The organism is Labrys sp. KB_33_2 (assembly GCF_052114505.1).
Lineage (GTDB): Bacteria > Pseudomonadota > Alphaproteobacteria > Rhizobiales > Labraceae > Labrys.
The window spans coordinates 114,699-165,012 of record NZ_JBFREW010000017.1 but is presented as its reverse complement, the minus strand read 5'-3'; the positions used below and the strand labels follow the sequence as shown (position 1 = coordinate 165,012).

General features: G+C 60.3%; 47 protein-coding genes and 2 pseudogenes (1 of these 49 running past the window's edge). 19 read left to right on the top strand and 30 right to left on the bottom strand.

Annotation, left to right across the window (positions count from 1 at the left end):
- Both AB4037_RS27335 and AB4037_RS27330 read right to left on the bottom strand, forming a co-directional pair.
- Nucleotides 1–1,283: S41 family peptidase (locus AB4037_RS27335; protein ID WP_441773609.1), on the bottom strand; the 1,283-nt coding region annotated here is incomplete at its 3' end.
- 209 nt (nucleotides 1,284–1,492) lie between these two features.
- Nucleotides 1,493–1,585, bottom strand: a pseudogene (locus AB4037_RS27330) (IS6 family transposase); the annotation flags it as partial.
- Nucleotides 1,586–1,822: 237 nt separating this feature from the next.
- Between AB4037_RS27330 and AB4037_RS27325 the strand changes: the two are divergent.
- The gene (locus tag AB4037_RS27325) at nucleotides 1,823–2,416 is read left to right on the top strand and encodes a Urease operon accessory protein (protein WP_441773608.1); all 594 of its coding nucleotides are present in this window, start codon (nucleotides 1,823–1,825) and stop codon (nucleotides 2,414–2,416) included.
- Between the two features lie 430 nt (nucleotides 2,417–2,846).
- On the opposite strand, the gene AB4037_RS27320 is transcribed toward AB4037_RS27325, so the two are convergent.
- The 16 genes from AB4037_RS27320 to AB4037_RS27245 form a co-directional block, all read right to left on the bottom strand.
- The gene (locus AB4037_RS27320; protein WP_441773607.1) at nucleotides 2,847–3,479 is read right to left on the bottom strand and encodes a helix-turn-helix domain-containing protein; all 633 of its coding nucleotides are present in this window, start codon (nucleotides 3,477–3,479) and stop codon (nucleotides 2,847–2,849) included.
- Between the two features lie 98 nt (nucleotides 3,480–3,577).
- Entirely contained in the window at nucleotides 3,578–4,180 is a 603-nt protein-coding gene (locus tag AB4037_RS27315; protein ID WP_441773606.1) for a HupE/UreJ family protein, read from the bottom strand.
- 42 nt (nucleotides 4,181–4,222) lie between these two features.
- Nucleotides 4,223–5,098 (bottom strand): urease accessory protein UreD, encoded by an 876-nt coding sequence (locus AB4037_RS27310; RefSeq protein ID WP_441773605.1) that lies wholly within the window; start codon nucleotides 5,096–5,098, stop codon nucleotides 4,223–4,225.
- Nucleotides 5,095–5,742, bottom strand: coding sequence for an urease accessory protein UreG (ureG, locus tag AB4037_RS27305; protein ID WP_434960433.1), 648 nt, complete (start codon nucleotides 5,740–5,742; stop codon nucleotides 5,095–5,097). The genes AB4037_RS27310 and ureG overlap by 4 nt, the downstream gene beginning before the upstream one ends.
- A gap of 4 nt (nucleotides 5,743–5,746) precedes the next feature.
- Nucleotides 5,747–7,459, bottom strand: a complete 1,713-nt coding sequence (gene ureC, locus AB4037_RS27300; RefSeq protein WP_441773604.1) for an urease subunit alpha — start codon at nucleotides 7,457–7,459, stop codon at nucleotides 5,747–5,749.
- A 16-nt stretch (nucleotides 7,460–7,475) separates the two neighbouring features.
- Nucleotides 7,476–8,171, bottom strand: a complete 696-nt coding sequence (locus tag AB4037_RS27295) for an urease subunit gamma (protein WP_434960431.1) — start codon at nucleotides 8,169–8,171, stop codon at nucleotides 7,476–7,478.
- A gap of 24 nt (nucleotides 8,172–8,195) precedes the next feature.
- Nucleotides 8,196–8,882 carry an urease accessory protein UreF gene (locus tag AB4037_RS27290; RefSeq protein ID WP_441773603.1) on the bottom strand — a complete coding sequence of 229 codons (687 nt, stop codon included), beginning with the start codon at nucleotides 8,880–8,882 and terminating at the stop codon, nucleotides 8,196–8,198.
- Nucleotides 8,879–9,331, bottom strand: a complete 453-nt coding sequence (ureE, locus tag AB4037_RS27285) for an urease accessory protein UreE (protein ID WP_441773602.1) — start codon at nucleotides 9,329–9,331, stop codon at nucleotides 8,879–8,881. The genes AB4037_RS27290 and ureE overlap by 4 nt, the downstream gene beginning before the upstream one ends.
- 48 nt (nucleotides 9,332–9,379) lie before the next feature.
- Entirely contained in the window at nucleotides 9,380–10,075 is a 696-nt protein-coding gene (gene urtE / locus AB4037_RS27280) for an urea ABC transporter ATP-binding subunit UrtE (RefSeq protein WP_441773601.1), read from the bottom strand.
- A complete protein-coding gene (gene urtD / locus AB4037_RS27275) occupies nucleotides 10,068–10,805 on the bottom strand; it encodes an urea ABC transporter ATP-binding protein UrtD (RefSeq protein WP_441773616.1) in 738 nt (245 codons plus the stop codon). The genes urtE and urtD overlap by 8 nt, the downstream gene beginning before the upstream one ends.
- Before the next feature lie 56 nt (nucleotides 10,806–10,861).
- The gene (gene urtC / locus AB4037_RS27270; RefSeq protein WP_441773600.1) at nucleotides 10,862–11,956 is read right to left on the bottom strand and encodes an urea ABC transporter permease subunit UrtC; all 1,095 of its coding nucleotides are present in this window, start codon (nucleotides 11,954–11,956) and stop codon (nucleotides 10,862–10,864) included.
- Between the two features lie 23 nt (nucleotides 11,957–11,979).
- Nucleotides 11,980–12,870: an urea ABC transporter permease subunit UrtB gene (gene urtB / locus AB4037_RS27265; protein WP_441773599.1), complete on the bottom strand. Its 891-nt coding sequence runs from the start codon at nucleotides 12,868–12,870 to the stop codon at nucleotides 11,980–11,982.
- Nucleotides 12,871–12,942: 72 nt separating this feature from the next.
- The gene (locus tag AB4037_RS27260) at nucleotides 12,943–14,190 is read right to left on the bottom strand and encodes a transporter substrate-binding domain-containing protein (protein ID WP_441773598.1); all 1,248 of its coding nucleotides are present in this window, start codon (nucleotides 14,188–14,190) and stop codon (nucleotides 12,943–12,945) included.
- Between the two features lie 462 nt (nucleotides 14,191–14,652).
- Nucleotides 14,653–15,261 carry an ANTAR domain-containing response regulator gene (locus tag AB4037_RS27255; RefSeq protein WP_434961339.1) on the bottom strand — a complete coding sequence of 203 codons (609 nt, stop codon included), beginning with the start codon at nucleotides 15,259–15,261 and terminating at the stop codon, nucleotides 14,653–14,655.
- A gap of 12 nt (nucleotides 15,262–15,273) precedes the next feature.
- A complete protein-coding gene (locus AB4037_RS27250; RefSeq protein WP_441773615.1) occupies nucleotides 15,274–16,431 on the bottom strand; it encodes a transporter substrate-binding domain-containing protein in 1,158 nt (385 codons plus the stop codon).
- Nucleotides 16,432–16,586: 155 nt separating this feature from the next.
- Nucleotides 16,587–18,437: a sigma-54-dependent Fis family transcriptional regulator gene (locus tag AB4037_RS27245; protein ID WP_441773597.1), complete on the bottom strand. Its 1,851-nt coding sequence runs from the start codon at nucleotides 18,435–18,437 to the stop codon at nucleotides 16,587–16,589.
- Between the two features lie 221 nt (nucleotides 18,438–18,658).
- Here AB4037_RS27245 and AB4037_RS27240 point away from each other — a divergent pair, with 221 nt between their 5' ends.
- Nucleotides 18,659–19,711 (top strand): NAD(P)-dependent alcohol dehydrogenase, encoded by a 1,053-nt coding sequence (locus AB4037_RS27240; protein WP_441773596.1) that lies wholly within the window; start codon nucleotides 18,659–18,661, stop codon nucleotides 19,709–19,711.
- A gap of 109 nt (nucleotides 19,712–19,820) precedes the next feature.
- The gene (locus tag AB4037_RS27235; RefSeq protein WP_105865575.1) at nucleotides 19,821–20,093 is read left to right on the top strand and encodes a ribbon-helix-helix domain-containing protein; all 273 of its coding nucleotides are present in this window, start codon (nucleotides 19,821–19,823) and stop codon (nucleotides 20,091–20,093) included.
- Between the two features lie 57 nt (nucleotides 20,094–20,150).
- On the opposite strand, the gene AB4037_RS27230 is transcribed toward AB4037_RS27235, so the two are convergent.
- From AB4037_RS27230 to AB4037_RS27215, 4 genes are read right to left on the bottom strand one after another with little or no spacing between them, the layout of a single operon-like run.
- Nucleotides 20,151–20,327 carry a hypothetical protein gene (locus tag AB4037_RS27230; protein WP_434960422.1) on the bottom strand — a complete coding sequence of 59 codons (177 nt, stop codon included), beginning with the start codon at nucleotides 20,325–20,327 and terminating at the stop codon, nucleotides 20,151–20,153.
- A 33-nt stretch (nucleotides 20,328–20,360) separates the two neighbouring features.
- Nucleotides 20,361–21,470, bottom strand: coding sequence for a WD40 repeat domain-containing protein (locus AB4037_RS27225; RefSeq protein ID WP_441773595.1), 1,110 nt, complete (start codon nucleotides 21,468–21,470; stop codon nucleotides 20,361–20,363).
- On the bottom strand, nucleotides 21,467–21,808 hold the full coding sequence (locus AB4037_RS27220; protein ID WP_441773594.1) for a hypothetical protein: 342 nt from the start codon (nucleotides 21,806–21,808) through the stop codon (nucleotides 21,467–21,469). The genes AB4037_RS27225 and AB4037_RS27220 overlap by 4 nt, the downstream gene beginning before the upstream one ends.
- Nucleotides 21,805–22,332: a hypothetical protein gene (locus AB4037_RS27215; RefSeq protein ID WP_441773593.1), complete on the bottom strand. Its 528-nt coding sequence runs from the start codon at nucleotides 22,330–22,332 to the stop codon at nucleotides 21,805–21,807. Before AB4037_RS27215 ends, AB4037_RS27220 begins: the two co-directional genes overlap by 4 nt.
- A 477-nt stretch (nucleotides 22,333–22,809) precedes the next feature.
- Between AB4037_RS27215 and AB4037_RS27210 the strand changes: the two genes are divergently transcribed.
- The 8 genes from AB4037_RS27210 to AB4037_RS27175 all read left to right on the top strand — a co-directional run bounded on the left by AB4037_RS27210 (nucleotide 22,810) and on the right by AB4037_RS27175 (nucleotide 32,303).
- Nucleotides 22,810–24,483, top strand: a complete 1,674-nt coding sequence (locus tag AB4037_RS27210; RefSeq protein ID WP_441773592.1) for an aromatic/alkene/methane monooxygenase hydroxylase/oxygenase subunit alpha — start codon at nucleotides 22,810–22,812, stop codon at nucleotides 24,481–24,483.
- Between the two features lie 104 nt (nucleotides 24,484–24,587).
- Nucleotides 24,588–25,652 carry an NADH:ubiquinone reductase (Na(+)-transporting) subunit F gene (locus AB4037_RS27205; RefSeq protein ID WP_441773591.1) on the top strand — a complete coding sequence of 355 codons (1,065 nt, stop codon included), beginning with the start codon at nucleotides 24,588–24,590 and terminating at the stop codon, nucleotides 25,650–25,652.
- Nucleotides 25,653–25,710: 58 nt separating this feature from the next.
- Nucleotides 25,711–26,769, top strand: a complete 1,059-nt coding sequence (locus AB4037_RS27200; protein ID WP_441773590.1) for an aromatic/alkene monooxygenase hydroxylase subunit beta — start codon at nucleotides 25,711–25,713, stop codon at nucleotides 26,767–26,769.
- A gap of 32 nt (nucleotides 26,770–26,801) precedes the next feature.
- Entirely contained in the window at nucleotides 26,802–27,170 is a 369-nt protein-coding gene (locus tag AB4037_RS27195; protein ID WP_441773589.1) for an MmoB/DmpM family protein, read from the top strand.
- A gap of 184 nt (nucleotides 27,171–27,354) precedes the next feature.
- Nucleotides 27,355–28,431 (top strand): NAD(P)-dependent alcohol dehydrogenase, encoded by a 1,077-nt coding sequence (locus tag AB4037_RS27190; RefSeq protein WP_441773588.1) that lies wholly within the window; start codon nucleotides 27,355–27,357, stop codon nucleotides 28,429–28,431.
- Nucleotides 28,432–28,774: 343 nt separating this feature from the next.
- A complete protein-coding gene (locus tag AB4037_RS27185; RefSeq protein ID WP_434960413.1) occupies nucleotides 28,775–29,797 on the top strand; it encodes an amidohydrolase family protein in 1,023 nt (340 codons plus the stop codon).
- 8 nt (nucleotides 29,798–29,805) lie between these two features.
- Entirely contained in the window at nucleotides 29,806–30,612 is an 807-nt protein-coding gene (locus AB4037_RS27180) for an iron-sulfur cluster assembly protein (RefSeq protein WP_441773587.1), read from the top strand.
- A 59-nt stretch (nucleotides 30,613–30,671) separates the two neighbouring features.
- Entirely contained in the window at nucleotides 30,672–32,303 is a 1,632-nt protein-coding gene (locus tag AB4037_RS27175; protein ID WP_441773586.1) for a molecular chaperone GroEL, read from the top strand.
- Between the two features lie 131 nt (nucleotides 32,304–32,434).
- Here the strand turns inward: AB4037_RS27175 and AB4037_RS27170 are convergent, their stop codons facing one another.
- The 3 genes from AB4037_RS27170 to AB4037_RS27160 all read right to left on the bottom strand — a co-directional run bounded on the left by AB4037_RS27170 (nucleotide 32,435) and on the right by AB4037_RS27160 (nucleotide 36,327).
- A complete protein-coding gene (locus tag AB4037_RS27170; RefSeq protein ID WP_441773585.1) occupies nucleotides 32,435–34,489 on the bottom strand; it encodes a sigma-54-dependent Fis family transcriptional regulator in 2,055 nt (684 codons plus the stop codon).
- 172 nt (nucleotides 34,490–34,661) lie between these two features.
- The gene (locus AB4037_RS27165; RefSeq protein WP_434960409.1) at nucleotides 34,662–35,135 is read right to left on the bottom strand and encodes a hypothetical protein; all 474 of its coding nucleotides are present in this window, start codon (nucleotides 35,133–35,135) and stop codon (nucleotides 34,662–34,664) included.
- Nucleotides 35,136–35,325: 190 nt separating this feature from the next.
- Nucleotides 35,326–36,327, bottom strand: a complete 1,002-nt coding sequence (locus AB4037_RS27160; RefSeq protein WP_441773584.1) for a helix-turn-helix domain-containing protein — start codon at nucleotides 36,325–36,327, stop codon at nucleotides 35,326–35,328.
- A gap of 49 nt (nucleotides 36,328–36,376) precedes the next feature.
- Between AB4037_RS27160 and AB4037_RS27155 the strand changes: the two genes are divergently transcribed.
- Nucleotides 36,377–37,423 (top strand): hypothetical protein, encoded by a 1,047-nt coding sequence (locus AB4037_RS27155; RefSeq protein WP_441773583.1) that lies wholly within the window; start codon nucleotides 36,377–36,379, stop codon nucleotides 37,421–37,423.
- 46 nt (nucleotides 37,424–37,469) lie between these two features.
- Nucleotides 37,470–38,294: an acid phosphatase gene (locus tag AB4037_RS27150; RefSeq protein WP_441773582.1), complete on the top strand. Its 825-nt coding sequence runs from the start codon at nucleotides 37,470–37,472 to the stop codon at nucleotides 38,292–38,294.
- Nucleotides 38,295–38,795: 501 nt separating this feature from the next.
- Here the strand turns inward: AB4037_RS27150 and AB4037_RS27145 are convergent.
- The 3 genes from AB4037_RS27145 to AB4037_RS27135 all read right to left on the bottom strand — a co-directional run bounded on the left by AB4037_RS27145 (nucleotide 38,796) and on the right by AB4037_RS27135 (nucleotide 42,373).
- The gene (locus AB4037_RS27145) at nucleotides 38,796–39,830 is read right to left on the bottom strand and encodes a DUF1254 domain-containing protein (protein WP_441773581.1); all 1,035 of its coding nucleotides are present in this window, start codon (nucleotides 39,828–39,830) and stop codon (nucleotides 38,796–38,798) included.
- 483 nt (nucleotides 39,831–40,313) lie between these two features.
- Nucleotides 40,314–41,354, bottom strand: coding sequence for an isopenicillin N synthase family dioxygenase (locus AB4037_RS27140; RefSeq protein ID WP_441773580.1), 1,041 nt, complete (start codon nucleotides 41,352–41,354; stop codon nucleotides 40,314–40,316).
- 143 nt (nucleotides 41,355–41,497) lie between these two features.
- Nucleotides 41,498–42,373 (bottom strand): DeoR/GlpR family DNA-binding transcription regulator, encoded by an 876-nt coding sequence (locus AB4037_RS27135; protein ID WP_441773579.1) that lies wholly within the window; start codon nucleotides 42,371–42,373, stop codon nucleotides 41,498–41,500.
- A gap of 855 nt (nucleotides 42,374–43,228) precedes the next feature.
- Between AB4037_RS27135 and AB4037_RS27130 the strand changes: the two genes are divergently transcribed.
- From AB4037_RS27130 to AB4037_RS27105, 6 genes and pseudogenes are all read left to right on the top strand, one after another.
- Nucleotides 43,229–44,512 carry an ABC transporter substrate-binding protein gene (locus tag AB4037_RS27130; RefSeq protein ID WP_441773578.1) on the top strand — a complete coding sequence of 428 codons (1,284 nt, stop codon included), beginning with the start codon at nucleotides 43,229–43,231 and terminating at the stop codon, nucleotides 44,510–44,512.
- 63 nt (nucleotides 44,513–44,575) lie between these two features.
- On the top strand, nucleotides 44,576–45,517 hold the full coding sequence (locus AB4037_RS27125; protein WP_441773577.1) for a carbohydrate ABC transporter permease: 942 nt from the start codon (nucleotides 44,576–44,578) through the stop codon (nucleotides 45,515–45,517).
- Nucleotides 45,514–46,347 carry a carbohydrate ABC transporter permease gene (locus AB4037_RS27120; protein ID WP_441773576.1) on the top strand — a complete coding sequence of 278 codons (834 nt, stop codon included), beginning with the start codon at nucleotides 45,514–45,516 and terminating at the stop codon, nucleotides 46,345–46,347. The genes AB4037_RS27125 and AB4037_RS27120 overlap by 4 nt, the downstream gene beginning before the upstream one ends.
- A 3-nt stretch (nucleotides 46,348–46,350) precedes the next feature.
- On the top strand, nucleotides 46,351–47,439 hold the full coding sequence (locus AB4037_RS27115; RefSeq protein WP_434960398.1) for an ABC transporter ATP-binding protein: 1,089 nt from the start codon (nucleotides 46,351–46,353) through the stop codon (nucleotides 47,437–47,439).
- 75 nt (nucleotides 47,440–47,514) lie between these two features.
- Nucleotides 47,515–48,243 carry an SDR family oxidoreductase gene (locus AB4037_RS27110; protein WP_441773575.1) on the top strand — a complete coding sequence of 243 codons (729 nt, stop codon included), beginning with the start codon at nucleotides 47,515–47,517 and terminating at the stop codon, nucleotides 48,241–48,243.
- A gap of 56 nt (nucleotides 48,244–48,299) precedes the next feature.
- A pseudogene (locus tag AB4037_RS27105) lies at nucleotides 48,300–48,525 on the top strand (IS6 family transposase); the annotation flags it as partial.
- Nucleotides 48,526–48,622: 97 nt separating this feature from the next.
- Here AB4037_RS27105 and AB4037_RS27100 read toward each other — a convergent pair.
- On the bottom strand, nucleotides 48,623–49,693 hold the full coding sequence (locus AB4037_RS27100) for a fatty acid desaturase (protein WP_441773574.1): 1,071 nt from the start codon (nucleotides 49,691–49,693) through the stop codon (nucleotides 48,623–48,625).
- A 198-nt stretch (nucleotides 49,694–49,891) separates the two neighbouring features.
- Nucleotides 49,892–50,314 carry the 3' portion of a LuxR C-terminal-related transcriptional regulator gene (locus AB4037_RS27095; protein ID WP_441773573.1) on the bottom strand. The gene runs 375 nt beyond the window's last position, so 423 of the gene's 798 nt are visible here — the last part of the coding sequence; the start codon falls outside the window, past its right edge — the gene reads right to left on this strand; it ends in the stop codon at nucleotides 49,892–49,894.

Sequence of the window (50,314 nt, the reverse complement as noted above, 5' to 3'; positions counted from 1 at the left end):
CCATGCAGCAGGTCGATCGCCTTGTTGAGCTGGGTATCGTCCTTCTCGTTGGCGGGCACATAGGCCGAGGAGCCGCCTTCCTCCGACTTGTTGTCGGCATCCGGATTGGCCAGATGGCCCTTGAGACCGGATTCGCCCTTGGTCTGGTCACTGCCCTTGAGGTCGTCGGGCACGTTCTCCTGAACCACGATCTCCGGTTCGATGCCCTTGGCCTGGATCGAGCGGCCGGACGGGGTGTAATAGCGCGCCGTGGTCAGGCGCAGCGCGCCATTGTCCTGCAGCGGAATGATGGTCTGCACCGAGCCCTTGCCGAAGGAGCGCGTACCCAGGATGGTGGCGCGCTTGTGGTCCTGCAGGGCGCCGGCGACGATCTCCGATGCCGAAGCCGAGCCGCCATTGACCAGCACCACGATGGGTTTGCCCTTGGTGAGATCGGGGCCGCTCGCCGTGAAGCGTTGCACGTCGTCGGCCTGGCGTCCCCGCGTCGAAACGACCTCTCCTCGTCCCAGAAAGGCGCCGGAAACGGATACGGCCTGGTCGAGCAGGCCGCCCGGATTGTTACGCAGGTCGATGACAAAACCCTTGAGCTTGTCCGGGCCGATTTCCTTGCTCAGCTTGTCGATGCTTCTCTTCAGGCCGTCGAAGGTCTGCTCGGTGAACTGGCTGATGCGGATATAGCCGATATCATTGCCGAGTTTCTCATCTCTCACCGAAGCGACCTTGACGATGTCGCGCACGAGCTTGACGTCGAAGGGAGCTCCCTTGCCCGCCCGCAGGATCTTCAGCGTGATCGGCGTGTTGACGGCGCCGCGCATCTTGTCGACGGCCTGCTGCATGCCCATGCCCTGCACCGCATCACCATCGAGCGCAGTGATCACGTCACCCGCGAGGATTCCAGCTTTGGAGGCGGGCGAGTCATCGATCGGCGATACAACCTTGAGAGCATTGTCCTCCATGGTGACCTCGATGCCGAGGCCACCGAACTCGCCCTTGGTCTGCTCCTGCATGTCCTGGAAGCTCTTGGCATCCATATAGCTCGAATGCGGATCGAGCGAGGTCAGCATGCCGTTGATGGCCGCTTCCACCAGCTTGCCATCCTCGGGCTGCTCGACATAATCCGAACGCACCCGCTCGAACACGTCGCCGAACAGGTTGAGCTGCTTGTAGCTATCCGCCAGGGACGCCTGGGCACGGCCGACAAAGGAAACAGGGGATTGCGTCAGCGCGACCGTGCCGAGAGCGCCAAGGGCTGCTCCCGTCAACATGAGGGCAAGATTACGCATGGGGGAACTCTTCTGTTGGAAGCCAAGCTTGAGTCCAAACGAACTCGGTGCGCCTTCCATCCCCACTTCACTTTGCCCCGGGTAAGCGCCAGCGAAAATGATACCTCGATTATGGCCGCATTTTGTTGCTCGTTCGGCGCCATCCAACCAATGAGCTGCGTCGCAAACGCGTGCTTGGACAAAAAGGCCATCGGATACGGTATTCGGTCAGCGAGGAATTCGAACCGATTGGCGAGCAGTCGTACCGGATCACAGGCATACCTCGCCTGCCGTTTCCGCATCATGTGAACCATTTCGATCCCAGACTGTCGCTGCGCTGGCAGTCGATTTGAGGCTGGGCACGGCTTGGGTCCGCATCGGAGACATGGCGGACTGTGAGGCGGCCGAGCACCAAGGCCTTCCGATCGCGAAGTGGTTTCTCTGAAACGTGTCTGGTGAAAACGCGTTTGCGTTCCATCCGTGAATTTGCGACACAATCCTGTGAGTTCGCGCTATCGTGTTCCCGGTCATCGGGCGCTACGGTCTTATTTGGCTGCTGCATGATCCTCTTGGTTGGCAACGGTCCCATCTCTCCTGACGCCGTGTCCCTTATCGATCAGGCCAACTTCGTTGTCCGGTTCAACGACTGCCGGTCTTATGGCGAGCTACCGGGCCCTACACATGCCGTAGCCGTCTGCAATACCGGCCGATCCGGCCGCTCGTTGGCGACCTCTGCCAAATGGCGATCTCATCTGGCGATCCGCGAGGCCCGCGAATTTTGGTGCGTGCGCAGTCCAGCCAAATTTCTCGAATTAAGGGATTCCATCATAGATCAGTGGCCCGGCCTTGCTGACTTTTGCGACGATCACACATCGAGGTTCGCCGCCTATTCCGCCGCCCTTGGCAAGAATTTTGTCGTTTTTGATCACAATATCCATGATGAAGTCGACCGCAATCTGGCGGATTTTGCCCCCCCGCGCTATGTGGTACCGAGCAGCGGAATGCTTGCCCTCCACTATGTTCTCCGACGTTTCCCGGACCTTCCTGTCATTCTCACCGGCTTTACCCACCAAGGGTGGAAGTGGCATCCTTTTTCTGCAGAAAAGACCCTCGTGGACCACTATATCCGTCTTGGTCGGGTAACTCGCCTTTAAGAGAGCCCAGCCCATGAGCGGCTATGTTCCAAGCTCAACTCGTCGCACTCTTCAGGGAGTGGTTCATCGGGGCCATGGCGGCCCGACGGTCAAGCAGCAACCTACGCACGAAATTCCTGACAGTCCCGCTTGCCGATCCCAATGGTCTCACGAGCCGAGTCCGCGTTACCTATTAAGCACCCATGCGGAACAACCCTTGCGAGGCCCGCGGCCTTGTCGCCTCCAGCATGACGTAGTCATGCTTAGCCGCCCCGGCGAACCTCATTGTTGAGTAGATATTGGGCACAAAAGACAAAAAGTATCGACCGGTAGCTTAATTCCAAATTAAAATTACAGTATTACGATGCATAAAGAATTTTTGGCCAAATAATCCAAAATATCAATTTTTATACCAAGGTAAAATTATCAAATCCGAATGAAAAATCAAAAGTTATATTACAAAATTGGAATGTACCTGCAAAAATATTGCTGGGCCACTGACAACACGATCCGGTCCATGCAACCAGCTCGCATCAAAGAATAAACTATCTCCTGGTGTCAATGCATAATACTTTGTATCATGCCGATATATCATCTCCCCTTCCAGCACATAAACGAGGAAATTTCCCTTCTTTTGCACCAATTCGAAACCAATACCACAATCTTCCAAGAGAATTATAGATGAATTTAATTGAAAATGACTTGAATCATTCTTGATTTCACCAAGTAGATAACTTGCACGCGTCTCAAGTAGATTACGATTTACGGGAGAAGTCGCGTGATCTCGCCTTACGAATATGGCGCTTCGATGCTGTTCGGCGCGCCGCATCAGCGTGGAGAGAGAGACGCCAAGAATTCGAGAGAGGGACTGTATAATTGTCAGCGACGCCGTAATGGTGCCATGCTCGATTTTTGACAGTGTCCCCCCCGATATCCGTGCTGCACGAGCCAAGTCGACGGCCGAAATTCCCTCGCGTTCTCTGCAGGCTCGCAGTTCTCGTCCAATTACAACCGGAAGGCGTTCCTTCTTTCTCCTGATTGACAACCGACCCTCCCGATCGAATGGTGCTGCAAATTCATCCATGGAAGAAGCAATTGGCTCAGGCCGATATAGCCTGGGCCTTTGTCACGCCCATGGATGACGGTGATCAGAACTTTGGTAACCGCGACGCGCATGGCTGTCTAAGCCAGACCGCCGAGAAGAACGACGCCGGCAATTGCGATGAGAGCGCCCGTGGAACGAACCATGAGCTCGCCCCGCCCCTCCCGCAGATTGCCGATTGCAAGGCCCGTTCCCACGCCAATTGCATGCAGCAAAGCCGTTCCAAGCACGAAACCCACGCCATAGGTGAAGCCTCCGACATTTTCTGGCATCTCGGCTCCATGCGCATACCCATGAAAGATCGCAAAAAAGCCGACAAGGGCCATCGCCACGGGTATGGCAGCACGCAATCGCAAAGCAACGATCGCCCCCAGCACCACCACGGAAAGACCAATGCCCAGTTCAACGAACGGCAAGGTCACGCCAACAAGCCCCAAGGCGCCGCCGAATGCCATGACGCAGACAAAACTCAGGGGTACGAGCCAGATTGCCCGCCCGCCCAATTGGGCAGCAAACAGGCCGACAGTGACCATGGCCAGGACATGATCCGGTCCACTGACAGGATGAAGGAAACCATGCGCGAGCCCGCTGGTCGCTCCAACACCCGTATGGGCATTGGCCGTGGCTGTCATGGCGCCAACAAGGATCGCGGCAAGCAATGGGGCGGTGCACCGGGATTTCATGGGCATGTCTCCTTTATAAAATCAGTCAACGTCCCCGAGGCGTTATTTTCTCCGGGGCATGGGCGAATGGCCGAATGCGGCTTGGCAACACAGTGAGAACAGCCGATCGGAGGCCTTACGAGCCGCAATCGCATCTGCGGCAAGGCAGCGAATGCCCCAGCCGGCCGCATTGGGGAGCGCACTCACACCAATGATCGAGCCGCCCTCGACATGCGAGCTCTGCAGGTCGGCTTGGGACGGCAGACGGGAGGAGGGCCCAAGAATGAGATAGCTTGCCATGACCTGCCAGCGGCCCATCGGAGAAGCCCGATCGCGTAGCGCATCGCCGACGAGCTGGAAGCAGTCCCGCACGGCCAGCCTTCCGCCACGATCCCGGATCACCACGTCCGAACTGAGCCGATCGAAACAGCGCCCTTCGGCCCTGGGGTCATGCATGCTGAAAGCATCGCAAAGGAACAGGACTGCGTCATCGGCCAGGCTAGCCTCCAGCCCGGCTGCAAAAAACGCACCAGGAAAGAGCACGAGCGGGTCAGGCGCATAGGCCAGGAAACCGCCGCTCTCGACCCGGATGGCGGTATTCTGACGAGCGGGCTGGCCCTGGCAGTCATGGACGATCGTGGCAGCTTGGGTCGTTATATGGGCGGCGGCACCTGCTGCAACGCGAAATCGGCAGGAGAGCCGCTCCCCTCGATAAAGGCCGCCGGATGACGATTGCTGGTAGAGCGTGAGTAGCGACGGAATGTCTGGATCCAGCCGAAAGGGCCGGGTCAAATGAAAAGGGTAGGAGACAAATTGGCGTGCAAGCGTCGTTCGTGCGCCGTGGCGAACGAAATCCAGTTCGAAGCGGCCGCGGGACTCGGCCATTGTCCGCAAGCCCGGGTCGAGATGCAATGCTTGAGGCTGCCAATGCTGCGTCATCGGAACAACACTTCGGCCAGAATACGATCGACAATTGCATCGATGCCCTCGGCTTTGCGGCAATTGGTCAGCACCAGGGGGCGACCACGGCGGGCGGCAGCGGCCTCGCCTGTCATGCGATCGAGATCGACACCGACATAGGGAGCCAGATCGCTCTTGTTGATCACCAGCAGATCGCATTTGAGCACGCCCGGGCCATTCTTGCGGGGAATGTCGTCGCCACCGGCGACGTCGATGACGAACATCCACCAATCGACGAGGTCCAGCGAGAAGGTGGAGGCCAGATTGTCGCCGCCGCTCTCGATCAGGATCAGTTCGGCATCGGGAAAGAGCAGCTCCAGCTCGTCGGCGGCGGCAATGTTGAGAGTGGGATCTTCCCGAATGACCGTGTGCGGACACGCCCCGGCCTCGACAGCCGCAACCCTCGCCGGATCGATCAGGCCGGAACGCCGCAGACGCTCGGCATCTTCCGCCGTCACGAGATCGTTGGTGACGACCGCCAGCGAGACACCTCTTGCCGCAAAGGCAGGGATCAGCTGTTCGATAAGCGCCGTCTTGCCCGACCCGACCGGCCCGCCAATGCCAACCCGGGCAGCGCCCACGCGGGTCGATGGCCGATCCTTCAATAGATATGTCGCGTCCATGGCGTCACCTCAGCATATAGCGTTGTGCCAGCGGCAACTCCCGCGCCGGCTCACATGTGGCAAGCTCGCCATCGACAAAGACATCGAAGGTCTGGGGATCGACACGTATCTGGGGGCAGACGTCGTTATGGAGCATGTCCTTCTTGGACAGCTGCCTCGATCCCCGGGAGGGCAACAGCGCCTTCTTCAAATCGAGCGTGGAGGCCAGCCCACGGTCGATTGCGGCCGGATTGACGAAACAGGCCGACAAGGCCTGTTTGGCCCGTCCGAACGCTCCCCATTGCGGACGCAACAAGAGAGGTTCGCAGGTCATCAGCGAGGCTGCGCTGTCCCCCATCGCGCCCCAGGCTATGAAACCGCCCTTGATGACCAGTTCGGGCTTGATGCCAAAGAAGGCCGGGCGCCAAATCACGATATCCGCGATCTTGCCGTCCTCGAGCGAACCGACATGGTCTGCGATGCCAAAGGTGCGTGCCGCATTGATGGTGTATTTCGCGACGTAGCGTTTGATCCGCTCATTGTCGCCAAGACGCGTCTTCTCCTCGGGCAGGCGCCCTCTTTGCTGCTTCATCTTGTCGGCGAGCTGCCAGGTCCTGCAGATGACCTCGTTGATGCGGCCCATGCCCTGGCTGTCGGATCCCAGCATCGATATCGCGCCGATATCGTGCAGGACGTCTTCGGCGGCGATCGTCTGCGCCCGGATGCGGCTTTCCGCGAAGGCCACGTCCTCGGGTATGGACGGGTTGAGATGATGGCACACCATCGTCATATCGAGATGTTCGTCGAAGGTGTTGACCGTGTAGGGATTGGTGGGATTGGTGGAAGATGGAAGGCACCATGGCACACCGGCGACGCGGATGATGTCGGGCGCATGACCGCCTCCCGCACCTTCGGTGTGGTACATGTGGATGGTGCGCTCCTTGATGGCTGCCAGGGTATCTTCCAGGAAGCCGGACTCGTTCAGCGTGTCGGTATGAATTTGGACAGGAAAGTCCATATCGTCGGCGACCGACAGGCAGGTATCGATGGAGGCGGGCATCGTGCCCCAATCCTCATGCAATTTGAGGCCGAGACATCCCGTTTCGATCTGCTCGATCAGCGAGGCGGGCTTGTGCGAATTGCCACGGCCGAGGAAACCGAAATTGATCGGCCATTGTTCGGCGGCCTGCAGCATCTTGCCGACATTGAAGGCGCCGCCGCAATCGATGCCGACGGTGATGGGCCCGAGCGAACCGCCCAGCATCGTGGTGATGCCCGAGGCGATTGCGTGTTCGCAAAGCTGGGCGCTGTCGAAATGAACATGGACATCGAGCGCCCCGGCCGTGGCAATGAGGCCCTCGCAATCGCGCACCGTCGTCGCCGCCGAAACGATCAGACGAGGATCGACATTGTCCATGATCGCTGGATTGCCGGCCTTGCCGATGCCGACAATGCGCCCTTCCTTGATGCCGAGATCGCCCTTGACGATCCCGAGCACGGCATCGATCACGGTGACGTTGCACAAGAGAAAGTCCAGCGCCCCTTTGGCGCTGGTCACACCCGCGGCAAGACCCGCACCATCGCGCAATGTCTTTCCCCCACCGTGGAGACATTCGTCGCCATAGGTGGCGTAGTCCTTCTCGACCACGGCGATGAGCGAGGTGTCACCCAGCCGGAAACCGTCGCCCAGGGTTGGTCCATACATCGCGGCATAATCGCGCCGGGAGAGAGAGGCCATATCTGTCTTCTCCTTTTCAAGCGCCACGAAAGCCAGCGCCGCGGGCGCGTTCCAGGGCAGCCTCTTTGACTTTGGGATCCCGGGCCGAGCCATTGGACAACGCGTTCAGCCCGGAGAGCGTCTGGCTGCCGCCAAAGGTGGTGAGTTCCACTTCCCTTTCCTGTCCAGGTTCAAAGCGCACCGCCGTACCGGCCGCGATGTCGAGGCGCATGCCGAAGGCGGCGGCGCGGTCGAATTCCAGTGCCCGGTTGACCTCGAAGAAATGGTAATGGGAGCCAATCTGCACGGGACGGTCACCCGTGTTGACCACCCGAAGCGACCGCTTTTCCCGGCCGGCATTGAGCTCGATTTCGCCTTCTTCGCTGACGATTTCTCCCGGCTCAAACGTGTCGTGAGGACCGTCGGGCGCGGGGCGCAGCGGGTCGTGAACCGTGACGAGCTTGGTGCCATCCTTGAAGGTCGCCTCCACCTGCAACATGGGGAGCATCGCGGCTACGCCTGACATGACATCGTCCTGCGTGAGAATTTGCGACCCCAACGCCATCATTTCCGCCACAGAGCGCCCCTCGCGCGCACCCTCGAGGATCTCGTCGGAAATAAGGGCCACGGCTTCCGGATAATTGAGCCTGAGACCTTTGGCGCGTCGTTTGCGGGCGAGTTCTGCGGCCGTGAAGATGGTGAGGCGTTCCAATTCAGTGGGTGTCAGCAACATGAATGCGCTCCCTCCTTGATCAGGCTAATTGGAGAACAGCCGCTGACCGCCATCGCGTTGAAAGGCGACGGCGATTTCAGTCAACGGATTGAATGAACGGATCGGCTCGTTGGCAGCCACCGGTTCCCGGCAAATGGCAGCAATGACCGGCAGGGCCGAGGTGAGGATGGCCTGCGCCTCGATGGCGCCGATCAGGCCCAATCTGATCGCGGCGGTGCTAAGCGATGCGGCAGCCTGATAGCCGCTCATCGATGCAGCCGCGGTTTCGTTGAGCCCGATCGCCCCCCAGAGCAAGCCCTGCACGACCGCCAGGTGCCCGCAGGCGGAACCGTCACGCACCAAGGTTCGATAGTCCGACGCTCTGGACGTGGCGATACGCGCGTGGGTCGTCAGCAGCGCCATGCCGTTGCGACGCGAACCGATCCTGAGGCCTTCCACGAGGGTCGACGCCTCGACTTCGAGATCCAATTCGGTAACGCTCGACAATTCGCCTGCACAACGATGGGCCCTGATCAAGGCGACTCGATCGGCGCCGGCCCAGCGATGGCGGAGCTGGGTAAGCACGAACTCGGCCAGGTCCCAACCGCCCAGCATCTCTCTCAAAAGGGCGGAGGCTTCCAGTCCCTGTGAGAAGGCAAAGCCCCCCGACGGGAACTGGCTGTCGGCGTGCTGCAGAGCCACCAGCAATTGCTCCGGATCGGCCGTGTTCATTGCTGCTCTTCGGTCGCGAGAACACGCCCGCTCCTAACCAGCGGTTCTATGCGCGCGATATAATCGGCGGCCGGGCCATCCAGCGATACCAGCAGGTCCCTGCCCTCGAAACGCACGCGCCAATGCAGATTGCCGGCATGATATCCAAGTTCCAGCGCCTCTTCGGCGGCACGCGGTAAAAGCCTGAGCCAGCGCTGTTCGCCGGCTTTGACGACGATGGCTCTCTTCGCTTCCATGAGCAGCACGGCCCCGTCGAACAGCTTCTGGTCTCTCGGAAGCGCGATAGCGAGTTCTTCACCACGTTCGGTCCGGGCGAGCAGGCGTCGACGATCGAGATCCCCGACCGCGATCTTGACCACTTCCAGATCACCGTGATGTTCGAGATGATGAAGATGCTCATGCAGGCCGGGATCCGTGCTGGCGCCGACAAGGCTCTCGATGCGAAGCATGCTGGGTTCCTCCCATTGTCTGGTTGCAGCGCCTGTCCTTGCGGTGCGCTACAGGCTCATGTGTCGATGGACGACTTCTTGGGTGAGTTCGCTGGTCGGTCCGGCCGCCGCGACACGCCCCTTTTCGAGGATGGCGAAGCGGTGGGCCGCCGTTCGAGCAAAGCGGATCTTCTGTTCGACCAGGATGATCGTCAGGCCATGATCGCGGTTGAGGGCGATGATCGCTCTCTCGATATCCTCGACGATGTTGGGCTGAATGCCCTCGGTGGGCTCGTCCAGGACCAGGAGACTTGGATCGGTGGCGAGAGCGCGAGCGATAGCCAGCTGCTGCTGCTGGCCACCCGACAAATTGGTTCCGCGACGGCCGAGATGGTCCTTCAGGAATGGAAAGAGGCTCCACACCAGCGGCGGCACCTCGACCTTGCCGTCCGTGCGCGCGTTGCAGCCCAGAAGGATATTGTCGAGGACGCTCATACCGGGAACGATTTCCCGCCCTTGCGGCACATAGCCAATTCCGCGCCGGGCGCGATCATGGGTCAGAGACTGGCTGATTTCGCTGCCCTGAAATTGGATGCTGCCCGTGGTGCGTACCCCGATTCCAAGAAGACTGCGCAGCAATGTGGTCTTGCCGACACCGTTCCTCCCCAGGAGGCAGAAGGTCTCGCCCTTGCGGATCTCCAGGTCGAGATCGTGGATGATGTGGCTCGTGCCGTAGAAGGCATTGACGTGGCTGATCTTAAGCATGGCTGAGCGTCGCCGAACCGAGATAGGCTTCAATGACAGCGGGATTTTTTTCGATGTCACCCGCCGTTCCCTCCGCCAGGACCGCGCCTTGATGGAGAACGGTAATGGTGCGGCAGATCCTGCGAACGAACGCCATGTCGTGCTCGATGACGAGCACGGTGTGTTCACCGGCCAGCGACAGCAGGAGTTCGGCCGTCTTGTCGGTTTCGGCGGCTGTCATTCCCGCCGCTGGCTCGTCGAGAAGAATGACCTTGGGATCCTGGCTGAGGACCATGGCGAGTTCCAGCCATTGAAGTTGTCCGTGGGACAATTCCCCAGCCCGGCGCATCATGAAGGAGGTCAGCCCCGTTCGGTCGGCGACCGCCAACTCCCTGTCGGTCGGTCGGCGTGAGAAGCGCCGAAACAAATTGTTGCGAACCTTGACGTACCGGTTGCTTGCTATCTGCAGGTTCTCGAGCACCGTCATTTCCTTGAAGACGGTTGGTGTCTGGAATTTCCGCCCGACACCACTGCGCGCAATCGCGGCCTCACCAATGCCGGTAATGTTGCGGTCGTTCAGCCAGATCTCTCCTTCGGACGGCAATACCTTTCCGCACAACAGATCGAGCAGCGTCGACTTGCCGGCGCCGTTTGCGCCAATAATGACCCTGAGTTCACCGTCTTCGATGGACAGGTCGACATTGCTCACTGCCGGAAAGTCATCGAAGCGGACGGTGAGTTGGCGAGTCATGAGAATAGGTGGTTTGGTAGCCCTCGATTGTGCGGCCGCTATTCTGGTCACGGCGTTCATGGATAGGCCTCCCGCCCGGAGGCACGCTTGCGAGGTGAACGTTCGAGCCCCGCCTTGATGACGCCCGCAATACCGTTGGGCATCACCAGCACCACGAAAACGAACAATCCGCCCAGGATGATCGGCCAAACCGGCTGAAACACCGCATTCTCGCTGGCGTAGGACCCGACGAAGTTCACCAGCAAGGCGCCGATGCAGGCCCCGAGCAGCGACGCCCGTCCGCCCGTTGCTGCCCAGATCACCATCGAGATGCTGAAGGAGGTCGCCATCAGGGAGGGCGAAGCGAACTCTGCCGTGAGCGTAAACAACATGCCGGCCAGCCCCGCAATGATGGCCGAGAGGCAGAACACGAACAATTTGTAGCTCTCGACGTCATAGCCCAGATAGCGGGCACGCGCCTCGTCCTCGCGGATGGCCTTGAGAATCTGTCCGATCCTGGCGGAAAGGAGCAGGCGTAGCCCGAGCACGACCAGGAACAGCACACCGGCGACGGCATAGTAGACACTGGGTCCGTAGGGATCGAATTCAAAGCCGGCAATCGTCAAGGGCGCAAAATTGGCCAGGCCATTGAAGCCGCCCGTCAAGGGCTGATTGTTGATCACCAGCAACTGTCCGATCAGGGCAAACGCCAAGGTGATGATGCTGACATAGACGCCCGTCGTCCGCCGCTTGAACATGACATAGCCAAGCCCCGCAGCCAGGGCGCACGGCACCAGCAATCCTGCCATCACCCCGATCACGAGCCATCTGAACGGGATCCAGAGAAAAGAGCCGGGAGTCACGCAGCACAGGTCGCGCACGGCGTCTGGCTGCATATTGAGCAACATGAGCTCCGGCACCGGGTTGTTTTCCGGCGCGGCCAGCGTGAGCGACATTGCCAGCATATAGGCGCCCATCCCGAAGAAAAGGCCCTGGCCCAGACTGAGTATTCCCGTGTATCCCCAAGCCAGGCTTATACCGACGGCGCAGATTGCGTAGACGAGATAGGTTGCAACCCGGTTGGTCCAAAAGCTGCTGAGCAGGAACGGCAGGGCGAATACCACCGCGAAGAACACTATGTAGGCGGCAATGGAAATATTTCGGTATGTCATGCGCTCATCCATGATCGTGGGGGTCAGCGGCTCTTGGTCACGAACAGACCTTTAGGCTTGAACAGCAGGATGAGGATGACCACGACAAACAGGACGGTACGGCCATACACATCATTGAGCCAGGTGGCGACGAAGCTCTGGACCTCGCCAAGCATTCCGGCGGCAGCAAAGGTGCCCAGCAACTGACCCACCCCTCCGGCAACCACCACGAGAAAAGCATCGACGACATAGGAGGTTCCCATATCCGGGGACACCGTCTTGAACCCGGAAACCAGGACGCCGGCTATCCCGGCAAGTCCGCAGCCATAGGCAAAGGCGAGTGCATTGACCCGCTTGTCGTTGACACCGCAGGCGGCTGCCGTGTTCCTTGCGACCGAGACGGCCCTTAGCTGGCTACCGAAGCGTGTTCGGTGGAGGAGACACCAGGTCAGGGCTCCCAGAAGCGCAGCGACACCAAAAACGAATGCCCGATAGACCGGTATGTTTGCGCCGAGCAAATGCCATGTCTGCTGCAATTCGGCGGGAACCGGAACATTCTGCAGATCGGACCCAAGTCCATCGATGGTGAGCCCGAACAGGGCCAGCCCGAAATGGATGCGGATGAGCTGCTGGAGAATGAGCGCAATACCCCAGGTCGCCAGCAAGGTGTCGAGCAGGCGCCCATAGAGGTGGCTGACGACCGTGCGCTCGATGACGAGCCCGAAAATCGCCGTGACGATGAATGCCAGAGGCAGGCACAGGTAAATGTTCAAGCCCAGATGCCGGGTTGCCAGCACGGTGACATAGGCCCCGATCATCACCATCTCGCCATGGGCGAGATTGATGACTTTCATGGTGCCGTAGATGATCGCAAGGCCAAGCGCGACCATGAACAGAATGGACCCGATGCTCAGTCCGATGACGAAGGTTTCCATCTCAAACCCGATCGCAGGTTGCCGGCAGCCAGTGCAGGTTCTGCACCGGCCTGGCTTCCGACCAATGATGCGTTAGAGCGATGCGCCGCTTGTGGTGCAGATACGCTTTTCCGCGCTTTCCCCGACGCTGGAATAGGGTAGAGGCAGTAGCGGTTCGGGATATTGATCGACGATGTCGAGCAGGCCATCGGCCCTCGTCTTGCCGATCCGCGGCGTCAGGTAGCTGTGAAGGTTCTGCGGGTCGATCGTGACCTTGCCCTGCGGTGCCTCGAAGGACATGCCGCCGATGCTCGAAGTCACGCCCTTGGCTGTGAATTCGCCTGCCTTTTCCGCCGCCATCGCCCACATGTGAACGCCGATATAGACAGCCTCCATCGCCGCGTGGGTTACCGCGTCAGCACCGGCATAGGCTTTGAAAGCCTTCACGAATGCCTGGTTCTGCGGCGTTTCGACAGTTTGGAAATAGGGCAGGGAAACGTAGCTGCCGAGGGCATATTCAGGCCCCATTGCCTTGATTTCGACTTCGGTCGTCGTCGACGAACACAAAGGCAGCTTATCGAAGCTGTAGCCCTGATTGCGCAGCTCGCGATAGAAGGCAACGATCGAATCCCCGACGACATTGGAGAAGATCACATCAGCCCCGCTGGCCCCGATCTTGGACACCATCGACGCCCATTCGGTGTGACCGAGCGGGAGATATTCATCACCGACCACGTCCATGCCGATCTTCTGGCAAATCGTTTTCGAAGTCTTGGCCATGCCTCGGGGAAAGGCATAGTCGGAGCCGACAATGAATAGTTTGCTGCGCCCCAGTTTCTTCTTCAGCCACGGCAGAGAATTCTCGAGTTGCTGATTTGGGACAGCCGATCCGGCATAGAGTACGTTCTTGGAGCACTCTTCCCCTTCATACCAGGTCGGCCACACCAGCAGGCCCTTGCGACGCTCGACCACGGGTAGCACCGCCTTGCGGCTGGCGGTGGTGTAGCAACCGAATATGACGGGTACTTGGTCTTCCATCACCAGCTTGCGCGCCTTTTCGCTGTAGGTGCGAGGTTCGGAAGCTGGATCCTCGATCACCGGACGCAATTGCTTACCGAGCACGCCTCCTCTGGCATTGATCTCGGCGATTGCCATCTGGGCGCATTGATTCATCGATTTCTCGACGATCGCCGTCGTGCCCGTGAGCGAATACATGATACCAACCGGCACCTCTCCGGCTGCCCAGGCCCGATCGCCCAGCCGCAGAAGGGCTGGCGCGGCCAGTCCCATAGCTGCCAATCCGCCCACCTTGAGAAAGGTGCGCCTTGTCTTGTCGTTCATTACCCCTCCTCTGCGCCTCGATGTGCGCGTCCTTGTCTTCGTGCCGCCCCTCGCGGCCGTGCAGGATCATTCGGAAGTCATGCGGGCGCCTGAGCGCACCGCGGTCGTCGCGGACGAAAGCTCCGGATTCGGAGAAAGACCGCGATCGAAAAACGATGAAATGAACTCCTCTTTTTCAGTCGAACTCGACCGCGCAAGCGGGCACGAGCCCAAGCACCGTGCTTGGACAAAAGTATTTCGGATGAGGATATGAAAGCATCGCCTCGCATGCTCCGGCTCGAACATGCTCAGTGTCGCCGATACGGTAGGACAGGGAGGCCAACAGCCTTGTCGGCCTAACCAAAACAAAAAAGCCCGCCACCTCCGAACAGGAGTTTGCGGGCTACCCAGCCAAATGGTGCGGACGACACTGTCCTGCACCAACAATGACGCCGTTTCACCGGACGTCAACTAAGTTTCATACTAGGCATGTCTTTCTTTAAACGTCAAGAGCTCATAGGCATTGATAATTGCAGCGGCTACATCGTCCATCGCCACGCGCTTGCCCATCGCCTGCTTGCGGATGCTCTCATAGGCTTCCGGCTCGCTAAGCCCTTGTGTTTCCATGAGAATAGTCTTCGCTCGCAGGATCCTGTTATTACCGGCCACCTTGCGTTCGAGCTTGCGTATCCTCTTGGCCGCGCTCTGGCGCTCCATCCAGAGAGACCGAGCTATGATCAAATTGGTGAGCAATCCAAAGGGACGAATGGGCCGCTCAATCACCGCCAGCGCACCGCATTCGAGCACCACCTGCAGGGTACTGGGATCCTCGAAGGAGACGACCGCCAGCACGGCAGGATCAGAGGGTTCGACAGGCCTGAAAAGCCGCAGGATCTTATCGCGATTTTCTTGCTCGATGGAGACCAAGACGACGACGGCCGTCGAGCTGATTGCCTGCGGCAACGGCCACGTGATCTCACAGCTGCATCCGATACGGCGCAGGTGTTCGACCAGTGTCACCCCCTGCGCGTCGGGAGGGTGTATGACCTGAACCCGCAGGCCCTTGAGGTCCTTGAGCAAATGGGCTGACATCATCTGCTCCCATCAGGCCTTGCGACGCGTGCCGGTCAGGCTGGTGGCCCAGCCCTCGTGAGCGGCCGTCACGAAATAAGGATCGGGCCTTACACGTGCCTCCGATTCCCAGATGATGTCGAACTTGCCTTGCGGGTTGAGCCTGCCGATGCGCGCCCACAGTTCCGTGTGATGGTTGTTGGGATCGATACGAACCCGCCCCTGCGGCGCGTCGAATTCCAGCCCCGCCAGGTTGGGCACGAGAGCATCGGCATTGTCGCTCCCTGCGCGTTCGAGTGCCGCCGCATAGAGATATATCTGAAAATAGGCGGCCTCAGCACTGGCAGTCACCGGTGCCGCCTCGCCGAAACGCCGTTTGAACGCAGTGACGAAGCGTTTTGCGGCAGGTGTATTCAGCGTCTCGAAAAATGAAGCAGCCGTCAGGTGTCCTGCCGCCAACCCCGCCGGCATGAGCGCGACTTCCGCCTCAGTCGTCGCCAAGCTGGCGATGGGCATCGAGCTTGGGTCAAAACCGGCCTCCCGGTAGGCCTGATAGAGGAGCACCGCACCCGTGCCGACAACGTTGGAGACGACAACATCGGGCTTGAGATCTTTTATCCGCTTGATGACCTTGTCGAAATCCTTGCTTACCGCTTCGATCGGGACATAAATCTCGTCGAGTATCGTTCCATTCGCCAAGGTAACAAGGTCGCTTACGACACGATTATACTCATAGGGAAAAACATAATTCGAGCCTATCAGCAGAAATCTCTTGCCGTAATTCTCGATCAGATATTGCGCAAGTTGAAGAGCATTTTGATTTGACGAAGAACCTGTATAAAAGCAGTTTCCAGAATATTCAAAACCCTCATAAAATGTCGGATAGAACAGTAATCCCCTATACGCCTCAACTTCCGGAAGCACAGCCTTTCGGGCAGTCGACATATAGCAGCCAAAAATAACTTTAATTTTATCTTCGGTCAGAAGCCGAATCGAAAGCTCACGATATTTACGGGCAGAACACTCGGGATCATAGAATGTCGGCGTAATTCTTCGCCCGAGCACTCCTCCCGCTGCATTGATCTCCTCGGTAGCGAGGAGGGTCGCATTTGCTTCGGCTATTTCCGCGGCGGCGGTTACGCCGCTCCTGGAAAACAGAACTCCAATTTTCCAATCGTCGTTGGTCACAATTATCACCTGAGGACAGAGCACAGACAGGAAATACGCCTGTCGGGCCGGTCGACACAGGCGAGAACGGGAAACGCCGCTGTTTCTCTAGCCACAGCAGTATACCGACGAGGTTATTCGTGCAATGCGCCACCCCGGTTAGGACCGCAAGGCCCCCGTCAGAGATGCTTGTATATGGTGGTTCGCGATAATCCGAGCATCTGCGCCGTGCGCGTGACGTTCTGGCAGGCGCGATATGTCGCCCTGATTTCGCGGCAGATCCGACTGGCCAGGCCGCGATCCCGACAGGCTGGGCAGGTATCGCCCGATCCCGCTGCGGTATCGGCAAGATCGGTCTCGTCGATGAACCCTGCGCGCCGGCGTAAGAGCAGGCGCTGCAGCACGCTACGGAGCTCACGGATATTGCCGGGCCATTTACGTTGGGCCAGCCTCGCGATGGCGGCATCGGTAATCGCCACGCCCGGGGCCAGTCCCTGTAAGAGGTGCTGGACCACGAGCGCAAAGTCGCTGCGGGCCGACAGGGGCGGCAGATGCAGGACGAGGCCGTTGAGGCGGTAGAGCAGGTCGGCCCGGAAGATTCGCTCCGCCACCATCTCCCCCAGATCACGGTTGGTGGCGGATATGATCTGGACGTCGACCTTGTAGACTTTCAGCCCACCGACCGGCCGCACTTCCATGGCATCGAGAAAACGCAGCAAAGCTGTCTGGGCCGAGGGTGGCACATCGGCAACCTCGTCGAGGAACAAGGTGCCTCCATCGGCCTGCCGCGCCAGCCCGATCGATCCCTCCGCTCGGGCGTTGGTGAAGGCGCCCTGCTCATGGCCGAAGATCTCGGCGACGAAGAGTTGTTCGGCCAGCGCGCCGCAATTGACGGCAATGAACTCCCCGCTCCGGCCGCTCACCTCATGGATATGACGCGCCATCAGTTCCTTGCCGGTGCCCGTCTCGCCGGTGAGATGAATGGGCATGCCCATGGCGACGGCCTGCCCGACATCGGCCATGGCGGCCCTCAGCGTGGGGTCCACACACACAAATCCAGGGGCAGATCCGCCCTTGTCATGGACAGGCACCTGCGGTTCCCGGCGCGGGTTGCGGACCGCGAGCCCGGGAGCGATCTGACGGCAGACCATCAGGACCTGGCTGCCTGCAGCATCCCGGATCGGGATGACGCCTCCCCTCAGGAGGCCATCCAGTGCCTTGGCAAAGGACATTTCGAACAGGGTGTCGAAACTCGTGCCCGCTCCGATCGGCAAGCCGGAGAGCAAGGCGGAGCCGGGACGGTTCAGCGCCGTGACGACACCATCGCGCGAAAGGGCCAGCAGCCCCGCAGACAGCGTATCGAGATATTCGGCACGCGGATGGAAGGCCAGGATGAATCTGTCGGCGCATTCCTGGAAGATCAACCCATTCTCGATCTGGGCTGCGGCCATGCGCACCAGCGCGTGCGTATGCTGCTGCCGCGCCTCGTTGGCGCAGGAGGCATCGAGCAAACCCAGGACCTGCCCATGCGAATCCAGGATGGGTGCCGCCATGCAGCTCAGATGCGCGTGGCAGGTGAAGTAGTGCTCCCGGCCGAAGACGCCGACCGGCTGGCTGCTGTCACTGGCCAGCCCGAGGGCATTGGTGCCCCGTCGCGCTTCGTCCCACAGGCTGCCGGGAATGATGGAGCGCCCCGCAGTGCTCTCCGTGAAGGCCTGATCGCTGATGGTGTCGAGCACCATGCCGCTCGCATCCGCCAAGGCGATCATCAGATTGGATCCGGCGATCTGGGCATAGAGCACCTGCATCTCGGCAAGGGCCAGCCGGCGCAGGCCCTCCATTTTCTGGCGCCGGCGCGTCACCGTCGCAAATGGCACCACCTCGCCGCGAGGCTGGAGGCGCGGGTCGAGGCCCAGGTCCCGGCAACGCTGCCAGCTTTCGGCGATCGGCGCCGGCAAGGTGCCACCGGGCAGGCGATCGCCGCGTTCGAGGGCATTTCGCGCCCGATCCATCCCCGACAAGATCTGCATGATCAACTCCTTGGCTTCGACCTTCTGTCCGGCCCCGCCAATGTCACGGAAAACTGTCCGCGAATTGGACACTCAGTCCGCGCGACTGTTCAGACCAGCGACATCCCGGGATTCATGAATTCATCCATCTCATTGATATTGCTTGTATATTCATCGCGGCACGAGGATTGCTGTTTCCCTTGCGAAGCACGGACAAGACCGGGCTCGCGGAGGAAATGACAATGAAGGCGCAAGTACTCACCCGTTACGACGACGAGCTGAAGGCCGGCCAATGGGTCGATCTTCAGGAGGTTCCCGACCCCAGGATCGAGAAGTCGAACGACGTCATCGTGCGGATCGGTGGAGCGGGCGTGTGCCGCACCGATCTCCACATCATCGAGGGCGTCTGGCGTCCGCATATGGATCCCAACGGCGACCAGTTGCTGCCGCTGATCATGGGGCATGAAAATGCCGGCTGGGTGGAAGCGATCGGCAAGGAGGTCGAGGGCATCAAGGTCGGGGATCCCGTCATCGTGCACCCCAAGATCTCGGGCGGCACCTGCCTGGCTTGCCGGCGCGGCATGGACATGCATAGTCCGGGTCGCTTCCCGGGCCTGGACTGCAACGGTGGCTACGCAGAGTTTCTTTGCACCTCCGAGCGCAACATCGTCCCGCTTCCCAAGACGCTCGCCCCCAAGGAAGTCGCTCCCTATGCCGATGCGGGCCTCACCGCCTATCGTGCTGCCAAGAAGGCGACGCGCCATCTCCTGCCGGGCGAAAGCTGCGTGGTGATCGGCGCCGGCGGCCTCGGCCATATCGGCATCCAATGCCTCAAGGCCATGTGCGCCGCCGATGTGATCGTGGTCGACAAGTCCGACGCCTCCCTGGCCCTGGCGGGCAAGATCGGAGCCGACAAACTGGTGAAGGCAGACGGGAACGAAGTGGAGGCCGTGCTCGCACTGACCGGCGGTGCCGGCGCCGAAGCCGTGATCGACTTCGTCGGCGAAAAGGGCACCACGGCCAAGGGCCTCGCCATGACCCGATCGGCCGGCAGCTATTATGTCGTGGGCTATGGCGAGGACATCAGGGTCCCCACCGTCGACATGGTCATCACGGAAAAGAACATCATCGGCAATCTGGTCGGCACCTGGGCCGAGCTCGTCGAACTGATGGCCCTGGCCGACCGTGGCCTGGTCGAACTGACCACTGTGGAATATCGGCTGGCCGACGCCAACAAGGCTCTCCAGGATCTCAACGCCGGCAGGATCCATGGTCGCGCCGTCCTCATTCCATGACGAGAAAAGCCCTGGCCTCCCCTTGATCGGCGGGGGCCGGACCCTCCCATGGCCGCGCCCGGACAATCGGGACGGCGGGAGGGCGACGGCAAGGCTGAAAGGGCGAGCCATGTGCAAGGTCCTCACGAGCCAGAGCCCGCTCCATTTTCGCAAGGCGAGCCGGTCGATGCGGATCGCCGGGCATTCGACGACGGTGAGGCTGGAGGAGGCGTTCTGGCAAGTCCTAGACGAAATGGCGCTCCGGGAGGGGCTCTCGACCTCCAGGCTGATTTCGGTGCTTTACGAGGAAGCCCTCGAGCGCCATGGCGCCGCTCCCAATTTCGCCTCGCTCCTGCGTACCGTCTGCCTGCTCTACCGGGGGATGATCCCGCCGGAGGGCTGACAATTCGAGGCAGGCCGGGTCGCTCCGGCCTCCTCTCCCCCACCTCGGCTCTCCACCTCAGCTCGCTTGGGCGACCTTGGCGATCCGATCCTCGGCGATCCATCGCGCCGTCAGGATCAGCGCTCCCATGGCAAAGTCCTTGTCATGGGTGTCGATCATCTCGCGGGCGAGATTTTCCAGCTTTTGGAAGAACAGGTCCTTGCTGTCTTCCTCGCGGGTCGGCTCTGTCGGCATGTCGTCCTCCTGTTGATCGGCGCTTTGCTGCACCTATTTGAAGAGCTGGGGCGGAAAGGTGAGGAGAGCGGCCTGGCCCTCGGTATCGCCGACGGCGAGATGACGCCCGTCCGCCGACCAGGCCAGCGCGGTAACTTTGCCGCCGAACGGTCGCACGAACAGTTCGTCGCGCCCACCGAGCCGCGCCACCACGATCCGGCCATCGGCATAGCCGGCGGCCACCAGATCGCGCGTGGGATGGGCGGCAACCGCCTCGACCAGGATCAGGCCGGTATGGCCGGTCAGCAAGGCTTGGCTGGCAGCCTCGGTCTTCGTTCCCCAGGCTGCAATACGATAGGCACCCGATGCCACCAGCTGGCCTCCAATGCCCCAGGCCAGTCCCCGCACCGGCGCGGGAAAGTCGAGGATGGTGTCGGTGCGTCCAAGCGAAACATCGACGATGCTGAGGCCGCCAATCTCCAGGCCACAGGCAATGCGGTCGGCCTGCCGATTCCAGGAAAGGCTTGATGATAGCGAGGGCAGTGTCACCACGCGTTGAACCGACACGCCCCCGTCCAACGCCATGATGACGAGGCTGTCTTCACTCAGTCCCGCCAGATATCGGCCGTCAGGTGAGAATTTGAGCGATGTCGGAATGGGCACGGGGCGCGAACGGCCAATGACGTTTGCCGCCTGGTCCAGGAGGCAAAGCTCGTCGCCGTCCGACAAGGCAGTCAAACCCGATTGCGCCGCATGGTCGAGAGCCAGGACGGGCCGGCCAAGGCCAAGAAAATCCTCGCTCGACTCTCCCTGCGCCGAAACCCGCCTCACCACGCCACCACCCGTCCGGACAAGGAAGCCTCCTTCATGAAAGGGCATGACAAAAGGGGCATCCTCCTCTTGAACCGCGAATGCGGTCAGGGGCGCCGGCGGCTTGGTGCGCGGCAGGATCCTCATCTGTCCGAGGTCGCCGCTGACCCGGATACGGCTTTCCGGTCCCTCCGCTTCCGCGACGGGCGCCAGAGCGATGGTTCCGTCGACAGCTGCAAAGGCAACGCAACCTCCCTGCCGATCGAAGCTCGCGCTTGCGACGGGTGCCGGCCGCTGCCAGCAGCGGCCCAGCAGATCGAACAGAGTCGGGTTCTGTCTGCTTTGCTGGTTCATGATGTCCTCCCCTCTCGCGCCATCGCCTGCCGGAGCAGAAGATCGAGATCCTCGATCTCCTGTTCGGCCTTTGCGATACGCTCGGCACATTCGCCCTGCCGCCCGGCGGCCGCGTCGGCACTCTCGCGTGTCGTTCGCAGATCGCGTTGCAATTCCCGCGCCAACTCTCCCTCCGCCGGCGCCTGCTTCAATGCCAGCTCGAGGCGCAGCATCTCCATGTCGAGGCCCGCAAGGAACTGGGTCAGCTTCAGGGCTTGCGCGTTGAGAGCGGACAGACCGGCAACCAGTTCGAGCCGGCGGCCCAGCAGATCCTGCGGATTGGGTACTCGCTGGGTCATTGCCGTCTCTTCTCCTCGACCGCTCCAGGCCTTTCCCAGCCGGACAACAGGTTCGGCAGCTCTGGCAATTGGGCTTCGAACTGGCGTTGAGCCGTCTCCACATGGCTCCTGAGCTGGTCCCAGATGTCGACGCGCAGCAAGGAGGTGGTATCGCCGGTCAGGCGTTCAATGTCCTCCACCCGAAACTGCCGGGACAGGGAAACCCCCGAAAAGACGAAATCGCGCAGCGTGATGGCATGCCGTTCGACGAAAGCATGAAGCAAGGGATGGGTCTCTTCCGTGATCCCCGCCAGCATCAGCTCGGCGATCATGAAGTCGTGGAAATGGCGCTGCAGGCGCAGCTGGCTTTCGCCCAGAAAACGCATGGAGAAGATCAGGTCGCGCGGCATCAGCCGGAGCAGATCCATGATCACGTCGCTGTCGTCGGGCCCATCGAAAGCCGATGGCGATCGAGGATTGTCGGAAGAGGACATCGGTATGGCCCTACATCGGTAAGCTGTCACAATGCCGACAGGATAACCCATCAAACTAAGTTGTCCATAATATCCGTTACAGAGAAACATAATAAATAAACCGGATTCATGAATAGATAGATAGTTTTACATATGTAAATTACACTTGTAACATTATGTTACACTCGCGACACTCCCGAGAATGACCGATCCATTCAGGGCGCCTGAAGCTGCACAATTTAGAGCTTGTCGCGAGTTGGCACGGTCCTTGCTGTACCATTTCCCATAAGAAGCCCATCGCGTTTCGGCGCGATGCCAAAAGAACGAAGGAATGGGGAACCCAAGGTTGGAATGCACGTGGCGCAGCATGCCTTACGCATGCACGCGCCAGGCTTTCAGCACCGCTCCAGATACCTTTGCCGTGATCCACTCGAGCGGCCGGATGGAGGCATGCCTGCTTCCAGGCGGACCGCCCGCACTCATCGGCGGCGATACCTGCCGCTCCCCGCCCGGACCATGGGGGTTCGTGGCGCAATCTGGTGGAGGCTCATGGCTATGACGTCTTTGACGCTCAACAAGATAACCTCGCAGCGCGGCATCTCCGTCGGCGAGGCGACCAAGAAGATATCCGATCTCGGCTGGAACCCGACCTATGTCCAGGAAGCGATGACCTTCCCGACGGACTACAAGATCAGCAAGGCGCCGCGCGATCCGATGAAGCAGGTGCTGCGTTCCTATTTCCCGATGCAGGAGGAAAAGGACAACCGCGTCTATGGCGCGCTTGACGCCGCCTTGCGCGGCGACATGTTCCGCAATGTCGAGCCGCGCTGGGTGGAGTGGATGAAGCTCTTCCTCGCCATCATTCCGTTCCCGGAAATCTCGGCCGCCCGCTCGATGGCGATGGTGGCAAGGCTGGCACCCGGCGAAGACCTGCGCACCGGCTTCACCATGCAGATGGTCGACGAGTTCCGCCATTCCACCATTCAAATGAATCTGAAGAAGTGGTACATGGAGAACTATATCGATCCAGCCGGCTTCGACATTACCGAAGAGGCCTTCGGCAAATGCTATGCCACCACGATCGGCCGCCAGTTCGGTGAAGGTTTCATCACCGGCGATACCATGACCGCGGCCTGCATGTATCTGACCGTCGTCGCCGAGACGGCCTTCACCAACACGCTGTTCGTCGCCATGCCCTCGGAGGCCGCACGCAATGGTGACTATGCCCTGCCGACAGTGTTCCTTTCGGTGCAGTCGGACGAGAGCCGCCATATCGGCAACGGCCACTCCCTCCTGATGGCCGCTCTCAAGGAGCCGGAAAACCACCTCCTGCTCGAGCGCGACCTGCGTTACGCCTTCTGGCAGAACCACGCCATCGTCGACGCCGCCATCGGCACTTTCATCGAATATGGCACCACCAACCGCGACAAGAACAAGGAATCCTACGCGGAGATGTGGCACCGCTGGATCTTCGAGGACTACTACCGCACCTACATGCTGCCGCTGGAAAAATACGGCATCAAGATCCATCACGACGACGTTCAGGAAGCCTGGAAGCGCATCACCGAGAAGTTCTACGTCCACAAGGTGGCCCAGTTCTTCACCGTGGGCTGGCCGCTCAACTTCTGGCGTATCGAAGCCCAGACGGACAAGGACTTCGAGTGGTTCGAGCATAAATATCCGGGCTGGTATGCTCAGTTCGGCGAATTCTGGAAGTGGCACGACAAGCTCAGCCACAGAGGCGAGAAGATCCTCACCTTCAACGAGGAGGTGGGCTACGTCTATCCGCACCGCTGCTGGAGCTGCCTGGTCCCCTGTCTGATCCGCGAGGACATGGTCGTCGACGAAATCGACGGCAAGCTGCACACCTTCGCCCATGAACTCGACCGTTGGACGGCAGTGGAGGCCTTCTCCGACGAGTACCAGGGACGTCCCACCCCGGCGATGGGCCGCTTTAGCGGCAAGCGCGAATGGGAGACGCTGTATCATGGCTGGGATCTCGCCGAGGCGATGAAGGATCTCAACTTTGTGCGCTCGGACGGCGAAACCCTGATCCCGCAGCCGCATCTGCGCTTCGATCCCAAGGAGATGTGGACCCTCGACGATGTCAGGGGCCACACCATCCTGTCGCCGCTGACGCTGCTGCGTGAGATGTCTCCCGCCGATCGCGAGAAACATCTGGCCGAGTATCGCGCCGGCTTCACCATCAACCCCTGTCACTGAACCCGCCAATCCGCGGATACCGTCCAGCGGTCTCCGCGACCGGACGGATCACGCCCCCTCTCCTCGCCGGGAGGGGGCACGGGACAGTCTTGGAGAAAGGACCGATGAGCGTGGCCCATACCGTGCGCCTGGAACCCGTCGGCGTCGAATTCGAAGTTGAGAACGGCGAAACCGTGCTGAACGCAGCCTTTCGTCAAGGCATCGCGCTGCCGCACGGCTGCAAGGAAGGGCAATGCTCGGCCTGCAAATGCGTCCTGCTCGACGGCGAAGTCGACATGCTGAAATACTCGACCTTCGCGTTGAACGACATGGAGAAGGACAGCGGCCACGTCCTCCTATGCCGGACGATCGCCTATTCGGACATGGAGGTGGAACTCCTCAACTATGACGAGGAGGTGCTGGCGAAGTCGATCGCGGTAAAGACCTATCGCGGCCAGATCACGCGTATCGAGCGGCTGACCCACGACATCCGTGGCATCGAGATCAGTCTCAATTCGCCGATGAAGTTCTGGGCCGGCCAATATGTCGACATCACGGTCACCACGCAAAAGGGGGAGACGCTTACGCGCTCGTTCTCCATGGCAAATACGCCGGACCAAACCCAGGCCCTCTCCTTCATCATCAAGAAATACCCCGAGGGAAAATTCTCAGGCGAACTCGACGCCGGAGGAATCCAGGTCGGAGCCGAGGTCTCCATCGTCGGGCCTTATGGAACCTGCTTCCGACGAGAAGAGCGCGAGGGCCCCCTGATCCTGGTCGGTGCCGGGTCGGGCATGTCGCCGGTCTGGTCGATCCTCAACGATCACCTGGCCAGCGGCGAACAAAGGCCGGTCTATTTCTTCTACGGGGCCCGCACGCAAGACGACCTGTTCCATCTCGACCGGATCTCGGCCTTGGTCAAGCGTTACCCGGAGGTACAGTTCATCCCCGTGCTCTCCCATGCCGGCGAGGACGGTGCGTGGTTGGGCGAACGCGGCTTCGTCCATGAGAGCGTGGGCGCCAAGCTCAGGGAACTCGCCATCGATGGGCAGGGCGACGTCTATGCCTGCGGCCCGCCCCCCATGATCGATGCGCTGCAGCCCGTCCTGTTCATGAACGGCTTCGAGGTCGAGCACATCTTCTTCGACAAATTCACCACCTCGTCGGGCGCAACCTCGTCCGGCCACTAAGGACCGCCCTCACCTCGGGCGGATCGTCGAAACACACCACAACCAGGGAGTGAATACCATGCCTGCCATTTCGAGTTCTGTCGGATCCGGCGCAGCCGGTGCAGCGATCTTCGCCGACTCCGACAGCCGCAAATACCGCTATTTCGATCCCAGGGGGCAGCGCGCCACCCATTACGAGGATGTCACCGTTGATGTGCAGCCCGATCCCGAGCGCTATCTGATCCAGAACTGGATCATCAATTTTGCCGACGGCAAAGGCGCCTACGTCAAGGGCAACACCCTGGCCCAGAGTTCGAACTGGCACGCCTTCCGGGCGCCCGACCAGGAATGGGAGCGCACCCATTACCAGCGCCAATCCAAGATCGAGACGATGGTGCAGAGCGTGATCGCCAATGGCCGCAAATTCGGCGCGCCCAAGAGCTTCGACAAGGCCTGGATCAGCATCCTGCAGCACCATCTCGGGGCCTGGAAGCATGCCGAATTCGGACTGGGCACCTCGCTGATGCAGGCCCAGCGTTACGGCTACACCCAGATGATCAACAACGCCACGCTGACCAACTCTTCCTACAAGCTGCGCCTGGCCCAGGACATCACGCTCTATCTGGCCGAGATCGGCATGGATATTCCCGGCTGGAACGACGAACTGGGCAAGAAGACTTGGCTGGAAGACGGCGTCTGGCAGGGCGCCCGGGAAGCCGTCGAGACCATCATGGGATCGGAGGACTATCTGGAACAGTATTTCGCCATCAACATCGTCTTCGAGCCCCTGGTCGGCGAACTCTTCCGTTCCGGCTTCCTGATGCAGGTGGCAGCCGCCAACCACGATTTCATCACTCCGCCGGTGATCTCGGCGGCCGAAGCCGACTATGAGCGCAACCTCGCCAATACCATCGACCTGATCTACCTGCTGGCGCATGACGAAAAGCATGCTCAGGGCAACCGCCAGCTGTTCAAGGCCTGGCTGAAGAAGCACCGCGCGCTCGCAGACAAGGCAGCGCTGGGGCTGCAGCCGATCTGGTCGATGGCGCATTCCAAGCCGGTCTCGTTCGAGGATGTTCGCGCCGTCTCGCAGGAGCGGATCGGCCAGATCCTGCGCGAACTCGGCCTCGACGACTGACCGGCCGGCAACCATCACAGGGAGAAACGACCATGTCCACGGCAGCACGCGATTCCTCGCACGCCAATATCTTCAAGTCGATGAAGGACATCACCTTCGAGCAGACCATCTCGCATCAGTGCGGGGTCACCATGAACGACTCGGTTGAAGCGCGCGCCATCGCAGAATTCATGGGCAAGAAGAATGGTGTGACCGTCACCTATCAACCCGCGCTGATCCGCATCGACGGCAACGGCAAGCTCATCTTCATGATGGACGAGATCAGCGAGTATCTCGGCCGCGAGATGACTGCGGAGATTTTCGAAGTCAATACCTCCACCCATTATGGCCGCATGGTCAGGGTCGACGACAATACAGTGATCCTGTTCGGCGATATGGACGAGGTCTTCGAATACATCTGAGCACGACGGCAGATCTCGGGCGATGCGCCCTGAAGCGTTTTGCGATTTGGCGGTCACGCCAAGAATCGCAAAACGCGTCGAAACAAAGAGTTAGAGCAAATAAGCGTTCACGCTTGAACGCGCTTTGCTCTAGGGCGCATCGCCCTTCCCCCGCCCATGCACAGCCGAAAATGAGTAACCGATCATGCCAAGCAAAATGAAGGCCGCGATCTTTGTCGAGAAGGGGCGCATCGTTCTCGATGACAAGCCGATCCCCGAGATCGGTCCCGCCGACGCCCTGATACGTGTCACGACGACGACGATCTGCGGAACGGATGTCCATATCCTGAAGGGAGAATATCCCGTCGCCAAGGGCCTGACCATCGGTCATGAGCCCGTGGGTATCATCGAAAAGCTCGGTTCCTCGGTACGCGGTTTCAAGGAAGGCCAGCGCGTCGTCGCAGGCGCCATCACCCCCTCGGGCTGGAGCCATGCCTGCCTATGCGGCTGTGGTTCGCAGGACGGAGCCGGCACCAAACATGGCTGGAAGGCCATCGGCGGCTGGAAGTTCGGCAACACTATCGACGGCTGCCAGGCCGAGTTCGTCTGCGTGCCCGATGCCATGGCCAATCTCGCCCCCATCCCGGACGAGGTCAGCGACGAACAGGTGCTGATGTGCCCGGACATCATGTCGACCGGCTTTGCCGGCGCCGAAACCGGCGGCATCCGGATCGGCGACATCGTTGCCGTTTTCGCGCAGGGACCGATCGGCCTGTGCGCCACGGCTGGCGCCAAGCTGATGGGGGCGACCACCATCATCGCCGTCGACACGGTGCCCGCTCGCCTTGCCATGGCCAAGCGCCTGGGCGCCGACATCGTGGTGGACTTCAAGCAGGAAGATCCCGTCGAGGCCATCATGCGTCTGACCGATGGCCGCGGCGTCGACGTGGCGATCGAGGCGCTGGGCACGCAGGTAACCTTCGAGGCGGCCCTGCGTGTCCTCAGACCCGGTGGCGTGCTGTCGAGCCTGGGCGTCTATTCGTCGGATCTCAAGATCCCGCTCGATGCTTTCGCAGCCGGCCTCGGCGAGAAATCGATCCGCACCTCGCTCTGCCCGGGCGGCAAGGAGCGCATGCGCCGCATGCTCGACGTCATCGGGTCGGGTCGGGTGGATCTGGGCGGGCTGGTCACGCACCGCTTCAAGCTCGACCAGATCGAAGAGGCCTACGACCTCTTCGCCAATCAGCGCGACGGCGTGCTGAAGGTCGCCATCACGACCTGAGAGGTACCCGCCACGAAGGCAGCAGTGGGAGAGACAACCATGCTCGATGCTTCACACGCATCCTGTGTCGAGGCCGACATCCCGACCGTGAGAATCGGCCGGTGGGGGCATGAGCCCGGCGCCAGCCCAGAAGACGCGGAAACGGCGGCGCGCGATGACCATGCCTGCAACGGCGCTACGCCCGAGGGGTGTGCGGGATGCCCGCTGCGCACCGCCCGGATGGCCCGCTTGTCTCCCGGCCATACGCCTGGCGGAGCTGCAGCGCGCCCGACCTCGCTCCGAGAAATCTCCAAATAGTCAAATTAAATCAAAACTTTAGATCTAAATACCAACGGAGGAAGCCATGTATATCACGCCCGAAGGCAAGGAAATTTTCGTCGTTGATGGCCACACCCATTTCTGGGACGGCAGCCCTGAAAACCAGCGCAACATTCACGGCAAGCAGTTCGTGGAGTGCTTCTATGCCTATCACACGGCGCTCAGCCCTAAGGAACAGCTGTGGCCCAAGGACAAGTTCGAGAAATACAGCGCCGACGATCTCTATCGCGACCTGTTCGTCGACGGTCCTGATGATGTCGCCATCGTGCAATCGACCTATCTGAAGGATTTCTACAAACAGGGTTTCAATACCCTCGAACGCAATGCCGAGATGGCCAAGCGCTATCCCGAGCGCTTCATCGTCAACGGCTCCTTCGATCCGCGCGATGGCGAGGCGGCGCTCGAATACATCCACTTCATGAAGGAGACCTACGACATCAAGGGCGTGAAGATGTACACGGCCGAGTGGCATGGGGATTCCCGCGGGTGGAAACTGACCGACCCCAACGCCTATCGCTGCTTCGAGCTTTGCGAGAAACTCGGCATCCGCAACGTCCATGTCCACAAGGGCCCGACGATCATCCCACTCAGCAAGGACGCCTTCAATGTCGGCGACGTTGATGACGCGGCCACCGACTTCCAGAACCTGAACTGGATCGTGGAACATTGCGGCCTGCCTCGCCTGGACGATTTCTGCTGGATCGCCGTGCAGGAGACCAATGTCTATGGCGGCCTTGCCGTCGCCCTGCCCTTCATCCATTCGCGTCCGCGCTACTTCGCCGAAGTGATCGCCGAGCTCCTGTTCTGGCTCGGCCCGGACAAGATCCTGTTCGGCTCCGACTATGCAATCTGGACGCCGCGCTGGCTGGTCGAGAAATTCTGGGCTTTCGAACTGCCCGAGGACATCAAGCGCGAGCGTGGGGTCGATCTCACACCCGAAATCAAGGAAAAGATCCTGGGCCTCAACGCGGCGCGGCTCTACGACATCGACATCGCGACCAAGAAGGCGGCCCTGGCCAAGGCGCCGCTGTCGATCGCGGCGGAGTGAAGCGCATGATGAGCGCTGCGCTCCGTGGTCGCCGCCAGGCCGAACTCTGGCGGCGGCTGTCCGAGGTCAACGATCCCGAACTCGACGAGCCCGTCACCAATATGGGCTTCGTCGAGCGTGCCGAGATCCTGGACGATGCCTGCGTGGACGTCGAGTTCAGGCTGCCAACCTATTGGTGTTCGCCCAACTTCGCCTTCTTGATGCTCGACGGCGTGCGCGAGGCGATCGAGGCACTGTCCTGGAAGCCGGCCTATCGGATCCGGCTGCAGGATCACATGTTCGCCGATGAGGTCAATCGGGGCATCGCGGTGGGCAAGAGCTTCGGGCAGGTCTTCGGGGAGATGACGGGTGATCTCGACCTTGAGGCCCTTCGCGAGACGTTCCGTGCGAAGGCCTATAAGCGGCGGCAGGAAGCCGTGCTGCTGGGTCTGCGCCAGGCCGGCGTCAGCGACGACGTCATCCTTGCCATGGATCTTGCAGCCCTCGACGCCGCCCAGCCGATGGGGCCGGAAGCGGCGGCCCAGAAGCCGCGCTATCGCCAGGCCCTGCTCGAGCGCCATCCCCAAATCGGCCGGGGAAACGGCGTCTTCCTGACCTGGGAGGGCATCCCCCTCACCGCCGCAACGCTGGCTTCCTATCTGGGAGACCTGCGCAGCCTGCGGATCAACATGGAGTTCAACGGCGCCCTGTGCCGTGGGCTCAAGCAGACCCGGTACAAGCAGGCCGACTTCGCGGACGGCGAACCCACACTGGTCGACTTCATCCTCGATCGCGTGCCGCCTGCCGCTGGGGAAGCGCCAGCCCTCAACAGCTGAATCGACGCCTCGTCGCCCGAGGTCAACAACAACCACCCGCGAGGGTGGAAGGAGGAGCCATGCCCAAATTGATGCTTCACAATTCGCACGCCCGCCGGGCGCTCGCCCGCGGCGTTCACCAACTCGCAGCCGCCGTGGAACCGACTCTCGGTCCCAAGGGCATGAATGCCATGATCGACCGGCCGATCGGCACGCCGATGGTGACGCGCGACGGCGTCTCCATTGCCTCGGAGATCGAATTGCACGATCGCTTCGAGAATATGGGCGCGCAGGTGGTGCGCGAGGTCTCGATGCAGACCAACGAGATCGCCGGTGATGGCACCACCACCGCCATCGTCCTGGCCAATGCCCTGGTCCAGAAAGGCGTGGAAGCCAACGAGCAAGGTGCCAAGGCCGTCGACCTCGTCAAGGGCATCGATCTTGCCGTCGACGCCGTGGTGTCGTCGCTGAGATCCAGCGCGCGCCCGGCTCGCGAAAACGGCGCCCTGGCGGCCGTCGCCAATATCGCAGCCACCGACGCCAGGCTCGGCGCCCTGGTGGCCGAGGCCTTCGAGAAGGTTGGTGCCGACGGCATCATCACCACCGATTTCAGCATCACCACCGAGACCACGCTCGACGTCGTCGAGGGCATGTCCTTCGACCGCGGCTATATCTCCCATCACATGGTCACCGATGTGGAGAAGATGCAGGCGGTGCTGGAGCGCCCGCTTATCCTGTTGACCGACCTGAAGATCAAGGACCCTACTTCACTCGACGCAGTGCGGGCGATCGCCGACAAGGCCGGCAGGCCGCTGCTGATCGTGGCCGAGGAAGTCTCGCCCGAGGTGATCGTAACACTGCTCGGGCGCAACGGCGCCGGCAAATATCTCATCGTGCATCCGCCCGAATACGGCCATTGGCGCAAGGCGCTGCTGGAGGACCTGGCCATCATCACCGGTGGGCGCGTCGTTGCCCGTGACCTGGGCGGTAGGCTCGAACAGATCGAAGCAGCCGATCTGGGCGGCGCCGAAAGGGTGCGCACGAGCGCGACCCACACGGCGATCATCCATGGCGCCGGCGACAAGGCGGCGATCGCCGCACGCCGCACCCAGGTCCAACATCAGTTCGAGAACGCGCCGCCCAATATCGAGCAGGACAAATTGCGCGAACGCCTCGCCAAGCTCTCCGGCGGCACGGCGGTGCTCCATGCCGGCGGGGTCACGCCCGTCGAGCAGAAGCGCACCATCCAATTGATCGAAGACTCGCTCTCGGCCGTGCGGGCTGCGCTCGATGAAGGGGTGGTCGCCGGCGGGGGCGCCGCCCTCGCCCAGATCGGGCCGGTGCTCGATCCCCTGCTTGCCCGGCTCGACGGGGATGTCGCGGCGGGCGTTCGCCTGGTGAAATCGGTGCTGACGCGTCCGCTCTGGCGTATCGTCGCCAATGCCGGCGGCGATCCCGAGGCGGTGGTGGCGAAGGTGTCGAGCGTCAATGGCGGCTTCGGCTACAACGCCGCGCTCGGCGAATACCAGAACATGTACGAGGCAGGTATCATCGATCCCGTTCGCGTCACCTGCGCCGCGCTGAGCAATGCGGCCTCGGTCGCCAAGCTGATTCTCACCACAGAGACCCTGGTCGGCGATCTCGCCGAGGACGAGGATCCCACCGCGGGCCCGGCCCTCGGCGGCGGCGCCGAAAAACTCGGACGCGCCTGAGCGGCGCTGCTGCCAGGCCGAACCATACAAGGGCCTTTCACATCGAGACCCCGGACAAGGCGACGCGCCTTGTCCGGGCAGGCCGAGTACGGCCTTGCGCCGGCTCGCCCCCTGCTCGCAGGCGGCACAGTTCAGACAAAACCGCGGCGGATGCCGTATTGATCGAGCTTGCGGTAAAGCGTGGGACGGGAGACGCCGAGCCTGCGGGCTGCCCGGCTCAGATTGCCGTCCTCGGCAGCCAGGACCTGGCGGATCGCCTGTCGTTCGGCTTCTTCCAGCGTTCCCGAAACCACCGGCAACGATGAGGCCTGGGCGTGGCCATCGCTGCATGTGGAGCGGATGATCTCCGCCGGCAGGTCGGAAAGGCCGACATTGCCGCCATTGCTGAGCACATGCAGCTTCTCGACCAGATTGCGCAGCTCACGCACATTGCCCGGCCAGCGATAGGCCATGAGGTGATCCAGTACCTGCGGCGTAAACACCAACGGCTCCATCTGCATGCGGGCAGCAATCTTCTGGTTGAAGTGGTCGAGCAGCAACAATATGTCCTCCCCGCGCTCGCGCAGCGGCGGTACGCGGATCGACACCGTGCTGATGCGGTAGAAGAGATCCTTGCGAAAACGCCCCGCCTCCACCTCCTGCTTGAGCTCGCGATTGGTCGAGGCCACCAATCGGACATCGATCGGCCGGCGCCGGCTGTCGCCGATGCGCGTCACCACGCGGTCTTCGAGCACACGCAACAGGAAAGGCTGGATATCCAGCGGCATTTCCCCGATTTCGTCGAGGCTGAGCACGCCGCCATTCGCAAGCTCGAACACACCCGGCTTGCCCTCGCGGCTGGCGCCGGTGAAGGCGCCGGGAGCATGCCCGAACAGCTCGCTGCCGAACAGTTCGCGCGTGATCGCCCCGCAATTGACCGCAACGAACGGAGCGTTCGCCCCCGATGGGCTGCCTTGCTGAACGAGCCTGGCAAACAGCTCCTTGCCGACGCCGGTCTCCCCTTCGATCAGCAAAGAGGTGACGTCACTGGACTGGGACACCCGACAGGCAATGTCGACGGCTGCCCGCAAGGCCGGGCTGTCGCCGACGATGGCAGCTCTCGCCTCGTTGAGGCGCGTGGATGCCGGATTGACGGCCGACACCAGGCTCGGCGCCGAAACGGGCGGAAACACCAGCGCCGCACCGCGTAGATCTCCATCCAGCTCGAGCCGATTGACATGACAGGTCTGGAATTCCTGCGGCAGTTGGCTGACCATCCTCTCCAGGCTGTCGGCAGCCGTCAATTCGACAAGTCTCCTGGCCTGGGCTCCCGAGAAGGAGGCGAGGAAGCCGCCCTCGATCGGCCTGGGCAGATTGGCCTTGTAGATCACCCGGCCATGGCGGTCGACAATCATCAATCCGTCGGAACGGCGATAGCGCGGCGCCGAGGTGATGAAGGCTTCGAGCAGGCGCGTGCGCTCCTCGCTCTGCTGGTCGGCCAGAGCCTTTTCGATTTCCCGCGCGGCCGCTGCGACCAGGGCGGTGTTATGGGGTCTGAAGATATCGGGATGGCCGGACAGATCGACCACGCCGATGATGCGCCCGTCGAAGGGATCGCGCACCGGTGCACCGGCACAGGTCCACGCCTTGATGCCCGCGCAGAAATGCTCGGCCGCATGCACGAAGACGGGTTCACCAGCCCAGAGCGCCGTACCGATGCCGTTGGTGCCCACGACATCCTCGGTCCATTTGCCACCAATCGCCAAATGGATGTCCATGCCATCGCGCAAGGTGCGCTCGTCGCCGACGGTGTCGATGAGGGTGCCCTCGCCGTCAGCGAGAACCAGCATGGCGCCGGTGCCTTCAAGCAACCGGCCGATCGTGAAGAAGGATCGGCGCGCCGCTTCCAGGAGTTCCCGATTGAGATAGGCCAGATGCTCGACCTCATCGCGCCCTCCCCTCAGGGGAGCCTCATTCTGTTGAGCGTCGATGCCGCCCGTCGCGCAACGATGCCAGGAGTCGTGAATGAGGGAACGGACCGGCGAACGCGCACGATCCTGATCCGAGGCACCGGAGAGCAGGTTCTCCCAGGCTCGCATGGTCCGTCGTTCGTCATAGTCGAGGTTCGCCACGGACAGGTTTTGTGCCTGCCGACCGGGTTGGGCAACGCTGGTGCGGATGTCGTCCAGATCGATATCGCGTGTCATGCGTGCTTCACATTGCTTTCTCGAGTAGCACCTCTAGTTCATGTGAGTTCCAATCGGACGGCGCCCTTCTTGCGAAGTTCGAAGGACGCCGCCATGCCGTGGCCAAACGAACATCAAGAGCACGCTGTCTCCGCCCTATCAGGCAGACAAGGCAAGAGCGAGGCTCCGGAGCTCATTCGAGCTCCAGCCGGTGGCCGATTTCGGCAACAAGCCAGTCTTCGGAATGATTGCCGGACAATATCCGGTTGTCGAGATCCGCAATGAGGACGGCGATCTGCTCCTCGAGAGGCGCAAAAAAACCATTCTCACTGGTCGCCAGCACGAAGATCTCATTCCCGTCACGCGCCGTGATCTGGCCGAGATGATGGAGCTGGCGGCTGGTGTTTTCATCCACGATGATGACACGGCCATTGAGACTGACCCGCACCCGCGCGAGGGCCTCCTGGGCAGCAGCAGCCCCGCTCATATCGTGGAAGATGAGCCCTCTCGGCTGAGGTTTCGGCTTGGCTGCCCTGCCCGCGGAGTAAGCGCCGCCGCTGAACTGATCGGCAAGACGCGTGATGGTAGCCCGATTTTCCGAAAGAAGCCTGCGAAACGCGGCATCCTCCCGGCGCGGACCATCCCGCTTGGAAATGATCTCGACCACGAATCCCTCCCAGATTTCATTGGCCAGAACGGCGGCATTTCATGCTCTGAAACGAGCATATTCTTTTTCCGGCCGCCCCACCAGCGTCACCTTATAGGCCAGGTCTTCGCATCACGGGTAGTAGAGGAGTACGACATTGGAGGTTCCAGCCGCAGCGTGTGCCGGACCATCAAGGCGAGCCGAAACGCGATTATCGCAACCGCGACTGCTCACGAAACTGACGTGGTGTAAGGCCAGAAATTCGGCGGAAGGCGCGGCTGAAGTGTGCGGGATCCGTATAACCGGAAGAAAATGAAACATCGATGATCTTGGATTCAGTGTCGCGCAAAAGCTTACTGGCGTTCTCGTATCTGACGGCGTCGAGTATATCCGAATATGCAAGTCCGAGATGAGAGAGCTTACGTTGAAAGGTTCGCGCGCTGACGCCTGCCATCTCCGCAACGTCAGCCAGAGCCGGAATTCCCTCGTCGAGATAGGCGGGCAACATCAGCTTGAGGAGTTCGACGATATCATAGGCAGCAGGACCGTCCTCGTTATCGTCCGGCGGAAGACCTAATTCGGTCGGACGCCGGGAAAGACTGAGATACGAGATCGGCAGGCTGATCCAGGCGGCAGGCTGGCCTGACAGAAAGCGCACATTTGGCCAGAAAGCCTGTGTCGCCGGCCCCGGCGTGTAGCGCGCTTCGAAGGCGATCGTTGCCGGCATCCAGTCGAGCCCCGCGAATTGCCGGACGATATGTATGGCGAAAATATTCTGGATCCACTGTGCGTGCTCCAGATGCAAGAATCCGTTCGTCCTGGCGAGCCTGCTGCAAATCCGCACGTGATCGTCATCATGCTCGAGCCACATACTCAGAACCGTATCCTCTCGCGACGCCCATCTGCAAGCGTGCCGCAGCGCCACAAGCAGCGTGGGGGAGTGAGCGATCAGGGTCCGGGTTTTTCCCCTCATGTGAGAGTAGCTGATACGCTGCGTGGCCAGAAAGCCTAAATCTTCGATACCCTGGCTTCTTTGCGCGGTTTCCGCAAAACGGAGTGTCGGGAGCAACGGGATATAGAGATCGCTCTTGTCCTCCAGAGACGACGGCAGTCGGAATTTTTCCAGAAGCGAACTGGTCGGTGCACCAATATCGTCAAGAATTCCGATGAAGGGCAGAAGAAACTGGCAGCGCGTCAAAGGGATGTTCGCCATCGGATCTCGCCGCAATGGTAGATTGATACTTCTAATTAGGCAGAGTTTCGTGAGATTCGCTATCGGCGCCAACCAAGAATATCCCCTAGAGCAAAACGCGTTTCGACGCGTCTTTACGAATCCTGGCGCTTGCTTCCAATCGCAAAACGCTTTGGCGATTGGCGCGAAATGGCAAGACCAGCGATCGGCCAATGTCCGAAATGACCTGAACAAGGTCCATCTGTCGGTCCGGAACGTCGGCCATGCCGCCCTTCGTGCGGCGGTCCCTGCTCTCGGGAGCGTATCGACGACGGTGAAATGCCAAGGGAAAACAGTGCGCTATCTCGCTATCGGGGTGATTACGGCATCATTGGCAACGCCAGCTTGGGCATCCGATTTCTCACAGCCTCCCTCGCCGCACCAGCCCCTCATCGCATCGGGCCCGAGCTTTTTCATCACCAGCTATATCTGGGCGACCGCGATCGACGGAAAGAGTGCAACATTCCCCCCGCTTCCTGCCGCCGCCATCAATTTGAGCTTTCGCGATGTGCTCAAAGAGCTCAACGGCGCGATGATGGCCTCCCTGGAGATGCGTATCGGCCGCTGGGGTTTTCTGGTCGATGGGCAATTTTCCCAGGTCACCTCTGCGGGGGCGCTGCCAGGCCCGTTCTTTTCCTCGGTGAAGCTGCGTTCCCAAACCACGACCGTACAGGGCTCCATTCTTCATCGGGTCTATGACGGCCCGACCGTTTCACTGGATGTGGGCGGCGGCGTGCGGTTCTGGAACCTGAACAACAAGCTGGAGATCCTGCCGGGCCTGGCCAATCTTCGTATCGATCATCGCGACTCCGAGATGTGGGCAGACCCCATCGTCGGTGCCCGGCTCGGGATCAAGCTCAGCGGCCCGTGGAGCTTGACGGCAGCAGGCGATATCGGCGGTTTCGATATCGGCGCCAAGTTCACCTGGCAGGCATTGGGCAGCGTCAACTACGCCTGGAGCGAGAGCTTGACGTTGAAAGCGGGCTATCGAGCGATCCATGTCGATTATCGCAATGGCGGCTTTTCGTACAATGTGACACAGCACGGTCCGGCCTTGGCGGTAACATACCGATTTTGACCGATCGGTCTATTATATAGACGATGTTAAAGGAATGGAAATGTTTATGACTGGGAATGCGGTTCGGGCGGCAAGTGTTTCCGCGCTTGCGCTGCTCGCGCTCTGCGGGCAGGCCTTCGCGCAATCAAGCGAGGCCCAGCCCAATGTCACCGATCCGCATTTCAAGATCGCGCCGGGCTATCTGAAGAAATCCGACCTGCCCAACAGCCTGCTCCTTCTGGGGCCGCCACCCGAGAAGGATTCGGCAGCGCTGGCCAGGGACGAAGAGGCGCGCAAAGCGACGATCCCCATGCGAGACACCGCGCGCTGGAAGCTCGCCTATACCGACGCCGATCTCGCTTTCCCGCAGGCGGCCGACAATTTTTCCTGCGCGATGGGTATCAAGATCGATGAGAGACAAACCCCACGGCTCTATGCGATGATGCAGAAGATGTTGTCCGATCTCGGACTGTCGACCTATGGCGTGAAGAACAAGTACAATCGCGTCCGCCCCTTCGTCGTTCACAACGAGGCGACATGCAGGGCGGATCAGGAAGCTATTCTGCGCACAGACGGCTCCTATCCGTCAGGTCATACAGCGGCTGGTTGGGGCTGGGCCCTCATCTTCGCGCAGATCAATCCCGAACGTTCCAACGAGTTGCTCAAGCGCGGCATCGCCTTCGGACAGAGCCGCGTGATCTGCGACGCTCACTGGCAGAGCGATGTCGATGCGGGGCGCATCATGGGTGCGGCGACCGTTGCGCGGTTGCAGACCAATGCGGCCTTCCTGGCCGACCTCAAGGCGGCAAAAGCGGAAGTGGAAGCGGCGAAGGCCAAGCACGCTGTTCCGACAGCGGACTGTGCGGCCGAGGCTACGGCCTTGTCCGAATAGTAAGCCGATTCCGGCCGGGTGAGCCGTACTCCTTCGCGTCCGTTCGACACCGAACGTCATGGGCTCGCAAGAAGAGCGAGCTCCAGCTGGCGGAAAACCACACGAATGACGGCTTTATCGCAAACTCATCGTCAATGGTTGTTGGTGCATGAGGGGCATTCGATTTCAGGGGTGCCCTTCAATGTTTTCAGGGCGTCACTTTGATCGCTCGGTGATCCTGCTGTGCGGTCGACCATCGTCGGATCAAGCAGGGTTTCCGACCCGCACTCGGATGTAGATCACGCCCCATGCGCGGAGACGATCCGCTCCAGCATCGAGATGGTTCACATGATGCGCAAACGACAGGCGAGGCAATGCCTATGATCCGGCGCCGTCATTGGCCGGGCAATTGGAGACTTTGGCGGCTTGAGCCGGTGCTGGCTGGCCTTGTCGTGACTGCATATCGCCGCTGCGACAAAGCCAACCGCCTTCTCCTTCCCCGCAGAATAATCCCTTGAGGGCTCAGTTTAACGGGCTCGCCTCCGGAACCTTCCACTTCCCGCTGACAATGGATTGCTCCGGACGATAAAGCCGCGTGGTGTAGTTCCAACCCTCGACGATCGGCAGGCAGTTCGGGATTTTGCCGTCACAGCCGCCGAACTGAATTGTCGTCGATCCGTCCGCATTCTTCTTGGCTGTAATGCTATTGACCGAATAGGCGTTGTAGGCGTTCTTCTCGAAGAAGCCCTTTGGGTTGTAGACGCTGACCGACCAGAAATCCTTCACCGGCACATTCGCCGGCACGCTGAGGGTGTGGACTGTTTGGCCATCGTTTTTCGCGGGAGTGAAGCTCACATAGATGGCGTCCCTGTCCGGAATACCGCCCCATCCGGCGGCTGTGCCAATCAGGTGCTGGATCGGATCGACACTGCCGCGAGCTCCAAAGGCGCCCCGAAAAGACGTCTGATATTTTGCCAAGGCAAGCAATGCATTGCGAATATCCGTGAGATTGCCTTCGTCCCAGTTCGGAAGATCGAGCCTGCCTGCCTCGTTCTGGCTGACCTTGATCGCGTCCTGAAGCCTGTGGACCTCGTCGAGATCCTTCGGATCGTTGGGATCGACCAAAGTCCGGACAGCCACGAAGGCATATCGGGTGCCAACCGATTTCTGCGTCAGCGTCACCGGCTTCGTGCCGTAGGCGACGATCGGCAGGTAGTGGTCCTGGTCGACCACCATCATCGACATATAGCGCTTGCCTGCGTCAGGCAGCGAGAGTGTTACCGGGCCGCCGGCGAGATCAAACACCGCAAACGAATAGAGCGTATCTCGGTTCATGCGAATGACCGTTTGATTGTCGATCGACGCGGGCTCTCGGGAGTGCTGAAACTTGCCCAGTCCGCCTATGACCTTTGCATTCATCGCGAGGTAATGGTCGGTCTCAGCTCGGAGGAAATTGTCCATGGTGACCGGCATTGTACTGCTTGCCGTCTGGGCAAATGCTCCACTGGTCAGCGTAACTGAAGCAAAGGCGAGACCGATCCCAACCAGGCGGAACATAAACAAACCTCTTCATTCAAGGCCGCGCAGAGTAACGATGTGGTGCCATTCCACAGAGCGCGGCGCGGGGCATCTCAAACGCTGTCCAACCCATCAAGGTCTGATCAGCAGACGAACTTTGTTCGGCCCTTTTCGAGCATAGGCAGACCACCCGTCTTGCCATTTCGCGCCAACCGCCATCCGGCGACTGCTTTTCTTCCATGAAGCGCCCGAGATGGGTTCCTCCCTACCGCCGCTCACCAAAACCTCGGAGAAATGGCGGGGCTCTTGCCGGTCAAGCCCCGAGCATCCGCAAGGGCATAATCGTCTGCGGCGCAGGTAGGCTAAGCGCAAGTGAGACCGGCAACAGGATCAGAAGCTTGTTCTTGAGCGAGTATGTGAAGATACGCGGCGAATGGATGGATACCGGGCCGTCGCCGCGTTGGAGACGGCTGTCGGGGGCAGCACAAAAGTCGGGGTCGTCCCGCGTGTGAGGCATGCGGATCAGGCGGTCGCCGTCTTCTCCAGCAGATGGAGCAGATCCGGATGATGTTTGGCGGCAACGTCCGGATGAGAGCGCAGGCGGCTCTTGAGATGATTGATGCCCACCTCTCTGAAGATCGGATTGAGTGGGTCGACCGTCACGCCGCGCTCGCTGCCCCGAAGCGCGTCCGGCAGCGGGATCACCGGTATCCGGGCGTGATAGCGGGCACCGAGGAAGAAGGCGACCGAAAAGCGTTCCGTGCCGCTCGGCGGTGTAACGACATCATGAACGTCGGCGCGCACGAAGCCGTTCGTCGCCATTTCCAGAAGTTCACCGCTGTTGATAACGAAGGTACCGGGTACGGGCGGTGCATCGATCCAGGCGCCTTCTTCCGTGCGGATCCGCAGGCCCGGCGTCGTATCCTGCAGCAGGACGGTGACGAGGCCGCCATCCTTGTGCGCGCCGACCCCCTGGTCGCTGCCGGCAGCCTCGCGACCCGGGTAACGGATGATCTTGAGAAGCTGCGACGGCGAGGGCTCGTAGATCTCGGCAAAGGCGTTTTCAGCCTGGCCGAGCGCAAGCGCCATCGCCTTCAGCACATCGATGCCGATGCGCGTGACTTCTGCCTGATAGCGCAACAGCAGCGGCTTCAGCTCCGGCTGGGCTTCCGGCCACTGGTTCGGGCCATAAAGCCTGTTCCACGGCGTGTCGGGACCCGCTTCGACAGGTTCGCCTTCGGTGTTGATGTCGAGCTGTTCGCGCCAATCCCGCTCGCCTCGCGTGCGCTCGTAGCCGGCTCGGTTATAGCCGCGGAAGTGCGGCGACCTCACCATCTCGATCTTCAGCTTCTCGTCTTCAGGCAGTGCGAAGAAACGCTTTGAGGCAGCCAGCACATCGTCGATCAGGCTCTGGGGCACGCCATGACCGGTCATGTAGAAGAAGCCGTGCTCATGCAGAACGCCTGTCAATTCCTTGATGAAGGCATCTCGTTCGGGCGGAGCGCCGTGGAAGCGTGAGAAATCGATTGTCGGCAGATGGGCCGCAGGGGCGCGGGTCGTCATGTCACAACTCCTGGAAGACAGGTCTGGCTCAAACTGCAAGCGGGGACCAACGCAAGCAAGGGGCATGACGATTGGTCGAAATGGAAGCCTTTGAACACGATGTGCTGTCCAGAAAACAGAGGAAACCTCTTCTCAGATGCCCTCTATCGAAAGGTTTGCGACGCAATCGCTTGGCCAAGCACGCCACCTGCGCGACGAACGGGCCTGCCTTCCACGCGCTGTACCGGCACCGCTGTCACAGGTTTCTCAGCTGCGCGCAGAGGTGCAAGGGCTTCATCGGCGACCGCGTCGTCGGTAATGATTTCGTCGATCTCCGAAACCTCGCAAAGGGTACAAAAACTCGGCGAGGTAAATTTGGAGCTGTCTACGAGCAGGATCTTGCGTCCCGCCGATGCAATCATGGCGCGCTTCAGCGAGGCCACTTCCAGCGACGCCTCGGTCAGGAGGGTGCCGGTAACAGCCGAAGCCCCCATTAAACAAAGATCGGCATGCAACGTGCGAATGAAGCTCTCTCCAGGTTCTCCAGCAAGATGCCTATAACCGGCCCGGATGCTTCCGCCGGGCATGATCGCCCGCCAAGACCTGATGTCGGCGGCGAAATCTGCGATTTCGAGGCTGTTCGTCACGATCGTCAGGGGAAGATCTCGCTCGGCCGCAGCCCGCACAGCCTCCATGACGGTCGAGGAACTGTCCAAAATGACGCTGTGCCCAGCGCTCAGTCGTGATGCAGCCTCCCGTCCGATTGCCAACTTCTCGGCGCGCTGCAGTTGAGCGTTGAGCGAATTCTCGCGCTCAAAGGTCGCTCGTGCAGGCTGAACCAGATGTGCACCGCCATGGGTTCTCTCAAGATAGCCTTTTTCCATTAGGTATTCGAGATCGCGCCGCGCGGTGGATTGAGACCCGCCTGTCGCATCAGCCAGCTCTTGGACGCTGGCTGCGCCATTCGCCCGCAGATGCTCCAGGATGATCGCCCTGCGCTTCGCGGGAACCATGTCTACTCGTTTGGTCGCCGATTCCATGGCCCTACCTTGGTTGTCCCTGCCGCCTCCCCACAAGCATACAGGCCTGCGCGCTTCCCGCTGCCACTAACAGGTCGTGTACCCGCAATCTATGACCAGACCAGATCCGATCATTGCGCCTAATCCTTCAATTTCTACCATTATCGATCAAGTAAGCAATCGAAGTCTTGCTGATGATGACACCATCGCTGCCGGAACCGTGACAATCTGCATCACTCACATTGATTTTCATGCTCCCCTCTCGTCATTTGATCATAGTCTCCGGAAATGAGGAGAAAATATGAAACCAAAAACGGAGATGGCGTCGATGCCCGACCCAGCCCCGAAGGAGGATAGATCACCGGCCAATTCACTCAACTTTGGCATAAATATCGAAGATATCGCGGTGCATCAAGAGCTTGGACATGGAAGCTCTCCCAATTTGACTGCGCTAATTAGATAGAGATTGACAGAGTTTGGAATTTTGCTTTTATGGCAAGCGAACCAAAGCGGTGCCGTCAACGAGGATCACCCGGTGTCAGCCAGACTTGATCAAAAACCGGCACATAGTCGCACTGGCCGCGATGAGCACTCTGAGTTCATTTTCACCGGCAACGCGGATAGCGATGTCGGGGCCGATGTAACTGACGCTGGCTTCGACTGGCCCTCCAAGCCGCTACCCCGACGCAATCGTCCGAGGCTCATCAAACAGGTCATAGAGATCGATCGGCGAGACATCGTCGACATCACGCCGGTCTCTCAGCCGCAACGTCTTCGCTGCCTCGTTTCAATGCGCACATAGCGAGGAAGGACCACAAGCAGTTACGGCACCGTGCGCGCGCCTAAACATAAAAATATCCATGAGGAGGAAACGTTATGCGACGCAGAGCCTTTCTTGGCACAAGCTTGCTTGTGTTCGCCTTGTCGACCGTGTCGGCATTTGCGCAGCAAAAGGAAGTCACGGTGTGGTCCTGGTTCATCCAGAGCACCATGCAAAAGTCCATCGATGCCTTCGAAAAGGCGCATCCGGATATCAAGGTAACCTATACCTACTATAATTACTCGCCAGAATACATCACAGCGCTTAAAGCGGCTGCCGCCTCGAACAGTCTACCCGATGTCATCGGCCTGCAGCCGGGCTCCCTGACCCAACAATATCGTGACAATCTGGTTCCGATCGACCAGCTCGCCGCGAAGACGTGGGGCGACGGCTGGAAAGACAAGATTTTCGCCGTCAACCGCAAGCAGATGCAGATGGGAAACCCGGCCGGAGACAACAATAATTATATTGTTCCGCAGGAATCGCAGGTTCTTTGCATTTGGTATAACAGAAAACTCTTTGAAAAATTGAACATCGCCGTACCCAAGACATATGCCGATTTGAAGGTGGCTTCCAAGGCTCTCACCGATGGTGGCTATATTCCGATGTTCCAAGGGGCCGCTGACGGCTGGCAGAACGAGAACGTATTTCTGATGCTCGCCAACCAATTCTCGCCAGGAATCGTCGACAAGGCTCAGGCTGGCCAGATCCCCTGGTCGACCCCCGAACTGATCTCTGCAATGAAGGCCTGGAAGGGCTTGTTCGACGACGGGATCTTCCAGCAGGGCGCCCTGGGCGCGCATGCCTATCCCACCGGCGCTCAATTGTTCGCGCAGGGTCGCGTAGGCATGATGGCACTGGGTTCGTGGTGGATGCAGGAAAGTAAATTTCCGCCGCCGCTTTCCGAATTCGTCCAGAACATGGATGGCTTCGACTATTTCTATCTTCCGCCTGTCAGAGACGGCGGATCCGCAAGCCCGCCGGTGGGCGGCATCGACATCGGCTATGGCCTGACGAAGAACGGCGCGAAGAATCCCGAGGCCTGGACCTTCCTCTCCGAGTTGACCAACGGCGTCGGCTTGCAGGCGGCGTTGAACGACCTCAACGATCTGCCGGCTTTCGAGGGGCATGAGCCCAAGGGCGACATCACCGATCACGTCAAGCAAATGTCGGCTCGATTCATGGCCGACCTGCCAAAGGCCGAGAACCAGCGATTTGCCTCGCCCGCCGTTGCCGAGGCGTTGGACAACGCGCTCGCTGGCGTCGCAGATGGCAGTGTTCAGCCAGAGGCGGCATTGGCCTCCGTACAAGCTGCGACGGACAAAGCTCTCGGCAAGTGACCATCAAGCTGAACAGCCCAGGGGCCGGGTGCGGCGCGCCCGGTCCTTCCCGGAGATGAAAACATGGCAGCAAGAACCGGGATGACGGGACATGCGATCGCGACGACGAAGCCCTCCTCTTCAACGAAATTGCTGCGCCTCTACAGCTTCGTGGTCCCGGCGGTAGCGCTGTTCGTCGTCTTCATCGCTTATCCCATTCTCTGGGTTCTGGGCCAAAGTGTTTATGTCAAGGATGCGGCTGGCGCAATCTCGTTGAGCGCATTGGCGAACTACATCGCCGTATTCCGCGACCCGACATTCTGGTTGGTCGTCCGCAACATGACGCTTTGGGCGATGATCACCATCCCGGTACAGATGTTGATTGGCGGCCTGCTCGCCTATTTCATCGAACGGCATACACATCGTCTGCGCGGCTTTTTCCGCACGATGTTCTTCCTGCCGGTGGTGACATCGGTTTCCGTCGTCAGCCTCGTATGGGTCCAGATCTACGCGCCTTACTATGGCATCGCCCAGGAATATCTGAGGCATGTCGGGATCACGATGTCGACCTCGCCCATCGGCGATGCCAAGACGGCAATATATGCCCTTATCATCGTGAATATCTGGCAGTGGACCGGGTTTTCGATGCTGATGTATATCGCGGGCATTGCGAACATGCCGAGCGAGATACTCGATGCGGCCCGTATCGACGGCGCGACTGGCTGGCGCCTGGCTGTGAATGTCGTGATACCGATGCTTGCTCCGGCGACCAAGTCGCTGCTGTTGCTCGGCATCATCGGTACGCTGCAGACCTTTCCGATCGTCCATCTGATGACCGGCGGCGGGCCCAACCATGCCAGCGAGGTATTCGGCACCTACATTTTCAAACAGAGTTTCATCCTCAACGATGGCGGAGGAGGAGCGGCACTCTCGGTTATCGTCTTGCTGCTCGCCCTGGCGCTTTCGCTGGTTCAGATCGTTCTACTCGGCACCCGCCTCGCGCCTGCCTCGAAGGAGCGACCGTGACAAGCCTCACCCGAAGCCAGATCCACTCTTTTGCCGTTCACTTCGTGCTGTTCATCGTGCTGGCGCTTTGGATGGTGCCGCAAATCTATATGCTCTCGATCGGGCTGCGGACCCCGGCACAGGCCTTCGACGCTTCTCTTGTCACCTGGCCTGTCACCTTCGACAATTTCGTGACGGTAATAAGGGACAATCCTCTCAGCAGGATCTTCTTGAACAGCCTTATCGTCACGGTTGCGACTGTGGCGATCGTCGTCGCGGTTTCCTCGCTCTTTGCTTTCGCCTGCGCTGTACTGCGCCTGAGGGGAACACTCTTTATCTATACAGCCCTTTTGACCACGCTGATGGTGCCCCTCGCCTCGCTGGTGCTCCCGCTTGCGATCCTTCTCAAGAATTTCGGCTGGATCAACACCTATATCGGGCTGATCATGCCCTATGCCGCGCTTGGCGTGCCCTTCGCCATGGTGATCCTCAAGGCTTTCATGGAGGACTCTCCGCAGGAGCTCTTCGAAGCAGCACGTGTTGACGGGTGCACCCCCTGGCAGACCTATTGGCACGTGGCGCTGCCATTGGTGCGACCGGCCCTGGTCTTCGTGACGATCTGGCAATTCATCGTGACATGGAACGAATTCTTCCTGGCGCTGATCGTATTGACCAAGGCCGAGATGAAAACGCTCACCATCGTTCCGATGCAGTATTCCGGCCTCTATATGGCCAATCCAGGCGCTTTGTTCGCGATCCTGACTCTGATCGCGCTTCCCCTGATCCTCCTCTATGTGCTGGTGCAGCGAGCCTTCGTTCGAGGTCTGCTGGCTGGTGCGGTGAAAGGCTGAGATATGGCCACGCTGTCGATCGACAACATCACCAAGCGGTACGGAAGCTACTCGGTCATACCGGAACTCTCGCTGACCATACCCGATGGAGAGTTTTGCGTGCTCGTTGGGCCCTCGGGCTGCGGGAAGTCCACCCTGTTGCGGATCATCGCCGGGCTCGAGCCGATTTCATCGGGCCGTATCCTCATCGACGGTGCCGATATGAGTGCGGCCGAGCCGACAGAGCGCGGCGTGGCGATGGTCTTCCAATCCTATGCACTCTACCCGCACATGGATGTCAGGCGGAACATAGGCTTTGGGTTGGAAATAGCCCGCACACCGCGTAGCGAGATCTCGGACCGGGTTGGCAAGGTGGCGGACAAACTGCGCCTGTCCAGCTATCTTCGTCGCAGGCCTCGGGAGCTTTCCGGCGGGCAACGCCAGCGCGTTGCGATAGGACGAGCGATTACACGCAAGCCCAGGCTATTCCTTCTGGATGAACCCTTGTCGAACCTCGATGCGGCTTTGCGTGTCGGCATGCGGCTCGAGATCGCCCGCCTCAAGGCCGAACTTGCATCGACCATGATTTACGTCACCCATGACCAGGTCGAGGCCATGACGCTGGCCGACCGCATCGTGGTGATGAATGCGGGCCGCATTGAGCAGGTCGGCCCGCCGCTGGAGCTCTATGAAAGGCCGGCCAATCTCTTCGTTGCCGGTTTCATCGGCTCACCGGCCATGAACCTCCTGAAAGGCAGGGCCGAAGCCCTTGCCGACGGGCAAATATCCATTGCGCTGGAGATCGGGGCCCATGTGCCCGTTCCCCCGATCGCAGGCTTGAAGCCTGGCGATCTGGTGACTTTGGGCATCAGGCCCGAGCACGTGTCCTACTCCCTTGACGGGGGGGCCGCTGATTATATCGGCCAAGCCCACATGGTCGAGATGTTGGGCAGCGACACCTTTATTCATCTGCGTTGCAACGACGAAGCCCTCGTTATCCGCGACAGTGCGGGCCGCCGCGCCCGAGCGGGGGATAGGATTGCTTTGTCCTTCCCTGCGGAGGCCTGCCACTTGTTCAACGCCGCTGGCCTACGCGTGTCACAGGCAAACTGACGAACCGGCTTCGTGCCGCCGCCGAGGCAGCGCAAATGCCTCGGGCACCACAAAAACTTGCAAAGGAGACGACAAATGACCGACTTCAACGGGCGCACTATCTTGGTCACGGGTGGTAGCGGCGGGATCGGGGGAGCCACCGTGCGCCATCTCGTCAAGGCCAATGCCAAGGTCATCGCGAGCGGACGTTCGCAAAGCGCGCTGGACGCGATTGCGAAGGAAACAGGCTGCCGCACCCTGGCGTTCGATCTTGCATCGGAGCAAGAGATCCGCGGCGCCCTGGAAGGGCTCGATCTATGGGGGGCCGTCAATTGCGGCGGCTTTGGCGGAGAGATCGCCACCCCGATGGATACCGATATCGCGATCTTCGACAAGGTGATCAGCATCAATGCCCGCGGTGCACTGATCGTCACCAAATACGCCACCCAGTCGATGGTTCGGCTTGGCGAGGGCGGCGCTATCGTCAACGTTTCCAGTCAGGCTGCCCTGGTGGCTCTCGACGGTCACATCTCCTATGGGTCGTCCAAAGCCGCACTCGACAACATCACGCGTGTCTCGGCACTTGAGCTCGGCAAATACAACATTCGCGTCAACAGCGTGAACCCAACGGTGGTCATGACGCCGATATCATCCGGACATTGGAGCCAGCCCCACGTTGCTGAGCCTTTCTTGAAGAACATGCCACTGGGCCGTTGGGCAACGGAGGACGAAATTGCCGCTCCCATCGTGTTCCTGCTGAGCGATGCGGCATCGATGATCACCGGTGTCTCGCTTCCAATCGATGGCGGCTATAGCTGCAGATAGGGAAAAGGCACCGTCACGGAGACGTCCGGGCTGGGTTAAGGGCGGGGACGACATCCATTTCCTACGCCCGCCCTCGCATCCCGCCCAGGGTCGTTCGGCATGCCATCTGGCAGTACCTTCGCTTCTCCTTGAGCTACCGCGATATTGAGGACCTTCTGGCGGAGCGAGAGCTCGACATCTCCGACAAAACTGTCCGTCGTTGGGTCGCCGAGTTCGGGCCGCGGTTTTGCGAAGGGGCTGCGGCGTAGGCGACCCAGCCCAACCGGTGGTTGGCATCTGGACTTGCTGGCGCAATTTTCATGCCCAGCCTCCGTTTCCTTGTCCCCCTCTGCTGATGAGTCGCCTGGCGCTGCAGGGCCCGCGAGCAACCGGTTGGAGGTCAGAGGCTGATATTATGGCGGTGCGACGGAGCGGTGGCTGCGTTCAGGCGACGCCTGCGCAATTCACGAAACGAAATGAGTTTTCCCTGGTTTTCATCCCACAAAGCCAGCCCGGCGCAGTGCAGGCTTTGGACCAGCGTAAGCCTGCCGACGGTTGCCAATGCCGGATGATCGATCAAAACCTGCGGAAGGCGGTAAAACGGAACACGACTGCATAAATGATGTACGTGATGCACACCTATATTACCGGTGAACCACGCCAAAGGAGGTGGAAGTTCATAATAGGAACTTCCATGAAGCGCTGCCTCCTGCACATTCCAGTCACCGTCATGTGCCCATTGGGTATCCTCGAATTGGTGCTGCACATAGAAGAACCAGACCCCGATCGAGGCGGCGATCAACATCACCGGGCCTTCCACGAGAAGAAATGACTTGATCCCCACGAGCCATAGCATCGTAACGACCAGCGTTGCGATTGCTGCATTTGTTCCCATCGTGCTGAACCAGGGCTGCCATCCGGCACGCATGAAACCGAATGGCAGGCGCTGATGCAGCAAAAACAGATAGGCCGGCATGAAGCCAAACAAGACGATCGGATTTCGATACAGGCGATAGCCGAGCTTGCTGTAAGGGTTCAGGGCAAGATATTCAGTGGTTGTGAGGGTGAAGATATCTCCCACGCCTCGATGCTCGAGATTGCCCACGGCTGCGTGATGCGTCGCGTGGGCCCTGCGCCAAAAGCCATAAGGCGTCAGTGTCACCACACCGATCACCCGGCCGAGCCAGTCATTTGTCGCGCGTCGGCGAAAGAACGCTCCATGTCCGCAATCATGTTGGATCATGAAGAGGCGTACGAGGAATCCGGCAGTCGGTATAGCCAGAAGAAGACACAGCCAATAGCCGATGCCGAGCGCTAGCCACATGAGCCCCCACAGGCCGATGAACGGAATGGCTGTGACCAACACCTCGAAGACACTGCGTGAGGTTGCGGGCTCACGATATCGGCCCAGGATTAAATTCCAGGATCGCGGAGCCTGGTTGAGGGCATCGATGTCTTTGTCGTCCAACATCCGAATTCTCAAATAAATGGACGGTGGACACTTCACGCAACGGCCACAGCCGTTCGCTGCATCTGCGTTCCACGCGGGCAATCCGAACCTCAGTTGTAGCTGGCAGCCATCCGACAGAGTAGCCTCGGAAACTACTCAGGGCGCAGGAAATCGGCCTCACCTACCGAACTCCCCTCCCTATGAACTCCTATCCTCGGATCAATTTAGTTCCGACTGCGGGAATAGCCCCTTTGTGAGAAATGCGATTTCGGTACGATTGCGGGCCTTGATCTTTTGCATGATATTGCGGACATGCACCTTGACCGTGCACTCGCCCACATTGAGACTGTACGCAATCCGCTTGTTTGCCTCTCCCTGGCGCAACAGGCGAATGACGTCGAGCTGCCTATCGGTGAAGAGATTCTGGTCCTGATCGTCGCGCGCCCTCGGATCTGAAACCGACGCAGCAGCAGACCGGAACGCCGTAAGGCTACCGGCCGGAACAAAGATTCCTCCTGCGCGTACCAGACGAATGGCTGCGATAGCCACGTCGAGATTTGCGCTCATGGATATATAGCCTTTTGCCCCCTGTTCGAGCGCTTCAACAATTTCAAGCGCTTCCTCCCTGTCGGACACGACAAT

What these genes read in the sequence shown, in the direction of transcription:
- AB4037_RS27325 (WP_441773608.1), top strand. Translation starts at nt 1,823, where the DNA reads ATGATCCTCTTGGTTGGCAACGGTCCCATCTCTCCTGACGCCGTGTCC.
- AB4037_RS27320 (WP_441773607.1), bottom strand. Translation starts at nt 3,479, where the DNA reads ATGGATGAATTTGCAGCACCATTCGATCGGGAGGGTCGGTTGTCAATC.
- AB4037_RS27315 (WP_441773606.1), bottom strand. Translation starts at nt 4,180, where the DNA reads ATGAAATCCCGGTGCACCGCCCCATTGCTTGCCGCGATCCTTGTTGGC.
- AB4037_RS27310 (WP_441773605.1), bottom strand. Translation starts at nt 5,098, where the DNA reads ATGACGCAGCATTGGCAGCCTCAAGCATTGCATCTCGACCCGGGCTTG.
- ureG (WP_434960433.1), bottom strand. Translation starts at nt 5,742, where the DNA reads ATGGACGCGACATATCTATTGAAGGATCGGCCATCGACCCGCGTGGGC.
- ureC (WP_441773604.1), bottom strand. Translation starts at nt 7,459, where the DNA reads ATGGCCTCTCTCTCCCGGCGCGATTATGCCGCGATGTATGGACCAACC.
- AB4037_RS27295 (WP_434960431.1), bottom strand. Translation starts at nt 8,171, where the DNA reads ATGTTGCTGACACCCACTGAATTGGAACGCCTCACCATCTTCACGGCC.
- AB4037_RS27290 (WP_441773603.1), bottom strand. Translation starts at nt 8,882, where the DNA reads ATGAACACGGCCGATCCGGAGCAATTGCTGGTGGCTCTGCAGCACGCC.
- ureE (WP_441773602.1), bottom strand. Translation starts at nt 9,331, where the DNA reads ATGCTTCGCATCGAGAGCCTTGTCGGCGCCAGCACGGATCCCGGCCTG.
- urtE (WP_441773601.1), bottom strand. Translation starts at nt 10,075, where the DNA reads ATGCTTAAGATCAGCCACGTCAATGCCTTCTACGGCACGAGCCACATC.
- urtD (WP_441773616.1), bottom strand. Translation starts at nt 10,805, where the DNA reads ATGACTCGCCAACTCACCGTCCGCTTCGATGACTTTCCGGCAGTGAGC.
- urtC (WP_441773600.1), bottom strand. Translation starts at nt 11,956, where the DNA reads ATGACATACCGAAATATTTCCATTGCCGCCTACATAGTGTTCTTCGCG.
- urtB (WP_441773599.1), bottom strand. Translation starts at nt 12,870, where the DNA reads ATGGAAACCTTCGTCATCGGACTGAGCATCGGGTCCATTCTGTTCATG.
- AB4037_RS27260 (WP_441773598.1), bottom strand. Translation starts at nt 14,190, where the DNA reads ATGAACGACAAGACAAGGCGCACCTTTCTCAAGGTGGGCGGATTGGCA.
- AB4037_RS27255 (WP_434961339.1), bottom strand. Translation starts at nt 15,261, where the DNA reads ATGTCAGCCCATTTGCTCAAGGACCTCAAGGGCCTGCGGGTTCAGGTC.
- AB4037_RS27245 (WP_441773597.1), bottom strand. Translation starts at nt 18,437, where the DNA reads ATGCAGATCTTGTCGGGGATGGATCGGGCGCGAAATGCCCTCGAACGC.
- AB4037_RS27240 (WP_441773596.1), top strand. Translation starts at nt 18,659, where the DNA reads ATGAAGGCGCAAGTACTCACCCGTTACGACGACGAGCTGAAGGCCGGC.
- AB4037_RS27235 (WP_105865575.1), top strand. Translation starts at nt 19,821, where the DNA reads ATGTGCAAGGTCCTCACGAGCCAGAGCCCGCTCCATTTTCGCAAGGCG.
- AB4037_RS27230 (WP_434960422.1), bottom strand. Translation starts at nt 20,327, where the DNA reads ATGCCGACAGAGCCGACCCGCGAGGAAGACAGCAAGGACCTGTTCTTC.
- AB4037_RS27225 (WP_441773595.1), bottom strand. Translation starts at nt 21,470, where the DNA reads ATGAACCAGCAAAGCAGACAGAACCCGACTCTGTTCGATCTGCTGGGC.
- AB4037_RS27220 (WP_441773594.1), bottom strand. Translation starts at nt 21,808, where the DNA reads ATGACCCAGCGAGTACCCAATCCGCAGGATCTGCTGGGCCGCCGGCTC.
- AB4037_RS27215 (WP_441773593.1), bottom strand. Translation starts at nt 22,332, where the DNA reads ATGGGTTATCCTGTCGGCATTGTGACAGCTTACCGATGTAGGGCCATA.
- AB4037_RS27210 (WP_441773592.1), top strand. Translation starts at nt 22,810, where the DNA reads ATGGCTATGACGTCTTTGACGCTCAACAAGATAACCTCGCAGCGCGGC.
- AB4037_RS27205 (WP_441773591.1), top strand. Translation starts at nt 24,588, where the DNA reads ATGAGCGTGGCCCATACCGTGCGCCTGGAACCCGTCGGCGTCGAATTC.
- AB4037_RS27200 (WP_441773590.1), top strand. Translation starts at nt 25,711, where the DNA reads ATGCCTGCCATTTCGAGTTCTGTCGGATCCGGCGCAGCCGGTGCAGCG.
- AB4037_RS27195 (WP_441773589.1), top strand. Translation starts at nt 26,802, where the DNA reads ATGTCCACGGCAGCACGCGATTCCTCGCACGCCAATATCTTCAAGTCG.
- AB4037_RS27190 (WP_441773588.1), top strand. Translation starts at nt 27,355, where the DNA reads ATGCCAAGCAAAATGAAGGCCGCGATCTTTGTCGAGAAGGGGCGCATC.
- AB4037_RS27185 (WP_434960413.1), top strand. Translation starts at nt 28,775, where the DNA reads ATGTATATCACGCCCGAAGGCAAGGAAATTTTCGTCGTTGATGGCCAC.
- AB4037_RS27180 (WP_441773587.1), top strand. Translation starts at nt 29,806, where the DNA reads ATGAGCGCTGCGCTCCGTGGTCGCCGCCAGGCCGAACTCTGGCGGCGG.
- AB4037_RS27175 (WP_441773586.1), top strand. Translation starts at nt 30,672, where the DNA reads ATGCCCAAATTGATGCTTCACAATTCGCACGCCCGCCGGGCGCTCGCC.
- AB4037_RS27170 (WP_441773585.1), bottom strand. Translation starts at nt 34,489, where the DNA reads ATGACACGCGATATCGATCTGGACGACATCCGCACCAGCGTTGCCCAA.
- AB4037_RS27160 (WP_441773584.1), bottom strand. Translation starts at nt 36,327, where the DNA reads ATGGCGAACATCCCTTTGACGCGCTGCCAGTTTCTTCTGCCCTTCATC.
- AB4037_RS27150 (WP_441773582.1), top strand. Translation starts at nt 37,470, where the DNA reads ATGACTGGGAATGCGGTTCGGGCGGCAAGTGTTTCCGCGCTTGCGCTG.
- AB4037_RS27145 (WP_441773581.1), bottom strand. Translation starts at nt 39,830, where the DNA reads ATGTTCCGCCTGGTTGGGATCGGTCTCGCCTTTGCTTCAGTTACGCTG.
- AB4037_RS27140 (WP_441773580.1), bottom strand. Translation starts at nt 41,354, where the DNA reads ATGACGACCCGCGCCCCTGCGGCCCATCTGCCGACAATCGATTTCTCA.
- AB4037_RS27135 (WP_441773579.1), bottom strand. Translation starts at nt 42,373, where the DNA reads ATGGAATCGGCGACCAAACGAGTAGACATGGTTCCCGCGAAGCGCAGG.
- AB4037_RS27130 (WP_441773578.1), top strand. Translation starts at nt 43,229, where the DNA reads ATGCGACGCAGAGCCTTTCTTGGCACAAGCTTGCTTGTGTTCGCCTTG.
- AB4037_RS27125 (WP_441773577.1), top strand. Translation starts at nt 44,576, where the DNA reads ATGGCAGCAAGAACCGGGATGACGGGACATGCGATCGCGACGACGAAG.
- AB4037_RS27115 (WP_434960398.1), top strand. Translation starts at nt 46,351, where the DNA reads ATGGCCACGCTGTCGATCGACAACATCACCAAGCGGTACGGAAGCTAC.
- AB4037_RS27110 (WP_441773575.1), top strand. Translation starts at nt 47,515, where the DNA reads ATGACCGACTTCAACGGGCGCACTATCTTGGTCACGGGTGGTAGCGGC.
- AB4037_RS27100 (WP_441773574.1), bottom strand. Translation starts at nt 49,693, where the DNA reads ATGTTGGACGACAAAGACATCGATGCCCTCAACCAGGCTCCGCGATCC.